Origin of the sequence: Rhizobium sp. LjRoot258 (assembly GCF_964254185.1) — a bacterium.
Taxonomy (GTDB): Bacteria; Pseudomonadota; Alphaproteobacteria; order Rhizobiales; family Rhizobiaceae; genus Rhizobium.
Map to the genome: position 1 here is coordinate 2408897 of NZ_CAXUST020000001.1, position 56266 is coordinate 2465162.

General features: G+C 60.6%; 58 protein-coding genes and 1 pseudogene (2 of these 59 cut by a window edge). 35 read left to right on the forward strand and 24 right to left on the reverse strand.

All coding sequences use genetic code 11. The features are described 5' to 3' along the window. A protein-coding gene (locus tag ACSQ9D_RS11935) for a TCR/Tet family MFS transporter (RefSeq protein ID WP_436282404.1) crosses the window boundary here: on the reverse strand, positions 1-864 show its 5' portion. Its footprint begins 384 nt before the window's first position; 864 of the gene's 1248 nt are visible here — the first part of the coding sequence; the start codon lies at positions 862-864; its stop codon lies beyond the left edge, outside the window. Between the two features lie 156 nt (positions 865-1020). Continuing rightward, positions 1021-1926: a LysR family transcriptional regulator gene (locus ACSQ9D_RS11940; RefSeq protein WP_436282405.1), complete on the reverse strand. Its 906-nt coding sequence runs from the start codon at positions 1924-1926 to the stop codon at positions 1021-1023. A 109-nt stretch (positions 1927-2035) separates the two neighbouring features. Between ACSQ9D_RS11940 and ACSQ9D_RS11945 the strand changes: the two genes are divergently transcribed. Then, entirely contained in the window at positions 2036-3031 is a 996-nt protein-coding gene (locus ACSQ9D_RS11945; protein ID WP_436282406.1) for an aldo/keto reductase, read from the forward strand. A 51-nt stretch (positions 3032-3082) separates the two neighbouring features. On the opposite strand, the gene ypfJ is transcribed toward ACSQ9D_RS11945, so the two are convergent. Both ypfJ and ACSQ9D_RS11955 read right to left on the reverse strand, forming a co-directional pair. Next, positions 3083-4000, reverse strand: coding sequence for a KPN_02809 family neutral zinc metallopeptidase (ypfJ, locus tag ACSQ9D_RS11950; RefSeq protein ID WP_436282407.1), 918 nt, complete (start codon positions 3998-4000; stop codon positions 3083-3085). 143 nt (positions 4001-4143) lie between these two features. Beyond that, complete coding sequence (locus tag ACSQ9D_RS11955; RefSeq protein ID WP_436282408.1) at positions 4144-5181, reverse strand: phosphatase PAP2 family protein; 1038 nt, start codon at positions 5179-5181, stop codon at positions 4144-4146. Between the two features lie 310 nt (positions 5182-5491). Here ACSQ9D_RS11955 and ACSQ9D_RS11960 point away from each other — a divergent pair. The 5 genes and pseudogenes from ACSQ9D_RS11960 (at position 5492) to ACSQ9D_RS11980 (ending at position 12326) form a co-directional block, all read left to right on the forward strand. After that, a pseudogene (locus ACSQ9D_RS11960) lies at positions 5492-6532 on the forward strand (zinc-dependent alcohol dehydrogenase family protein). A 169-nt stretch (positions 6533-6701) separates the two neighbouring features. Continuing rightward, a complete protein-coding gene (gene carB, locus ACSQ9D_RS11965) occupies positions 6702-10187 on the forward strand; it encodes a carbamoyl-phosphate synthase large subunit (RefSeq protein WP_436282409.1) in 3486 nt (1161 codons plus the stop codon). A 116-nt stretch (positions 10188-10303) separates the two neighbouring features. After that, on the forward strand, positions 10304-10588 hold the full coding sequence (locus ACSQ9D_RS11970; RefSeq protein WP_436283823.1) for a phospholipase effector Tle1 domain-containing protein: 285 nt from the start codon (positions 10304-10306) through the stop codon (positions 10586-10588). 180 nt (positions 10589-10768) lie between these two features. Then, positions 10769-11245 carry a transcription elongation factor GreA gene (gene greA, locus ACSQ9D_RS11975; protein ID WP_436282410.1) on the forward strand — a complete coding sequence of 159 codons (477 nt, stop codon included), beginning with the start codon at positions 10769-10771 and terminating at the stop codon, positions 11243-11245. A 31-nt stretch (positions 11246-11276) separates the two neighbouring features. Continuing rightward, the gene (locus ACSQ9D_RS11980) at positions 11277-12326 is read left to right on the forward strand and encodes a glycosyltransferase family 4 protein (RefSeq protein ID WP_436283824.1); all 1050 of its coding nucleotides are present in this window, start codon (positions 11277-11279) and stop codon (positions 12324-12326) included. 8 nt (positions 12327-12334) lie between these two features. On the opposite strand, the gene ACSQ9D_RS11985 is transcribed toward ACSQ9D_RS11980, so the two are convergent. The 4 genes from ACSQ9D_RS11985 to ACSQ9D_RS12000 all read right to left on the reverse strand — a co-directional run bounded on the left by ACSQ9D_RS11985 (position 12335) and on the right by ACSQ9D_RS12000 (position 15779). Beyond that, positions 12335-13357 (reverse strand): glycosyltransferase, encoded by a 1023-nt coding sequence (locus tag ACSQ9D_RS11985; protein WP_436282411.1) that lies wholly within the window; start codon positions 13355-13357, stop codon positions 12335-12337. Then, positions 13354-14385 (reverse strand): glycosyltransferase, encoded by a 1032-nt coding sequence (locus ACSQ9D_RS11990; RefSeq protein WP_436282412.1) that lies wholly within the window; start codon positions 14383-14385, stop codon positions 13354-13356. The genes ACSQ9D_RS11985 and ACSQ9D_RS11990 overlap by 4 nt, the downstream gene beginning before the upstream one ends. Positions 14386-14397: 12 nt before the next feature. After that, complete coding sequence (locus tag ACSQ9D_RS11995) at positions 14398-15207, reverse strand: glycosyltransferase family 2 protein (protein WP_436283825.1); 810 nt, start codon at positions 15205-15207, stop codon at positions 14398-14400. A gap of 104 nt (positions 15208-15311) precedes the next feature. Further along, a complete protein-coding gene (locus tag ACSQ9D_RS12000) occupies positions 15312-15779 on the reverse strand; it encodes an Lrp/AsnC family transcriptional regulator (protein ID WP_037118089.1) in 468 nt (155 codons plus the stop codon). Between the two features lie 235 nt (positions 15780-16014). Between ACSQ9D_RS12000 and trxB the strand changes: the two genes are divergently transcribed. From trxB to ACSQ9D_RS12025, 5 genes are all read left to right on the forward strand, one after another. Next, a complete protein-coding gene (gene trxB / locus ACSQ9D_RS12005) occupies positions 16015-16989 on the forward strand; it encodes a thioredoxin-disulfide reductase (protein ID WP_436282413.1) in 975 nt (324 codons plus the stop codon). A gap of 23 nt (positions 16990-17012) precedes the next feature. Continuing rightward, positions 17013-17909, forward strand: coding sequence for a LysR family transcriptional regulator VtlR (locus tag ACSQ9D_RS12010; RefSeq protein WP_007534166.1), 897 nt, complete (start codon positions 17013-17015; stop codon positions 17907-17909). Between the two features lie 542 nt (positions 17910-18451). After that, positions 18452-18745, forward strand: a complete 294-nt coding sequence (locus ACSQ9D_RS12015; protein ID WP_037118094.1) for an ArsR/SmtB family transcription factor — start codon at positions 18452-18454, stop codon at positions 18743-18745. Positions 18746-18971: 226 nt separating this feature from the next. Beyond that, a complete protein-coding gene (locus ACSQ9D_RS12020) occupies positions 18972-20093 on the forward strand; it encodes an alkene reductase (protein WP_436282414.1) in 1122 nt (373 codons plus the stop codon). 87 nt (positions 20094-20180) lie between these two features. Then, entirely contained in the window at positions 20181-20984 is an 804-nt protein-coding gene (locus tag ACSQ9D_RS12025; protein WP_436282415.1) for an aminoglycoside phosphotransferase family protein, read from the forward strand. 118 nt (positions 20985-21102) lie between these two features. Here ACSQ9D_RS12025 and ACSQ9D_RS12030 read toward each other — a convergent pair whose 3' ends face one another. The 3 genes from ACSQ9D_RS12030 to ACSQ9D_RS12040 form a co-directional block, all read right to left on the reverse strand. Beyond that, positions 21103-21516, reverse strand: coding sequence for a DUF1801 domain-containing protein (locus ACSQ9D_RS12030; protein ID WP_436282416.1), 414 nt, complete (start codon positions 21514-21516; stop codon positions 21103-21105). A 70-nt stretch (positions 21517-21586) separates the two neighbouring features. Next, positions 21587-22012 carry a DUF1801 domain-containing protein gene (locus ACSQ9D_RS12035; RefSeq protein WP_436282417.1) on the reverse strand — a complete coding sequence of 142 codons (426 nt, stop codon included), beginning with the start codon at positions 22010-22012 and terminating at the stop codon, positions 21587-21589. Positions 22013-22160: 148 nt separating this feature from the next. Continuing rightward, entirely contained in the window at positions 22161-23171 is a 1011-nt protein-coding gene (locus ACSQ9D_RS12040) for an SDR family NAD(P)-dependent oxidoreductase (protein WP_436282418.1), read from the reverse strand. 93 nt (positions 23172-23264) lie between these two features. Here ACSQ9D_RS12040 and ACSQ9D_RS12045 point away from each other — a divergent pair, with 93 nt between their 5' ends. Beyond that, positions 23265-24176 (forward strand): LysR family transcriptional regulator, encoded by a 912-nt coding sequence (locus tag ACSQ9D_RS12045; protein WP_436282419.1) that lies wholly within the window; start codon positions 23265-23267, stop codon positions 24174-24176. Positions 24177-24203: 27 nt separating this feature from the next. Here the strand turns inward: ACSQ9D_RS12045 and ACSQ9D_RS12050 are convergent, their stop codons facing one another. After that, complete coding sequence (locus tag ACSQ9D_RS12050; protein ID WP_007790042.1) at positions 24204-24485, reverse strand: DUF2188 domain-containing protein; 282 nt, start codon at positions 24483-24485, stop codon at positions 24204-24206. A 233-nt stretch (positions 24486-24718) separates the two neighbouring features. Here ACSQ9D_RS12050 and ACSQ9D_RS12055 point away from each other — a divergent pair, with 233 nt between their 5' ends. The 4 genes from ACSQ9D_RS12055 (at position 24719) to ACSQ9D_RS12070 (ending at position 26774) form a co-directional block, all read left to right on the forward strand. Further along, entirely contained in the window at positions 24719-25816 is a 1098-nt protein-coding gene (locus tag ACSQ9D_RS12055; RefSeq protein ID WP_436282420.1) for a calcium:proton antiporter, read from the forward strand. Positions 25817-25978: 162 nt separating this feature from the next. Further along, the gene (locus ACSQ9D_RS12060) at positions 25979-26167 is read left to right on the forward strand and encodes a hypothetical protein (RefSeq protein WP_436282421.1); all 189 of its coding nucleotides are present in this window, start codon (positions 25979-25981) and stop codon (positions 26165-26167) included. Continuing rightward, positions 26160-26504, forward strand: coding sequence for a DUF1488 domain-containing protein (locus ACSQ9D_RS12065; protein ID WP_436282422.1), 345 nt, complete (start codon positions 26160-26162; stop codon positions 26502-26504). The genes ACSQ9D_RS12060 and ACSQ9D_RS12065 overlap by 8 nt, the downstream gene beginning before the upstream one ends. 54 nt (positions 26505-26558) lie before the next feature. Next, positions 26559-26774 (forward strand): hypothetical protein, encoded by a 216-nt coding sequence (locus tag ACSQ9D_RS12070; protein WP_436282423.1) that lies wholly within the window; start codon positions 26559-26561, stop codon positions 26772-26774. A 212-nt stretch (positions 26775-26986) separates the two neighbouring features. On the opposite strand, the gene ACSQ9D_RS12075 is transcribed toward ACSQ9D_RS12070, so the two are convergent. Further along, on the reverse strand, positions 26987-28189 hold the full coding sequence (locus ACSQ9D_RS12075; protein ID WP_037118111.1) for a pyridoxal phosphate-dependent aminotransferase: 1203 nt from the start codon (positions 28187-28189) through the stop codon (positions 26987-26989). Between the two features lie 54 nt (positions 28190-28243). Further along, on the reverse strand, positions 28244-28543 hold the full coding sequence (locus ACSQ9D_RS12080; RefSeq protein ID WP_436282424.1) for a hypothetical protein: 300 nt from the start codon (positions 28541-28543) through the stop codon (positions 28244-28246). Between the two features lie 19 nt (positions 28544-28562). On the opposite strand from ACSQ9D_RS12080, the gene ACSQ9D_RS12085 reads away from it, so the two are divergent. From ACSQ9D_RS12085 to ACSQ9D_RS12095, 3 genes are read left to right on the forward strand one after another with little or no spacing between them, the layout of a single operon-like run. Then, positions 28563-30899, forward strand: a complete 2337-nt coding sequence (locus ACSQ9D_RS12085; RefSeq protein ID WP_436282425.1) for a marine proteobacterial sortase target protein — start codon at positions 28563-28565, stop codon at positions 30897-30899. After that, positions 30896-31678, forward strand: coding sequence for a class GN sortase (locus tag ACSQ9D_RS12090; RefSeq protein WP_436282426.1), 783 nt, complete (start codon positions 30896-30898; stop codon positions 31676-31678). The genes ACSQ9D_RS12085 and ACSQ9D_RS12090 overlap by 4 nt, the downstream gene beginning before the upstream one ends. A gap of 56 nt (positions 31679-31734) precedes the next feature. Continuing rightward, positions 31735-32883 (forward strand): PQQ-dependent sugar dehydrogenase, encoded by a 1149-nt coding sequence (locus ACSQ9D_RS12095; protein ID WP_436282427.1) that lies wholly within the window; start codon positions 31735-31737, stop codon positions 32881-32883. A gap of 112 nt (positions 32884-32995) precedes the next feature. Here ACSQ9D_RS12095 and ACSQ9D_RS12100 read toward each other — a convergent pair whose 3' ends face one another. Further along, positions 32996-33472, reverse strand: coding sequence for a DUF3052 domain-containing protein (locus ACSQ9D_RS12100; protein WP_436282428.1), 477 nt, complete (start codon positions 33470-33472; stop codon positions 32996-32998). 108 nt (positions 33473-33580) lie between these two features. Between ACSQ9D_RS12100 and ACSQ9D_RS12105 the strand changes: the two genes are divergently transcribed. The 3 genes from ACSQ9D_RS12105 to ACSQ9D_RS12115 all read left to right on the forward strand — a co-directional run bounded on the left by ACSQ9D_RS12105 (position 33581) and on the right by ACSQ9D_RS12115 (position 35732). Continuing rightward, a complete protein-coding gene (locus tag ACSQ9D_RS12105; protein ID WP_037118486.1) occupies positions 33581-34495 on the forward strand; it encodes a DMT family transporter in 915 nt (304 codons plus the stop codon). A 466-nt stretch (positions 34496-34961) separates the two neighbouring features. Further along, complete coding sequence (locus ACSQ9D_RS12110; RefSeq protein WP_007534130.1) at positions 34962-35177, forward strand: cold-shock protein; 216 nt, start codon at positions 34962-34964, stop codon at positions 35175-35177. A gap of 141 nt (positions 35178-35318) precedes the next feature. Continuing rightward, complete coding sequence (locus tag ACSQ9D_RS12115) at positions 35319-35732, forward strand: BA14K family protein (RefSeq protein ID WP_037118115.1); 414 nt, start codon at positions 35319-35321, stop codon at positions 35730-35732. Between the two features lie 61 nt (positions 35733-35793). On the opposite strand, the gene ACSQ9D_RS12120 is transcribed toward ACSQ9D_RS12115, so the two are convergent. After that, positions 35794-36441 (reverse strand): MBL fold metallo-hydrolase, encoded by a 648-nt coding sequence (locus ACSQ9D_RS12120; protein WP_436282429.1) that lies wholly within the window; start codon positions 36439-36441, stop codon positions 35794-35796. Positions 36442-36682: 241 nt separating this feature from the next. Here ACSQ9D_RS12120 and ACSQ9D_RS12125 point away from each other — a divergent pair, with 241 nt between their 5' ends. Together ACSQ9D_RS12125 and ACSQ9D_RS12130 are read left to right on the forward strand one after the other, a co-directional pair. Next, positions 36683-37291 carry a DUF1236 domain-containing protein gene (locus ACSQ9D_RS12125; RefSeq protein ID WP_436282430.1) on the forward strand — a complete coding sequence of 203 codons (609 nt, stop codon included), beginning with the start codon at positions 36683-36685 and terminating at the stop codon, positions 37289-37291. Positions 37292-37530: 239 nt separating this feature from the next. Further along, positions 37531-37797, forward strand: coding sequence for a hypothetical protein (locus ACSQ9D_RS12130; protein ID WP_024313849.1), 267 nt, complete (start codon positions 37531-37533; stop codon positions 37795-37797). 59 nt (positions 37798-37856) lie between these two features. Here ACSQ9D_RS12130 and ACSQ9D_RS12135 read toward each other — a convergent pair whose 3' ends face one another. Continuing rightward, a complete protein-coding gene (locus ACSQ9D_RS12135; protein ID WP_436282431.1) occupies positions 37857-38750 on the reverse strand; it encodes a branched-chain amino acid aminotransferase in 894 nt (297 codons plus the stop codon). A 254-nt stretch (positions 38751-39004) separates the two neighbouring features. Here ACSQ9D_RS12135 and ACSQ9D_RS12140 point away from each other — a divergent pair, with 254 nt between their 5' ends. The 4 genes from ACSQ9D_RS12140 to ACSQ9D_RS12155 are packed head-to-tail and all read left to right on the forward strand — an operon-like array spanning position 39005 to position 42202. Continuing rightward, entirely contained in the window at positions 39005-39502 is a 498-nt protein-coding gene (locus ACSQ9D_RS12140; RefSeq protein ID WP_037118129.1) for a MarR family winged helix-turn-helix transcriptional regulator, read from the forward strand. Beyond that, positions 39503-40204: a response regulator gene (locus tag ACSQ9D_RS12145; RefSeq protein ID WP_436282432.1), complete on the forward strand. Its 702-nt coding sequence runs from the start codon at positions 39503-39505 to the stop codon at positions 40202-40204. Positions 40205-40232: 28 nt separating this feature from the next. Beyond that, complete coding sequence (locus ACSQ9D_RS12150; RefSeq protein WP_436282433.1) at positions 40233-41612, forward strand: ATP-binding protein; 1380 nt, start codon at positions 40233-40235, stop codon at positions 41610-41612. Positions 41613-41620: 8 nt separating this feature from the next. Further along, the gene (locus ACSQ9D_RS12155; RefSeq protein ID WP_436282434.1) at positions 41621-42202 is read left to right on the forward strand and encodes a DUF1349 domain-containing protein; all 582 of its coding nucleotides are present in this window, start codon (positions 41621-41623) and stop codon (positions 42200-42202) included. Here the strand turns inward: ACSQ9D_RS12155 and ACSQ9D_RS12160 are convergent, their stop codons facing one another. From ACSQ9D_RS12160 to ACSQ9D_RS12175, 4 genes are all read right to left on the reverse strand, one after another. Next, positions 42203-42544 carry a tRNA-binding protein gene (locus tag ACSQ9D_RS12160; RefSeq protein WP_436282435.1) on the reverse strand — a complete coding sequence of 114 codons (342 nt, stop codon included), beginning with the start codon at positions 42542-42544 and terminating at the stop codon, positions 42203-42205. Positions 42545-42557: 13 nt separating this feature from the next. Continuing rightward, a complete protein-coding gene (proC, locus tag ACSQ9D_RS12165) occupies positions 42558-43376 on the reverse strand; it encodes a pyrroline-5-carboxylate reductase (protein ID WP_436282436.1) in 819 nt (272 codons plus the stop codon). Next, entirely contained in the window at positions 43377-43877 is a 501-nt protein-coding gene (locus ACSQ9D_RS12170; protein ID WP_024313857.1) for a YbjN domain-containing protein, read from the reverse strand. Positions 43878-44268: 391 nt separating this feature from the next. Then, positions 44269-44529, reverse strand: coding sequence for an accessory factor UbiK family protein (locus ACSQ9D_RS12175; protein ID WP_025581879.1), 261 nt, complete (start codon positions 44527-44529; stop codon positions 44269-44271). 298 nt (positions 44530-44827) lie between these two features. Between ACSQ9D_RS12175 and lgt the strand changes: the two genes are divergently transcribed. The 7 genes from lgt (at position 44828) to ACSQ9D_RS12210 (ending at position 51561) form a co-directional block, all read left to right on the forward strand. Further along, positions 44828-45709, forward strand: coding sequence for a prolipoprotein diacylglyceryl transferase (gene lgt / locus ACSQ9D_RS12180; protein ID WP_436282437.1), 882 nt, complete (start codon positions 44828-44830; stop codon positions 45707-45709). A gap of 24 nt (positions 45710-45733) precedes the next feature. Then, complete coding sequence (locus tag ACSQ9D_RS12185; protein WP_436282438.1) at positions 45734-46834, forward strand: class I SAM-dependent methyltransferase; 1101 nt, start codon at positions 45734-45736, stop codon at positions 46832-46834. Between the two features lie 95 nt (positions 46835-46929). After that, positions 46930-47724, forward strand: coding sequence for a peptidoglycan editing factor PgeF (gene pgeF, locus ACSQ9D_RS12190; RefSeq protein WP_436282439.1), 795 nt, complete (start codon positions 46930-46932; stop codon positions 47722-47724). A 5-nt stretch (positions 47725-47729) separates the two neighbouring features. Beyond that, the gene (locus ACSQ9D_RS12195) at positions 47730-48881 is read left to right on the forward strand and encodes a M24 family metallopeptidase (RefSeq protein WP_436282440.1); all 1152 of its coding nucleotides are present in this window, start codon (positions 47730-47732) and stop codon (positions 48879-48881) included. Between the two features lie 96 nt (positions 48882-48977). Next, positions 48978-49808, forward strand: a complete 831-nt coding sequence (locus ACSQ9D_RS12200; protein WP_436282441.1) for a hypothetical protein — start codon at positions 48978-48980, stop codon at positions 49806-49808. 106 nt (positions 49809-49914) lie between these two features. Then, positions 49915-50847 carry a ribose-phosphate pyrophosphokinase gene (locus ACSQ9D_RS12205; protein WP_024313864.1) on the forward strand — a complete coding sequence of 311 codons (933 nt, stop codon included), beginning with the start codon at positions 49915-49917 and terminating at the stop codon, positions 50845-50847. 96 nt (positions 50848-50943) lie between these two features. Continuing rightward, positions 50944-51561: a Kazal-type serine protease inhibitor domain-containing protein gene (locus ACSQ9D_RS12210; protein WP_436283826.1), complete on the forward strand. Its 618-nt coding sequence runs from the start codon at positions 50944-50946 to the stop codon at positions 51559-51561. A gap of 103 nt (positions 51562-51664) precedes the next feature. Here the strand turns inward: ACSQ9D_RS12210 and ACSQ9D_RS12215 are convergent, their stop codons facing one another. From ACSQ9D_RS12215 to ACSQ9D_RS12225, 3 genes are all read right to left on the reverse strand, one after another. Then, on the reverse strand, positions 51665-52342 hold the full coding sequence (locus ACSQ9D_RS12215; protein WP_436282442.1) for a peroxiredoxin-like family protein: 678 nt from the start codon (positions 52340-52342) through the stop codon (positions 51665-51667). An 88-nt stretch (positions 52343-52430) separates the two neighbouring features. Continuing rightward, on the reverse strand, positions 52431-55688 hold the full coding sequence (locus tag ACSQ9D_RS12220; protein WP_436282443.1) for an adenylate/guanylate cyclase domain-containing protein: 3258 nt from the start codon (positions 55686-55688) through the stop codon (positions 52431-52433). A 121-nt stretch (positions 55689-55809) separates the two neighbouring features. Then, on the reverse strand, positions 55810-56266 hold the 3' portion of the coding sequence (locus tag ACSQ9D_RS12225; protein WP_436282444.1) for a hypothetical protein. It continues 998 nt past the right edge of the window; 457 of the gene's 1455 nt are visible here — the last part of the coding sequence; the start codon falls outside the window, past its right edge; it ends in the stop codon at positions 55810-55812.

Sequence of the window (56266 nt, forward strand, 5' to 3'; positions counted from 1 at the left end):
GACGGCCGTCTTCCACTCGCCGAGCACCGGCACGATTTTCGGCAAGATGACACCCATGACGAAGGCTGCTCCGATGCCATAGATGCCGAGCGACAGGCCGATTTGCCCCTCGCTCCAGCCATAGCGGTAGGTCGACACGAACGACCAGACCGCCGGATAGACGGCATGCGCCAGCCAGAAGAGGAACATGACCGCACAGATCGGCCCGATACCGGGGTAGGTGCGCATCTGCTTCAGCGCGCCAAGCGGATTGGCTCGCTTCCATTCAAACGTCCGACGATGCCTTGCCTCCAACGTCTCGGGAAGCATGAAGTAGGCGGCAACGAAATTCACGAACGAAAGCGCCGCAGCCCCGAGAAACGGCACCCGGGGGCCGAACTCGCCGAGGAAGCCGCCGATGACAGGACCGATCGTGAAACCGACACCGAACGCAATGCCGATCAAGCCGAAGTTCTTGGCGCGATTCTCATCAGTACTGATATCGGCGATGTAGGCCGAACAGGTCGCAAAGCTGCCGCCGCTCAAGCCAGCAAGCGCACGACCGATGAAGAGCATCCAGAAGCTCGTCGCCACCGCGCAGATGAAGTTGTCGATCGCAAAGGTCAGCACCGACAGAAGCAGGATGGGTCGCCGCCCGAAGCGGTCGCTGAGATTGCCGAGGAATGGTGCGAACAGGAACTGCATGACCGCATAGACGACAAGCAGCCAGCCGCCGTCGAGCGCAGCGTCGCTCACCGATCCCCCGGTCAATTGTTCGAGATAGGCGGGAAGTACCGGCATAATGATCGCAATCCCGATCACGTCGAGAAACAGGATCATGAAGACGAGGAAGAGGCCGCGACGAACGAATTTCGGATCGAGCATCAGACATCTCTACAGCAGGTTGTTTTCTGAAAAGACGATCTCGTCGCCGGTCTAGTTACATAGCTCACGCACATTAGCGAAACAATCCGTGAACATTTCAAATCTTTTGATAGGCGCACGACTTATGTTGATCAAGAACCGGAACAAACGCAGATTCTAACCGGCTTTGCGCTGCTCGCCTTTGACGAAATCGACGAAAGCCCGAAGTGCAGGCGGCATATGTCTGCGGCTCGCGTAGTAGAGAAACGGGCCGGAGAACTCCATTACCCATTCTTCGAGGATCGGCACCAGTGCCCCTGTCTTTATGGCTGGCAACAAGACCTCCTCGAAGGTCCGGATAACGCCAAGCCCGGCGAGCGCAGCCGAAACTTCCATATCGATCGCGTTGGCAATGATCGGCCCCTTCGGCGTGATCACGAGTGCCTCCTCGCCCCGCTCGAATTCCCAAGGCAATGAAGCGCCACTCAGGAAGCGATGCCTGACGCAATCATGCCCGAGCAGATCACGCGGGTGACGAGGAACGCCACGCCGCTCCAGATAGTCAGGTGCCGCCGCCGTGACATATCTTTGCCTGCGAGGCCCGATCGGCACCGCGATCATGTCGCGCTCCAACCGCTCGTCATAGCGGATGCCGGCGTCGTAGCCGGCAGCGAGCACGTCGACGAACGTGTCCTCGCCGACGATCTCGAGTGAGATCTGCGGATAGCGCTTCAAAAACCGGTTGGCGAGATCGGGCAGAAACAGCCGCGCGGCGATCGTCGGGACGTTGAGGCGGAGCGTCCCGCTTGGGCTATCGCGGAAGCTATCAAGTTGCTGAAGCGCCAGGGAGACCTCTCCCAAAGCAGGCGTAAGACGTTCCAACAGCCGCTCCCCCGCCTCCGTCGGCGTGACGCTACGGGTCGTCCGGTTGAACAGGCGAACGCCGACGCGCTCCTCCAGCCGCCGCAGCGAGTCGCTGAGCGAAGAAGCAGAGACACCGCGTTTGCGGGCCGCCGCGCGAAAACTGCGCTCCCTTGCAATGGCGGTGAAGGCATCCAGATCATTGAGGGGAAGTTCTTCCATTGTGCATTTTCCCGTACAGCCCGTTCGCATTCACATGGATTATCGCACGAAGCCAGGCGCGATAAAACCGCTCCGAAATATCAACACAGGCATGGCGAAGGAGAACGAAATGGAGACCCATCGTTTGGGAAAAACTGGCCCCACGGTATCGGCCATCGGCCTCGGCTGCATGGGCATGTCCGGCATGTATGGGCCATCCGACCGCAGTGAAAGCATTGCGACTATCCATGCCGCACTCGACGCCGGCATCAATCTGCTCGATACCGGCGACTTCTATGGCATGGGCCATAATGAAATGCTGATCGGCGAGGCGCTGAAGGGCCGCAAGCGGGACGATGCTGTCATCAGCGTCAAATTCGGCGCGCTGCGCGATCCAGCCGGCAACTGGAGCGGCTACGACTCCCGTCCGGCGGCAATCAAGAACTTCCTCGCCTATACCTTGAAGCGTCTCGACGTCGACTACATTGATATCTACCGCCCTGCCCGCCTGGATCCCAGCGTTCCGATTGAAGAAACGGTGGGCGCGATCGGCGACATGATCAAGGCCGGATACATCCGCCATGTCGGGCTTTCCGAAGTCGGCGCGGACACCATTCGTCGGGCGGCAAGCACCCATCCGATCTGCGACCTGCAGATCGAATATTCGCTGATATCGCGCGGCATTGAGGACCAGATCCTGCCGACCTGCCGCGAGCTCGGAATTTCCATCACCGCTTACGGCGTTCTCTCCCGCGGCCTGATCAGCGGACATTGGCAAAAAGGGCAAGGAAGCGGCGCCGGCGATTTCCGCGGCATGAGCCCGCGCTTCCAGGACGGCAATGTCGATCAGAACCTCACGCTCGTCGAGGAATTGCGCAAGATCGCGGACGAAAAGCGGGTATCGGTCGCCCAGATCGCCATCGCCTGGGTGGCATCCCAGGGCCACGACATCGTGCCTCTTGTCGGAGCGCGCCGGCGCGACCGCCTGACGGAAGCGCTCGGTTCGCGCGCCGTGCAATTGTCGGCCGAGGATATGGCGGCCATCGAGCGGGCCGTTCCGAGGGATGCTGCGGCGGGCGCCCGTTATCCCGACGCCCAGCTCAAACACATGGACAGTGAAAGGTGATGATGACCAGCCTCTCCTCTAAGGAGAGATCTCCGATGAGGAGAGGCTGTTTCAGATCGGCCCTGAGAACGTATCGCAGGCGGACAACTGCCCGCTGTCGAAGCCGCGCTTGAACCACCGCGCCCGCTGCTCCGAGGTGCCGTGGTTGAAGCTTTCCGGCACTACGTACCCCTGGCTGCGCTTCTGCAGCGTGTCATCGCCGATCTGCTGGGCTGCGTTCAACGCCTCCTCCAGATCGCCGGCTTCGAGAATGCCCTTCTGCTCGGTGAACTTGCCCCAGATACCGGCAAAGCAATCGGCCTGCAGTTCGACGCGAACCGACATCTTGTTGGCGTCCGCCTCGCTCATGCGCTGACGCGCCTGATTGAACTTCGGCAGGATGCCGAGCAGGTTCTGAACGTGATGGCCGACCTCATGCGCGACCACATAGGCTTCGGCAAAATCGCCGGAGGCGCCAAATTGGCGGCTGAGCTGGTTGAAGAAGGCCGTGTCGAGATAGACCTTGTGGTCGCTCGGGCAGTAGAACGGCCCGGTCGCCGCCGAGGCAAAGCCGCAGGCAGATTGCGTCTGTCCGGAGAAGAGAACGAGGCGAGGCTCCTCGTACTGACGGCCCTGGGACTGGAAGATCCCGTTCCAGGTGTCCTCCGTCTCGGCAAGGACGGTTCGCACGAAAGCGGTCATTTCGTCATTGGCGGGCGTCTGGCTTCCCGATTCGCTCTGCTCGTAGCCCGGTCCGCCCGTTGTCATGCCGCCATCCATGATCTGCAGCAGGTCGATGCCCATGGCCTTTAAGACAAGGTAGATGACAACGAGGAAGATGATGGTGCCGATGCTCAAGCCACCGCCGCGCCGGCCCATGCCGCCGCCGGACGGGAAGCTGAAGCCTCCTCCTCTGCCCAATCCGCCCATGGAAGGGTCGCTACGGCGATCCTCGATGTTGTCGGACTGACGCCGGCCTTTCCATTCCATGACGGTTCCCCCAGGCTAAACCTTCGGTCGCTATGGGCTCATATATATCTCGGTGATCGGGAAATTCCAGCTACCCCGAGAAGGGGTGTTTTGGCGCAGGACAACGCGCAAGCAGCCTTCGGGATTTGCGTCCGGACGAGCAATCAGGCGGTTGCGACGGCATCCTTTGGAGCGTCCGCGGCCGATCCTGATTCGCGATCCATCAGCGCCTTAAGAGCAAAATGGCCGAACCCAACGACAAGCACCGACGCGTAGCCATCAATCGCATAGTGCCAGCCGAGATAGACGGAGCTCGCTATCACGAGCGCTGTGTAACAAAAGGCGATGATACCCAGCCTGCGTGAGACCTCTGCCGCAAAAAATGCGTTTAGGGCGATCAGTGCCACATGGACGCTGGGAAACGCCGAGATGCCGGAGCCGAGCCCGGATGTGGCGTGCTCGTGAAGCGACCACAGGTAACGCTGAAACAGGCTCGCGGCCGTTGGACTATCAGGCGAGTTGAGAACACTCAGCAGCTCGGCAAAGCGCTGCCCGTCGCCGGTCACGGCGCCATAAAAGGCAGGCCCGGCCGATATGAAGATGCCGGCAAGAATATTTCCGCAGACCACCCAGACGAGCATGAACATGCTGATATAGCGGACGCGTATCGACGCCGCTCGCGGCGAGGTTGCCACGTAGAAGAGCGTTGCGAAGCAGACCAGGAACCACAATATGCTGTAGTTCCAATCCACGATCTTGACGATGGCCTCGTGGCCGGCGATCGAGAGCGGCCCGCTCCAGGGATCGGGCCCGAACGACATGAGGGCGTCGAGGTTTGCGAGCGGCCGATCGTAGAGAAAGCCGCCCCGAATGATCGGCAGCAGATTCTTGATCGATGTGAACGTGCCCTGAAAAATCATCAGCGCCATCAGCAACGCCATGCCGGAGAAGAGATGGGCCAAACGCTGAGGCGAAAATGCTCTTCGCACAGCCAGCGATCGTTTCCCATCAAAGCGAAGCAAAATCCATGCGTAGTCAAAAATGCCGGCCGTAAGGGGCATGAAAAACAGGAACAGGTAGGTCCATTGGTCGAAGTATAGCCCGAATGACATCATCTCGGCGTGGCCAGCGGCGACCAGCAACACGAGCCCAATCACGACATAGACTGCTACGGCGAGATAAAGCCAAACGTCGGCCGTCATCCGGACCTTGAGATGCGATAGCAACTCCAAAGTCCACGTTCTCAGGCTCGCAAGCCTTTTATCACGCTCAGACATTGTCAATTCAAGCGCGCCCCTGCAAGCAAACCGCCCTCCTGGTTTGCAATGATAAATAGAAGCACCCTATTTATTAATTTTCACGAACCGGCACTGCTAAAAAATCGGCCTGACCATATTTTCCCGATTGCGAGGCAAACAAGCACTTCCCGAGCACAGCATGGGTACCCGCTTGACGAGACATCGCCATTCAGGCCTCCTTGGGCCAAGAAGTCTGAGGAGGAGAGAAGAAACGATGAAGGCGGTGCGGCTCGAAGCGACGGGAAAGCTTTCCCTGCGCGAGGTGGAGCGTCCCGAGCCGGGTGTTGGCGAATTGCTTGTTCGCGTGGAGGCCTGCGGCATTTGCGGCACCGACCGCCACCTGTTCCTTGGAGAGTTTCCTTCCAAGCCACCCGTCACGCTTGGCCACGAGTTTGCAGGCATCATCGAAAAGGTGGGCGTCGGTGTGAGCGGCTTTCGCAAAGGCATGCGCGTCACCGGCGATCCGAACATCGCCTGCGGCCGCTGCCCGCAATGCCAGCGCGGCCGCGTCAATCTCTGCGATAATCTCCAGGCGATCGGCATCCATCGCAACGGTGGTTTTGCCGAATATGTCTGCATTCCGCAGCAGCAGGCCTTCGAACTGCCCTTTGCACTGGATCCCCTCCACGGCGCCTAATGCGAACCGCTTGCCTGCTGCATCCACGGCGTCGATCTTGCCGAAATCCGGACCGGCGCCTCGCTCGTCGTCCTCGGCGGCGGCGTGATCGGCTTGCTCATCGTGCAGTTGGCCCGGCTGGCGGGAGCAACCAAGATTGTCCTCGTCACCCGCAGCGAGGAGAAGCGGACGCTCGCCGAGAGGCTGGGAGCCACCGCGAGTGCGGATCCATCGACAGGCGATATCGTGGCACGCTTGACTGCGGCAGACGGTTTGCTGCCCGGCGGCGCCGACGTCGTCATCGAATGCGCCGGTGTTGCCGAAACAATCGAGCAGGCGCCCCGCCTTGCACGGCGCGGCGGCACCGTCGTGATCCTCGGGGTCATGCCCCAGGGCATGAAGATTGCGGTCGAACCCTTCGACCTCCTCTTCCGCGAGATCAAGCTGGTGAATTCGTTCCTCAACCCGTTCACGCACCGGCGCGCGGCCGATCTCATCGCATCGGGGACCATCAAGGTCGCGCCGCTTATCTCCCGCCGGATCGGCTTCAGTGACGCCGTAGAAGCAATCTCCAGTCCCGCCCGCCGGGGTGAGATCCGAGCGCTTGTCGTACCGGGTGTCGTAGCGGGTATCGACTAGGCTTCTGTTGTTCGGCCAATTCCTGTCGATTCCGCAATTTATGGGGTTCCGTTTACAAATACATTTGCCTATAAGCCGCTTCTAGCCTGAAAAGACCATCACATGCGCGACCGGCCGGTGCCTCCCACCCTGGCCGGCTTTCTGCGCAGCTAGGAAACGGAAAAAGACGATGCCGAAGCGCCAAGATATCAAATCGATCCTCATCATCGGCGCGGGACCGATCGTCATTGGCCAGGCTTGCGAATTCGACTACTCCGGCACCCAGGCGTGCAAGGCGCTGAAGGAGGAAGGTTACCGCGTCATCCTCGTCAATTCCAACCCGGCAACGATCATGACCGACCCGGGTCTTGCCGACGCCACCTACGTCGAGCCGATCACTCCCGAAGTCGTCGCAAAGATCATCGCCAAGGAACGTCCGGACGCGCTGCTGCCGACCATGGGCGGTCAGACGGCACTCAACACCGCCCTCTCGCTGAAGCGCATGGGTGTTCTTGACCGCTACAATGTCGAGATGATCGGCGCGAAGCCCGCTGCAATCGATATGGCCGAAGACCGCGCCCTCTTCCGCGAGGCAATGGACCGCATCGGCCTGGAAACGCCGCGCTCAATGCTGGCAAACGCCACCGACATCAAGGATACCGATCGCAAGACGCATGAGGCCGAGCGCACCAAGCTGAAGGAGAGCCTCTCCGGCTCCGACCTCGACAAGGCGCTCGACGAGCTGGAAAACCAGTGGAACCTCGGCGAGACTGACCGCAAGCAGCGCTATATCAGCCACGCCATGGCGATCGCTGCGCAGGCGATCGACACCGTCGGTCTGCCTGCCATCATTCGCCCGTCCTTCACCATGGGCGGCACTGGCGGCGGCATTGCCTACAACCGCTCGGAATTCTTCGAGATCATCGGCGGCGGCCTGGATGCGTCGCCCACCACCGAAGTTCTGATCGAGGAATCGGTTCTCGGCTGGAAGGAATATGAAATGGAGGTCGTCCGCGACAAGGCGGACAACTGCATCATCATCTGCTCCATCGAGAACATCGACCCAATGGGCGTCCACACCGGCGACTCGATCACCGTCGCCCCGGCGCTGACGCTGACCGACAAAGAATATCAGATGATGCGCAACGCCTCGATCGCCGTCCTGCGCGAGATCGGCGTCGAGACCGGCGGCTCGAACGTTCAGTTCGCCGTCAACCCGAAGGACGGCCGCCTCGTCGTGATCGAGATGAACCCGCGTGTCTCGCGCTCCTCGGCCCTCGCCTCCAAGGCGACCGGCTTCCCGATCGCCAAGGTCGCCGCCAAGCTCGCGATCGGCTATACGCTGGACGAACTGGAAAACGACATCACCGGTGGCGCTACGCCGGCCTCCTTCGAGCCGTCGATCGACTACGTCGTCACCAAGATCCCGCGCTTTGCCTTCGAAAAGTTCCCGGGCGCCTCGCCGGTGCTCACCACCGCGATGAAGTCGGTTGGCGAAGTCATGGCGATCGGCCGCACCTTCGCGGAATCGCTGCAGAAGGCGCTCCGCGGTCTCGAAACGGGCCTGACTGGCCTCGACGAGATCGAAATTCCGGATGTCGAGGAAGGTGAATCCAGCCAGAACGCCATCCGCGCCGCCATTGGCACACCAACGCCGGATCGCCTGCGCATGGTCGCCCAGGCGCTGCGTCAAGGGATGAGCCCTGAAGAGGTTCACGAGGGCTGCAAGATCGACCCGTGGTTCATCGCCCAGTTCAAGGCGATCGTCGACATGGAAGCCCGCATTCGCGAGCACGGCCTGCCTGCTGACGCAACCAACCTGCGCGCGCTCAAGGCGATGGGTTTTTCCGACGCCCGCCTGGCAACGCTATCCGGCAAGCGCCCGAAGGAAGTGGCTGAACTGCGCAACAGGCTGAACGTCCGACCGGTCTTCAAGCGCATCGATACCTGCGCCGCCGAATTCGCCTCGCCGACCGCCTACATGTACTCGACCTACGAAACCCCGTTCGTCGGCGTTGCCCGCTCGGAAGCTGACGTTTCCAACCGCAAGAAGGTCGTCATCCTTGGCGGCGGTCCAAACCGTATCGGCCAGGGCATCGAATTCGACTATTGCTGCTGCCACGCCGCCTTCGCCTTGAGGGATGCCGGCTATGAAGCGATCATGATCAACTGCAACCCGGAAACGGTCTCGACGGACTACGATACCTCCGATCGCCTCTATTTCGAGCCGCTGACGGCCGAGGATGTCATCGAGATCCTGCGTGGAGAGCAGGAAAAGGGCGAAGTGGTTGGCGTCATCGTCCAGTTCGGTGGCCAGACCCCGTTGAAGCTTGCAGAAGCACTCGAAAAGAACGGCATTCCGATCCTCGGTACGGCACCCGACATGATCGACCTCGCCGAAGACCGCGACCGCTTCCAGAAGCTCTTGATGAAGCTCGATCTCAACCAGCCGAACAACGGCATCGCCTACTCCGTCGAGCAGGCCCGCCTAGTCGCCACCGAAATCGGCTTCCCGCTGGTCGTGCGCCCGTCCTATGTTCTCGGCGGCCGCGCCATGCAGATCATCCACTCGGAATCGATGCTGCAGACCTACCTGCTCGACACGGTTCCCGAACTGGTGCCTGAGGACATCAAGCAGCGCTATCCGAACGACAAGACCGGCCAGATCAACACACTTCTCGGCAAGAACCCGCTGCTGTTCGACAGCTACCTCAGCAACGCCATCGAAGTCGACGTCGACTGCCTCTGCGACGGGACAGACGCTTATGTCGCCGGCATCATGGAGCATATTGAGGAAGCCGGCATTCACTCCGGCGACTCGGCCTGCTCGCTGCCGCCGCGCACCCTGTCGAACGAGATGGTCGACGAGCTCGAGCGCCAGGCGAAGGCCATGGCCAAGGCGCTGAATGTCGTCGGCCTGATGAACGTGCAGTTCGCCATCAAGGACGGCACCGTCTACGTTCTCGAAGTGAACCCGCGCGCCTCGCGCACGGTACCCTTCGTCGCCAAGACCATCGGTGCGCCGATCGCCAAGATCGCGGCGCGCGCCATGGCTGGCGAAAAGCTCGATGCGGCGTTTGCCGCCTACGGCGAAAAGCCCGATCCGCGCAACCTCAAGCACATTGCCGTCAAGGAGGCCGTATTCCCCTTCGCCCGCTTCCCCGGCGTCGACACCCTGCTCGGTCCGGAAATGCGCTCGACCGGCGAAGTCATTGGCCTCGATACCGATTTTTCGCTGGCCTTCGCCAAGTCGCAGCTCGGCGCCGGTGTCGAACTGCCGCGTGAAGGCACCGTCTTCGTTTCGGTCCGCGACGAGGACAAGCCGCGCGTTCTGCCGGCCATCCGCGTTCTCGTCGGCGAAGGCTTCAAGGTCCTGGCAACCGGCGGCACGCAACGCTTCCTGGCTGAAAACGGCATCGAGTCGACGAAAATCAACAAGGTCCTGGAAGGACGTCCGCACATCGAAGATGCCATCCGCAACCGCCAGGTTCAGCTCGTGATCAACACGACCGACGGCAACAAGGCGATCTCCGACTCGAAATCACTTCGCCGCGCAACGTTGATGCAGAAGGTGCCCTACTACACGACAATGGCCGGCGCCGAGGCAGCCGCCCAGGCAATCAAGGCGCTGCGTGCAGGCAACCTCGAAGTCCGCCCGCTGCAGAGCTATTTCTGAGCCAAAAACGACCGAAAGTTGCGCTGAAACCGCCCGGATGCCGCCATTGCTGCGATGCATCCGGAGCGGTTCGTGGTCCACCCGATGCCGACGGGCGACATCCGGATCGCGACCACATCTGTCTCTTCGGCTTCAGTCGCGGTGACTATGCGGCGCGCGTCCTGGCAGGCTTCATCCATGCCTTTGGCTTGACAGCCGGATGCCATTTATTTTCCCCTGAGCGACCGGGGCTTCATTCCGGACGATGCGCTGATCCATATCTCGCTCAAGGAGCGCAAGGATGCGCGTTCCTGTTGTCCACCGAACCCACCCGCAGACCCTCATTTCGTTCCCTAGCCGCTTGGTTCATTTCCTGCGATCAAGCAGTCAAACCCTTGATCCGGCTGTTGCCTTCGTTATGACGACGGCATGCACAGACGCATCGCGTCGTCGCAGTGAATACGAATTTTATGGAAATCGCCGGTGCCGATCTGCTATAAGCCGAGTAACTAGGATTGTTGCACGGTTCCGAAGTTCGCCTTCGGGACCTGTTTTCTTTTGTGTCTGCGGCTAAGTAGACGCGGGGAGTGAAGGACAGAGAAATGGTTGATAAGGTACCGATGACACAGGGTGGTTTCGTCAAGCTGCAGGAAGAGCTGCGCTGGCGTCAGCAGGAAGAGCGCCCGCGAATCATCGAAGCGATCGCAGAGGCGCGCGCGCACGGCGACCTTTCCGAAAACGCTGAATACCATGCCGCAAAGGAAGCGCAGAGCCACAACGAAGGCCGCATCAGCGAACTTGAAGACCTGACCGCACGCGCCGAAGTCATTGACCTGTCCAAGATGTCTGGCGACAAGATCAAGTTTGGCGCCAAGGTGAAGCTCGTCGACGAGGACACCGACGAAGAGAAGACCTATCAGATCGTCGGCGACCAGGAAGCCGATGTTAAGGCCGGCCGTATCTCCATCTCCTCTCCGATCGCGCGTGCGCTGATCGGCAAGGAAGTCGGCGACTCCATCGAGGTCAATGCACCCGGCGGCTCCAAGGCTTACGAAGTTCTTTCCATTTCTTGGGGCTGATTAACCCGTGGAAGGTCGCGGCCAACCGGCTATCATCAATGTCAGTGACGTCGAGATTATTGCGCCGAACTTCAAGAAACGGCTCTCAGGCGTCACCTCCACCATCATTCAGTTGATCCCGGTCCAGCGCGCACTCGGCGAGAAGATTGCGGCTCTAGGACCGGGTCTTCCGGCATCTTTGCCGCACATTCGCTTTGGCGACCTGCCGAAGCTTTGGCGCGCCCCCCGCAGCCGGCCCTTCCGCATATGGCACGCCCGCCGCAACATCGAGATGCTTCCGGCCATCCTGATGCGCGATGTCCTGCGCATGCCCTTGAAGATCGTCTTCACCTCGGCCTCTCAGCGCCGCCATTCCGGCTGGACGAAATGGCTGATCTCGAAAATGGACGCCGTGATCGCAACCAGCGGAAAAACGGCCGATTATCTCGAGGTGCCGAACACCGTCGTTCTGCATGGCATAGACACGACCCGTTTTTCCCCGAGCGACGATAAGGCCGGAGCCAAGCGAGGCCTTGGTCTCGACGCGACGAAGAAAATCGCCGGCTGCTTCGGCCGCGTTCGCCATCAGAAGGGAACGGACCTTTTCGTCGACAGCATGATCCGCCTGCTGCCGACCCGACCGGACTGGATCGCTATTATTGCCGGACGTGCGACCACGCAGCACCTCGAGTTCGAGAAGGAACTGAAGGCGCGCGTCGCTGCCGCCGGCTTGGTCGATCGCATTCTCTTCGTCGGCGAACACACCAATATCAATGACTGGTATCGGACGCTCGACCTTTTCATTGCTCCGCAACGCTGGGAAGGTTTTGGTCTGACGCCGCTCGAAGCCATGGCAACCGCCGTCCCCGTGGTCGCCACTGACGTCGGTGCGTTTGCGGAACTGCTGTTAACCGGCGCCAACGAAACCGGCGTCATTGTCGCGCGCGACGATCCGGACGCAATGGCTCAAGCTGCGGGCCTTTTCATGGACGACGACGGCCGCCGGCAACGGGCATCGGCCTGCGCGCGAATCCACGCGATGAATGTCTTCAGCATCGAAGGGGAAGCCCGGAAAATCGGTGCCGTCTATCGATCGCTTTGAGCGACGCCTCAAGGTTTGCGGTTGAAGAGCTCAAGGTAGGCGTTGGCAACCGCTTCTTCGGAGAACTGCTTCATCAGCGTCTCGCGTCCGCCTAAAGCAACCTTTGCGGCCAGGTTCGGGTCGTTGATCAGCCGTTCGATGGCGTGCGAAAAACCATCGGTATCTCCGATTTCGGCGAGAAGCCCATTGTCGCCATCCCGCATGAACCACGAAGGTCCTTCGGAACGGCTGGAAACGACGGGCTTGCCCTGCGCCCAAGCTTCCAGAATGACATTGCCAAGCGGTTCGTGGTTTGACGGCATGACAAAGATATCGGCAGCCGCCACGAAAGGTCGCGTATCCCTCTGCCAGCCGAGAAAACGCACACGCTCCGTGACGCCGAGATCCGCCGCTATCGTCTTGACGTTTTCCAGCTCCTCGCCTTCTCCGGCGAGCCACAAATAGACGCCCGGAAGCTTCGCAACCGCCGCCGTCAGCAGCCCAAACTCCTTGCGTGGCACGAAACGGCCCATCGACATCACAACAGGCGCATCCGCTGGCGTGGCGAATGCAGCACGGTCGATCGGGGCAACCTGTTCGGCACTCGTGAAGTTCGAAATCACCTCGACTGCGCGCGTCCATCCTAGCTTGCGCACGTGCTCGGCGATGCCGGGCGTGTTGCAGACAAGAATGTCGGAGTTCTTGAAGTATCTGAGATTGGTCGGGTAGTCCCCAAGCCGGGAGATCTTGATGCATCCTTTGTAGTTCGGCATCAACTCGCTCGCGCGAGGTGCCCAGGCCATGATTGCATCCGGCCGAACCCATCGCGCATTGAGAGCAACCCTCAGCGGCAGCAAAACGCGATCCAGGGACAGATTGCGGAAGTTGCTTTCAAAGATCCTGACCGAGGCCGGCATATCCTTGCGCCAGATCCGACCGGGTCGGATGACGGCGCTCTGCTCGACATTGCGCCGAGCCAGGGCATTGACAAGGTGAACGAAGAACCGCTCGGCTCCCCCATCCTTGCCGAAGTGGAAGTGCATCACCCTCACGCTTCACTCTTCCCGGTTTCAAACAAGCGGATATAGGCTTGCGTGATGGCCTCCTCGGAAAACCGATTGGTGAGCGTGTCTTGGCCGCCTTCGATCAAGGCAGCCCGCAAGCCCGGCTCATCGCGAAGGCGGGCAATTGCCTTGGCGAGCCCCTCGACGTCGCCGCAATCGACCATCAACGCATCCTTGCCATCAGTCATCACCCAGCTCGGTCCCTCGGCACGAGAGGAGATGGTGGGTTTCCCCGCCCCCCAGCCCTCGAGGCACACATTGCCAAGTGGCTCGTGAAGCGACGTCACGGTGAAGACATCGGCGGAGGCGAGATAGGCATAGGCATTGGTCTGCCATCCGGCAAACCGTACGCGGTCGCGCAGGCCGAGCTCATCGGTAAGTTTTTCAAGGTTCTCGCGTTCCGGCCCATCGCCCAGCAGCCACAGGTATGCGTCCTGGGTTCTCGCAATCGCCTTGATCAGGACGTCAAAGCCCTTCCGCTTTACGAAGCGTCCCATGCCGATCACCACGAACGCGTCTGCGGGCGTCTGTAGCGCCTCCCTGGCGATTGGCTTGCTCGGGACCGAACGCGTAAAATTGGCGATCACCTCGACACCACGCGTCCAGCCGAGTTCCCGCACACGCTTGGCGATATCAGGCGTGATACAGATCAGCGTTTCAGAATTGCGGTAGTAGTCGAGGTGTTCGGGATAGTCTCCGAGCCGCGAAATGCGTCTGGCGTTCTTGTATCGCGGCATGAAGCGGCTCGCGCGCAATTGCCAGGACATGATCACGTCGGGCTGAAAATCGTTCAATATGCCGCGCATCCGCGCCCACAAGACAAAACGGGAGAGCGAAATACGCCGGAACGTACCCTCATAGACCGCACCGCAGTTTTCTATGTCCTTGCGCCAGCTGCGATCGGGGCGAATGAGCGCACGCTGCTCGATACCGCGCTCGTGGAGGGCATTGACCAAGTTGACAAAGAAGCGCTCTGCTCCGCCCTCCTTGCCGAAATGAATATGCATCACTTTCATTGCGATCCGACCTCAATGCCTTCCTGCGTCGTCAAAGCTCGGGTGCCGCTCTGCGGCCTGACGTTGGTACAGCTTCGCTTGGGTGAGAAAGGCGTACACAGCGCCGGTCATTGCCTCGATAAAGCCCGACGGCCCGCAGCGCCATAGCCCGTTGTGGAAATACAGGCGCAGGAAATAGAGCGGCGGGCTGAAAATCAGCCTGGCGAACGTCGTCCCCTCGCCCAAGGCAAAGTGCTGATCGGCCTTCAGAGTCGAATACTTATTCTCTTTCAGGATTTGCTCATCGATGATCAGTGGCCGATAATGAAGGAGGCTCCCGGAGTTCGCATCCCCGACACGCCCGGTCGGCACGATGCCTTCGTGAACGGTTTGCGTGAGATCATACGCACCTCTGCCTTTGCGGATGAGCCGCAGGTTCTTTCGCTCGTGCACATGCTCGGGCGTGTAGCCGTAGCCGATCAGATAGGGGCGACGCGCCACGCGCCACCCGACAATATCGTCGGGAGCGGCAACCAGCTCCGGCAAAAGTTTCCGCAGGGGCGCATCGAGCCGCTCATCGGAATCAATATTCAAGCGCCAGGGCTGGGTACACTGATCGAGGGCGAATTGCTTCTGCCCCGCATAACCGCGCCAGGTCTCGTGAAACAGCCGGATCGGCCAGCCCTTGTCGATATAGGATTGAAGCAGAGCGACCGTGCCGTCCGTCGAACCGGAGTCGACAACGACGATTTCCGCACACTTATCGAGACTTTCGATGCAATTGCCGAGATACGTCTCTTCGTTCTGGCAAATGATGAACGCGGAAATGGGCAACTTGTTCATAGATAGTCTTCGCATCTTCATCCGCAGCGGACGGCCCAGCAAAACGCCTCTCATAAGGCATAAGCCGTTCCATTCATAGAGCTTCGCTTCCAGCTCTTTGCCGCTCAGACTTCGACCAGGCCGGCGCGCTTGACCTGTCGGATCGTCAGCATCGTGCGCACGGTATCCACGTGCTCGTTGGCCGTCAGCACCTCGATCACGAAGTCCTGGAACCGCGTCAGGTTCTCAGCAACGCAATGCAGCAGGAAGTCGCTGTCGCCGGACACCATCCAGGCCTGTCGCACCAGCGGCCACTGCGCCGTTGCGGCGGCAAAGGCCTTGAGGTTGGCCTCCGACTGATGCTTCAGACCAACCATGCAAAAGGCGACCAGATCGAAGCCCAGCTTCGGACTGTTCAGCATCGCATGATAGCCTTCGATGACGCCGGTCTCTTCGAGCTTACGCACGCGGCGAAGGCATGGCGGCGCCGAAATGCCGACGCGGTCGGCCAGCTCGACATTGGTCATGCGGCCGTCGGCCTGTAGCTCACGCAGTATCTTTATATCGATGGCATCGAGTTCGGCGCGCAGCACAATCCTGCCCTTCCTTTAATTCATGATCGCCAGCTTCTATATAAAGCGACGGAATTCGCAAGAAAGTTTCACCTCGGCGATGGATTGTTGCACGCCGCGCCGAGAAAGCCTTGTTGGTAACGCAAGGCTGCCCTTGAATAAAAGCACTGGACGTTCATAAATGGCGGATGGATCGCGAAACGGCCTCATTCGCCTCTTAGCCGCCGCCCTCCCGACAGTCGAAAAGGAAATACCCATGTCCGCCCGCCATACCAAGGTGCTCATTATCGGCTCCGGCCCTGCCGGCTACACGGCTGCCGTCTATGCAGCCCGTGCAATGCTGAAGCCCGTGCTGATCGCCGGCATGGAGCAAGGCGGACAGCTGATGATTACGACTGACGTGGAGAATTATCCAGGTTTTGCCGATCCTATCCAAGGACCATGGCTGATGGACCAGATGCTGCAGCAGGCAAAACATGTCGGCGCAGAGATCGTCAACGACATCGTCACCGAAGTCGAGATGAACCAGCGTCCGTTCGTGGCACGCACCGATAGCGGCCAGGTCTGGACTGCTGATACGTTGATCATCGCAACCGGTGCCAAAGCGAAATGGCTGGGTATCGAAAGCGAGCAGCATTTCCAGGGCTTCGGCGTCTCGGCCTGTGCGACCTGCGACGGCTTCTTCTACCGGAACAAGGATGTCATCGTCGTCGGCGGTGGCAACAGCGCCGTCGAGGAAGCGCTCTACCTCTCCAACATCGCGAAGTCGGTGACGGTCGTGCACCGCCGCGACATCTTCCGTTCGGAAAAGATCCTGCAGGAACGTCTGTTCTCGAAGGAAAACATCAAAGTGCTCTGGAACACCGAAGTGGCCGAAATTACCGGCACGCCGGCCAAGCCGCCGATGCCGCCGTCCGTTACGGGGGCCCGCCTGCGTGACACACGCACCGGTGCGATCACCGAGGTTGCCGTCGACGGCGTCTTCGTTGCGATCGGCCACGCGCCGGCCACCGAGCTTTTCAAGGGCAAGCTGAAGCTGAAGGACAATGGCTACCTCTGGACCGCGCCGGACTCGACGGCAACCAGCCTAGAGGGGGTTTATGCCGCCGGTGACGTGACCGACGACACCTTCCGCCAGGCGGTTACCGCCGCCGGTCTGGGATGCATGGCAGCCCTCGAAGCCGAACGATATCTGACGGGCCATATGCCCGTCGCCGTTGCCGCGGAGTAGGATCGGCTATGAGGGGTGGGGGAATGCCATTGGATTGGGACAAGCTGCGTATTTTTCACGCAGCTGCCGAAGCGGGTTCGTTCACGCATGCGGCGGATAAACTGCATCTGTCCCAGTCCGCGATCAGCCGCCAGGTCAGCGCGCTCGAGCAGGACGTCGGCACCAAGCTTTTCCACCGCCATGCGCGCGGTCTGATCCTGACGGAACAGGGCGAACTGCTCTATCGCACCGCTCACGATGTGCTGCTGAAGCTCGAAACGGTGAAGATGCAGCTGACCGAGACGACGGAAACGCCGACCGGAAAGCTGCGCGTGACCACGACGGTCGGCCTCGGTCAAGGCTGGCTGACGGACAAGATCCAGGAGTTCATGCAACTCTATCCGGATGTCCAGATTCAGCTGATCCTCGACAACGAGGAAGTGGATGTGAACATGCGTTACGCCGATTGCGCCATCCGCCTGCGCCAGCCGGTGCAATCGGACCTGATCCAGCGCAAGCTCTTCACCGTTCACATGCACGTCTATGCGGCCCCCTCTTACATCAACCGGCATGGCGAGCCGCAGACGGTCGAAGATCTCGACAACCATCGCATCATTACATTCGGTGAGCCCGCGCCGAGCTACCTGCTCGACGTCAACTGGCTGGAAGTCGCCGGACGCTCGTCCGACAACAAGCGCATCCCACATCTGCAGATCAACAGCCAGACCTCGATCAAGCGCGCGTGCCTGCTCGGGATGGGCATCGCCTGCATGCCCGACTACATCGTCGGACGCGACCCTGGCCTCATCCAGCTGCCGATCAACGCCGACGTGCCGTCGTTCGATACCTATTTCTGCTATCCCGACGAAATGAAGAATGCCGCGAAGCTGAAGGCTTTCCGCGACTTCATTGTCAGCAAGGCGCGCAACTGGAACTTCTAGTTGCCTCACTCGGAAATACAAGCCGTGCAATATATGCATGTCTGGCATGCATAAAATGGGGTTGCCGTTTGCTCATTAAAACACCATATCGCACATAGCTGATGCACATGGTGGCTTTTCCTCCCAGTTCCACCGCATTGGCTGTTCCCCTCTGGAGGTTTTGACCTTCACACCTATAAAGGGCCCCGATCTTTCGGTGGCCCTCTTTTTTTGCCCGATTCTTTCGCAATGCAGCAGAAAATTGTGCAGCGCATAGCAGGCATGCGCAAACATGCATTGAAATCTGCCTCTCAAAGCATCATATCCCACTCAGTTGATGCATTTCGTGGTTTCTCTCCCAGTGCCACCGCGTCAGCTGTTCCCCTCTGGAGGTTTATTGACCTTCACACCTTTAAAGGGCCCCGATCTTTCGGTGGCCCTCTTTTTTTGCCCAAAATTTAGCCAGGCCGGGAAATGCAACCATTCACGCCGTCGTGACTTGCATATCGAAAACGAGCAATCCATATATCGCCTACAGACGATTTATAGTTCGAAGAACGGCGATGGAAAAAGACGAAATTCTGAAGGCGATCGCCCATCCAACACGGATGGAAATCCTGAACTGGCTGAAGAATCCCGAGGCGCACTTTTCCTCGCAGGAGCATCCGCTTGAGATGGGCATATGCGCCAGCCAGTTCGAGCGCTGCGGCCTATCGCAATCGACCGTCTCGGCGCATCTGGGGACGCTGAGCCGAGCCGGCCTCGTGACGACAAGACGCGTCGGCCAATGGATCTTCTACAAGCGCAACGAGGAGACCATCGCGGCTTTCCTCAATCAACTCGCCAAGGATCTGTAGGATGTCGGTCGCCTCTGCGCTGCCCTGGCTCAGCGCCTGGTTTCGGCATGATCAGCGCGAAGCGACTGCCGGACTATTTTCCAACACGGGCTCCGATGCACCTCGCACCGCCTGCGGCGGCCGCCGCTGATCGGGCGCATTGCAACAGCCCTCACCCATCCCTTTGCCGAATCGCAGGTGCGTCCGCCTCGGCCGAGTGATCTTCCCGCAGCAAGAAAGGACTCCCATGAGCAAGCTTTTCGAACCGACAAAGGTTGGCGACATTACCCTTAAGAACCATATCGTGATGGCGCCGCTCACGCGCAACCGCTCGCCGGGCGCCGTTCCGAACGACCTCAACGTCGAATACTACCGCCAGCGCTCAGGGGCTGGGCTGATCGTCACCGAGGCAACGGCCATTACCCATCAGGGCCAGGGCTACGCAGATGTTCCCGGCCTCTACTCCAAGGAAGCAATCGACGGCTGGAAGCGAGTGACCGATGCCGTACATGCGGCAGGCAGCAAGATTGTTGTCCAGATGTGGCATGTCGGCCGTATCTCACACACGACGCTGCAGCCGAACGGTGGCAAGCCGGTCTCCTCGACGAATACGGCCGCAAAATCCAAGACCTATCTCGTCAACCCGGACGGTACGGGAAGCTTCGTACCGACGTCTGAGCCGCGCGCCCTCGAAACATCGGAAATCCCGGGCATCGTTGAAGACTATCGCAAGGCAGCGCGCGCCGCGATCGAGGCCGGCTTCGACGGCGTCGAGATCCACGCCGCGAACGGTTATCTGATCGACCAGTTCCTGCGCTCCGGCATCAACGACCGCACGGATCAGTACGGTGGCTCTGTCGAAAACCGCGCACGTTTCCTCTTTGAAGTCGTCGATGCGATCACCGCCGAGATCGGCGCTCGCCGCACCGGCATCCGCATTTCACCTGTGACGCCGGCAAACGACTCCTCCGACCCGCATGCACAGTCCATCTTCACCTACGTGGTCGAAGGCCTGGCAAAGTATGACCTCACCTACATCCACATCGTCGAGGGCGCGACCGGAGGTGATCGCAACTATCAGCAAGGCGACAAGCCCTTCGACTACAAGGCGCTCCGCAACGCCTACGAAAAGGCTGGTGGCAAGGCGAGCTGGATGGTCAACAACGGCTATGACCGCGACATGGCGATCGACGCCGTAGAGAGCGGCCGCGCCGACCTCGTCGCGTTCGGCAAACCGTTCATCTCCAATCCCGACCTCGTCCAGCGCCTCAAGGACAACGTGTCCCTCGCCGGACTCGACCAGGCAACGCTGTATGGTGGCGGTGCCACGGGATATGTAGACTATCCAACGCAAGTGAAGGCCGCTTGAGCGTGCAAACGCCAACGGAGATCCCGCCATCGGCATCCCGCCATCGGCGGGATTTCCTTTTTTCCAGCGCCCCGGTAGCATGACGCCATGTTCTTATCGCACATCAAGCGCTGGCGACTTTCCGTCGACGGCGAACCGACCATCACCCATTCCAGCCACCTGTTGCCCGTTCTCTGGGACGGCAAACCCGCGATGCTGAAAATCTCCAGGGATGAGGCCGAGCGGGCAGGCGGCGCGCTGATGCAATGGTGGGACGGCGTCGGCGCAGCCAGGGTGTACGCGCACGACAGCAAGGCCGTTCTGCTCGAGCGCGCGATGGGGCACCGCTCGCTTCTGGCCATGGCAATGGACGGCGCCGACGATACGGCAACCCGCATCATTTGCAGCACTGTTGCAAAGCTTCACGCCCCGCGCCAACAACCCCAGCCCGAGCTCATTCCGCTTGCCCGCTGGTTTCGCGACCTCGCCCCGGCGGCAGAAGTCCATGGCGGCATACTGGCCCGGTGCAACCTGATTGCCGCAAGACTGCTTGCCGACACCGGCGATCCCGTCGTCCTGCACGGCGACATTCACCACAGCAACATCCTCGATTTCGAACAGCACGGGTGGCTGGCAATCGACCCCAAAGGCCTCATCGGCGAACGCGGTTTTGACTACGCCAACATCTTCGTCAACCAAGACCTTCCGACAACAGGCACTCCCGGCCGCCTGCGAAGGCAGCTTGGCATCGTCGCGACCGAGGCAGGGCTTGAGCCGAAACGCCTGCTGCAATGGATTGCTGCCTATTCGGGCCTGTCAGCTGCCTGGTTTCTCGGCGACGGATCGACGGAACTGGCCGAAAGTCCACTCGCTGCGGCGCGCATTGCGCTAGCCGAACTGCAGCAGGGCTAGGCGCGCCATCCATCCAGCGCGCCGTGCTCGGATCCTGGCGTCGGACGCCCTGCCGGAGCGAGGCCGGTACAGCGAAGAAACGCCATGATGCCGCAATCGGTCGGAAGAAGCGTTGGCGTTACGCCTCTTTGATTTTGCGCGCTTTCGCCTTGGCGGGCGCGTTCTTCTTCAAGTTGTTCTTGTTGTAGTCGATAGCGGCCCGGACGAGTTTCTTCAGTGCGGACTCATTGATGTCATCGCCCTCGAGGAAATCGATGGCGCGACGCGCGTTGCCGTCGAGGCCCGCATTGAAGAGCTTATCAGGATCCGGGATGTTCGCCCCATGAGCAAAGGTAAGCTTCACCTTTCCCTTGTGCGCGTTGGCCACGGCGATCATTCCGTCGCGGGACCAGACCGGGCTTCCCATCCACTTCCATTCCTCGGTTATCTCCGGGTCGACCTCGAGAATGGTCTTACGGACACTGGCGAACGTCTTGCCGCGCCAGTCTGAGATTCCTTCGATCAATTGATCAATGCGTTGCGATGCATCCATTGTATCCAATTCCTCCAATTCCAACCTTGCGGCTCGCCAATCCTAGAACGATGAGATCTCGTACCGGCTCTCACATTCGTTCACCAGGCAACCGACTTGCCTGTCTCACCCAGTCGGCGAACTGAGCCTCATCGAGCTGGTCGTCCTCACGGATATCGAGGTAACGCACCTCCTTCTGTTTTGACACCCCTGGGGGCATCGGCTCCAGAGAGCTGCCGCGGAAGAAAGCCACCTTGATGTACTTGGTGAAGCAGTGAAAGCTCAGGAACCAGCCCTCCCCCTTGATGCCGTAGAACGGCGAGTTCCATTTGACTGCCTTATGGACGTCGAGCACGGTTCGCACGATGAGCGCATCCAGGCGGCGTCCAAGGTCGCTTTTCCAGCCTGGCATGGCGGCGATGTAAGCCTGTACGGGCGCATCGCCTTCGGCTTTGGCGATCTGGGGATTGCCGCCTGAAAGCAGTGTCGGCCTGGTTCCACGCGCGGTCTTGGTCATTGCTCCATCCTCTTGAGCCGACCGTGGATATGGTCGCTCTTTGAATTGGCGGCTTTTCTCACGCGTGCGCCGCGACGCAAGCAACGGCGACATGCTCGACATCAAAGGCTATCCGCAGATGCCTTGGCAATGCAACCCTAAACAGGTCCTAGCGGACTGCTTGCACCAAAGCGCGTGCTTCGCTCGCCGGCGCTGGTGTCGGCAGGCAGCCGAGCGAAACCAAGGAGGCGCGAACAGCCTCGTCGATCGGCGTGTTCGGCTCGCTGCCGAGCTCGCAGACCAATCGTTCATTCGACATCCGCAGCGGTTCCTGCCAGAGATAACGCATCTCCTTCAGTTCACGCATAAAGGTGACGAACGGGGCGGCCAGCGGCACGATCCACCAGGGAAAGGCCTGCGTCTTTATTGCGTTGCCGGCCACCCGCTTGATGGCAGCCACCATCTGGCAGCCATCGGCGTCCCAGAAGCCGTCCATGTGATAGACGGCAAACGATGGCAGGCGGTCAGCGCATTCGACGAGACGGACCATCGTTTCTGCAACATCAGGCAGATAGGCCCATTGATGCCCGACACCGTGCCGCGCCGGGTTCTTGACGGCGTTCACCGGCTTTCCCGGTGTGACCATGCCCTGCGAGAACCAGCTGTTGGCGGCCCCCGGCCCGAAAAAATCGCCGGCGCGTACAATGATGACCGGTACGCCGGTGCGCGAGGCGACCTCCAGTCGCCTTTCCATCTCGACGCGGATCGCTCCCTTCTTCGTGACAGGGTGTTGCGGGCTGTCTTCCTCAAGGACCGGAAAGGCATCCGGTCCGAAATTATAGACGGTACCCGGCAGAACGATGCGCGCGCCAAGCGAACGCGCGGCTGCGATGGTGTTGTCGAGCATCGGAAGGACGAGCTTGTCCCAATCGCGATAGCCCGGCGGATTGACTGCGTGAACGATAAGGCTGGCGCCTTGCGCCGCGGTCATGAGATCGTTGGCGTGCATCGCATCGCCTTGCACCCAATCGAAGTCGGGCGCTTTCGCGCGGGCCTTTGCTGCATCCCGGTTCAGCGCCCTCACGCGCCAACCGCGTGCGGCGAGCTTCCGAGCGACCTCGCCTCCGATCCCGCCTGTTGCACCGAGCACCAAAGCAACCTGCCCATTGAGTTCAGTCATGATGGTCTCCGTCAAGTTCGACTGAACCGATCATGCCCGCATGTCGACATAAACAAAATTGACGAAATTCGTAGGGCCGATATACATAAATACATGAGCAGAGAACCGGACTGGCATTTCTACCGAACGCTGTTGGCCGTGCTGGACCACGGATCGCTTTCGGCGGCAGCGCGTGAATTGGGCCTGACGCAGCCGACGGTCGGGCGGCACATCGATGCGCTGGAGGACGCAATAGGCTCGCAGCTCTTCGTCCGCTCACCGAACGGTCTTTTGCCGACCGATGCAGCGCTTGAATTGAAGCCTTATGCCGAAACGCTCGCGGCGACATCCGCCGCCCTGCTGCGAACGGCGTCGGGGCATCGCGAGCGCGTTGCCGGCACAGTCCGCATAAGTGCCAGCGAGGTCATCGGTGTCGAGGTTCTACCGCCGATCCTCGCAGAGCTGATGGCGGCCCATCCCGAGCTCAATATCGAGCTCTCGGCGTCCGACGCCATCGAGGACCTTCTCAATCGGGAGGCAGATATCGCCGTACGGATGGCAGAGCCGGCACAGGATCAGCTTCACGTCCGCCGCATCGGAGAGATACCGCTCGGCTTTCACGCCCATCGTCGCTACCTCGAGCAACACGGCATGCCGCAGGAGATCGCCGAGCTGGCAGGACACCGCCTTGTCGGCTTCGACCGACAGACAGCCTATATCCGGACCATGATGGCGCGCTTTCCATTGCCGGACGGCCTCGCCTTCGCTTTCAAGAGTGATAACCCGCTGGCGCAGATTTCGGCAATTCGCGCCGGCTTGGGAATTGGAATCTGCCAGACCGGCCTTGCAGCGCGGGAGCCGGATCTGCTGCCGGTCCTGCCGGAGCTTTTCCGGATACCTCTCGACACTTGGGTCGTCATGCACGAGGGGATCAAAACGGCACGCCGCTACCGCGTCACATTTGACGCACTGGTAGGCGGCCTGATGAATTACGTGAAGGGAACGGCGCGCAAGCACCCGGGCTGATCATCGCTTGGACGATGAACCGGATGCTCATGCGCGAGGCGAGGCTTCGCTGGAATGGCTTTTCCAGGTGCCGTCGACCACCTCGGTCTCCGGCCGGTCTCCACCTTCGGCATATTCCTCATGCCATTTACCCTTGTCATCCTGCCAGCTGATCTCCGCGGAATCACCGCCAACCTGCTGTTCGGCCGCAACGATACGGGCTGCTTCGAGCGCCTCGGAGTGTGTCGGGAATGCTTCCGAATAGACATTGCCCAGCCGGTAGGCCCAGCCCCCGTCGTGAGGAACGACCTCGTAGACCACCTTGACCATGCGTCTCACTCCACTTCTTCTTGTTTCGCGCTCGAATACTGACCGGATTGCATCCAGTTCTGCGCGGGCCGCATTGCAAGAGACGAGAGGGCGCCGCGATGTGCTTCCGGCTGACCGATGGGGTAGTATTCCATTAAATTCTCAAGACTGCAAACGCGCTCCCTCCCCGCGCTTGCTTGCCATGCAAAATCATCGCTTTAGACTTGTCCGATGAATCAAGATCGGAGCTTTCCGTGGATATCGTGTCGCGACTGAAAGACGAAATGTTCTTGGTATTGGCGATGATGGTCGCGGCTGTCGCCTATATCTCGGAACATGCGGTTCTTGAGATGGGGCGCGGGATATCGCTGATTGCCGCAGCCCTCCTTGTCGCCACCATCGTCTTTGCCTCGGTTCGCGTCGCCCACCATGCGGAGAACCTGGCAATCAAGGTCGGCGACCCCTATGGCACGATGATCCTGACGCTGTCGGCCGTTGCCGTGGAGGTGATCATCCTGGCGATCATGATGAGTGGCGAAAGCTCCCCCACGCTCGTTCGCGACACGATCTACGCGGCCCTGATGCTCGACATCAACGGCATCCTTGGCCTTGCCGCCCTGCTCGGAGGCTTGAAGCACGGAGAGCAGCCATACAACGACAACTCGGGAAAGACCTATGGCGTTATGATCCTCACTGCCATGGGTATTTCGATGGTCGTCCCTGAATTCGTGCCGGCGGATAAGTGGCACTTCTACTCCGCCTTCACCATCCTGGCGATGATCGCCCTCTACGGCCTCTTCCTGCGCATGCAGGTCGGAAAGCACAGCTACTTCTTCAGCTATGCCTACCCTCGCAGCGAGCGTGCGAAGGCCGATCGGCAGCAGCACTCGCGCGAGGAGCCCACGGCCGCATCGATCGCCACGATCCTGATCGGCGTGGTCATCATCGGCCTCCTTGCAGAGTTCATGGCCACTTTCATGACGCAGGGCCTGCGCCACACCGGGGCTCCCGTTGCCCTGACCGCCATCGTCGTCGCAGCGATTTCCGCGGCGCCTGAAATCCTGACGGCGCTGCGTGCGGCGCTGCGCAACCGCATGCAGGCGACCGTCAACATCGCCATGGGCGCGTCGCTGTCGACTGTCATCCTCACGGTTCCGGTGATGGAGGCGATCGCCCTCTATACCGGCCAGCCCTTCATCATGGCCATGACACCGGTCCAGACCGTCATGGTGGCGATCACGCTGATTGCGGCTGCCATCAACCTCAACGACGGCGAAACAAATGCCATCGAAGGCATGACGCATTTCATCCTCTTCGCAACGTTCCTGATGCTGTCGGCATTGGGACTTTGAACACTGGGGAATCTGTCCGATCGTTCTGTCGCTACGGCCAGGAGATCGCACCTTGCAATTCGTATGCGTGCACACCATGTCCATGGTATCGGCAGCATCTGAAACGGGCGCTGCCCTGTGCGGACGATCAGAAGCGTTCCAGCCCCAACAAAGGAGGACAGCATGTCTTCCGCCTCCAGTAGACAGTTCGTGGAAAATGCGACGTGGGAGTTTCTGCGCTTCCGCTACGGGACTTCTCTGATCAGATCGACCCCGGCAATTGCAACGCGCATCGGCACCAGGCAGCGGCTGAGTGTGTCTTCGCAGGAAATCGAAACTGCCCTGGCCAAGGATGCCAGCACCGGTGAGTGATGCTGCCGGCAGACCGCGCGACGGCGATCTTGCCGACAACGCGATCCAACAGAAGAACACGAGGCGCAATATGGCAATCGCATTTCCCAACCGCGCCAGAAGCTATGACGAAACCGCCAGGCGCATCCGCTTCCTCGGCCATGATGGTATGTTCGAGATTCGTTTCTCGATGGATATTGACGTGCTGACGAAGGGACCTTGCCCGACTGCAACATCGGAACGCGACTATCTCGCGGGATTTGACGGGCTTCGAACCCGAATTCTCGATGTCGCCAAACGCGTCTACGGTTCAAAACGACAAAATTCGATCATCCTGAAACTGACGGATTTCAGGTAGCGGATTACACCAAAGCCCCTATCGAAAACCAACCCTGAAACGAGGATCCACCGCATGCATGAACCATGGAGCAAAAGCCGCGAACGCGCAGAAGCGGCGTTCGGCTTGACTCAGACACAGATGTTGTCGCGCACGCAGGAGGCCTTGAAAATCGACGCCGTCGCTACCGCCAGAAATGAGAAGACTGCTCGACTGAGAGCGATGCGCCTTGAGCAAGAAGCGCACGCGCGGGCCGAAAAATCTCCCCCTGCAACGCCGATCAAGGAATGACCGAGGGCCACCTGCGGCGCATTTTTTACGTTGGTTTGGTCGAAGCGATCGCACCGGATCGGGCAAGAGCCTCGCCTTGCGCTACGAGGTGCGGAACATGGCGCTCCTCGCTTTGAATTCGGTAGATCTTTGATCCCAGCCGGTTGGCAAAGTCCGACCAATAAAAAAACCCGCCATCCGGCGGGTTTTTTCGCATTTTGTTCCTGAACTGCTTACTTGCAGGCGCCGCAGAAACGCTGGATGCGCTTGCAGGCTTCCTCAAGCAGCGCTTCCGAGGTCGCATAGGAGATGCGGAAGTTCGGGCCAAGGCCGAAAGCCGAGCCGTGAACGACGGCGACACCTTCGCTTTCAAGCAACTCGGACACGAAGTCCTCGTCCGTCTCGATAACCTTGCCAGAGGGTGCGGTCTTGCCGATCAGGCCGGCGCAGGATGGATAGACGTAGAACGCGCCTTCCGGCGACGGGCATGTGATGCCCTTGGCCTGGTTCAGCATCGACACGACGAGATCGCGGCGGCCTTCGAAGATCTTCTTGTTCTGAGGGATGAAGTCCTGCGTGCCGTTCAGCGCTTCGACGGCAGCCCACTGGGCGATCGACGTCGCGCCCGAGGTCTGCTGACCCTGGATCATGTCCATCGCCTTGATGAGCTGGATCGGACCTGCCGCATAGCCGATACGCCAGCCGGTCATCGCATAGGCCTTGGAGACGCCGTTCATCGTCAGCGTGCGATCGTAAAGCTTCGGCTCGACTTCGACAGGCGTGACGAACTTGAAGTCGCCATAGGTCAGATGCTCGTACATGTCGTCGGTCAGCACCCAGACATGCGGATGCTTGAGCAGCACGTCCGTCAGTGCCTTGAGTTCGGCATGCGTATAGGCAGCGCCCGACGGGTTGGACGGCGAGTTGAAGACGAACCACTTCGTCTTCGGCGTGATCGCCTTGTCGAGATCGGCCGCCTGGAGCTTGAAGTTGTTTTCCTGCGTCGCCGAAACGATGACAGGCGTACCGCCGCACAGCGCCACCATCTCCGGATAGGATACCCAGTAAGGCGCTGGAATGACGACCTCGTCGCCCGGGTTCAGGGTCGCCATGAAGGCGTTGAAAAGGATCTGCTTGCCGCCGGTGCCGACGATCGTCTGTTCCCAGGAGTATTCCAGGCCGTTCTCGCGCTTGAACTTCGCGGCGATCGCCTTGCGCAGTTCCGCAATGCCGGAGACCGGCGTGTACTTCGTCTCGCCGCGATTGATCGCGTCGATGGCTGCCTGCTTGATATTGTCTGGCGTATCGAAGTCCGGCTCACCCGCACCGAGGCCGATCACATCGCGTCCTTTCGCTTTCAGCTCGCGCGCTTTCTGGGAAACGGCGATGGTGGCTGAAGGCTTCACACGGGAAAGAGCATCGGCAAGAAAGGCCATGATATCGGTCCTATACGGTTGATTTGGGCAGAAAGCCGGGACCGGAGTTCTGCGCTAAGCTCTATGTCCAATGTAAGCAGGCATTTCAAGCGCAAAGGCGTGATGGTGCCAATGATTCTTCGTGATCAGTCGGCTCACGTGATTGTCGAACCGCGACATCGCCCAAGCGGCCCGATGAATCATTTTGCGAAGCGCTTGAACCGGTTTCTGAAGAGAGCCCGATTTACGCCCTGAAATCAAAAACTTCGCCTTTTTCAGGCTTTGCCACGAATTGGCCGCAACAAATGCCGCGGCACGCCGCAATTCGGTCGCGAGCGCGCCGAGATCGAAGCCGCATCTTGGTGCATCCGACATTGGTTAGTGAGGGCATACCATGTTTCTGGAAGACGAGTTCGTCATAAGGCGCGTTCGCGCCAGTCGCGTATCCATCTCATTGCTGGTTGCATTCGTGGCTTTCGCCGCGTCGATTCTTATGACGTTCGGGCTCGTCACGACGGTTTACGCCGAAGAAAGCCAGCAGAAGGTCGAGCAGCTCGCCGGCCTCGTGCGGCCAAACGACGTCAACAGCGGCTCCCTCCTCTTTCCCGCCAAGGAGCCCGGCTTCTTCGTCGAGGCACCGCGCCTGAAGACCGATGTGCAGATGGATGTCTCCGGCCCCATCGCGCGCGTCAAGGTCACGCAGCGTTTCCAGAACCCAAGCAAGGGCTGGGTCGAGGGCACCTACGTCTTTCCGCTGCCTGAGAATTCCGCCGTCGACGTGCTGAAGATGCAGATCGGCGAGCGCTTCATCGAGGGCCAGATCAAGCCGCGTCAGGAAGCACGCGAGATCTACGAACAGGCCAAGGCGGAAGGTAAGAAGGCAGCTCTTCTCGAGCAGCAGCGGCCCACCATCTTCACCAACCAGGTCGCCAACATCGGCCCCGGCGAAACGATTGTCGTGCAGATCGAATACCAGCAGGCCGTCCACCAATCCGGCGGCGCGTTCTCTCTACGCTTCCCGATGGTCGTCGCCCCCCGCTACAATCCGGCGCCAATCGTCCAGAGCGTGGAGTTCAACAACGGCGCAGGCTTCGCACTTGCGAACGATCCGGTGGAAAATCGCGAGCAGATCGGGGCTCCCCTTCTCGATCCGCGCGACAACGCCAAGATCAACCCGGTTGCGATCACCGTCAATCTGAAGGCCGGCTTCCCGCTTAGCGACGTGACATCCTCCTTCCACGACGTCGACATCAAAGAGGACGGAGGCCAGAACCGCATGATCTCGTTGAAGGGCGAGAGCGTTCCGGCAGACAAGGACTTCGAACTCACCTGGAGGGCTGCGCCCGGCAAGACGCCAAGTGCCGGGCTTTTCCGTGAAGTCGTCAACGGCAAGGCCTACCTGCTCGCCTTCGTCACACCGCCGGCAACGCCCGATGCATCGTCGCCCGCAGCCAAGCGTGAGGTCGTCTTCGTCATCGACAATTCCGGCTCCATGTCCGGCCCGTCGATCGAGCAGGCCAAGGAAAGCTTGGCGCTTGCCATCTCGAAGCTCAATCCCGACGACCGCTTCAACGTCATCCGCTTCGACGACACGATGACCGACTACTTCAACGGCCTCGTTGCAGCCGCGCCCGACAATCGCGAGAAGGCCATTGCCTACGTTCGCGGATTGACCGCCGACGGCGGCACCGAAATGCTGCCCGCATTGCAGGATGCGCTGCGCAACCAGGGCACCGTCGAAAACGGCGCGCTTCGCCAGGTCGTGTTCCTGACGGATGGCGCGATCGGCAATGAACAGCAGTTGTTTGCCGAGATCAGCCAGAACCGTGGCGACGCTCGCGTCTTCACCGTCGGCATCGGCTCGGCACCGAACTCCTATTTCATGACCAAGGCCGCCGAGATCGGCCGCGGTACGTTCACCCAGATCGGCTCTGCCGACCAGGTCGCTGGCCGCATGGGCGAGCTTTTCGCGAAGCTTCAGAACCCGGCCATGACCGACATCGCGGCAACCTTCGAAGGCGTCAAGGCGGAGGATATCACCCCGAGCCCGATGCCTGACCTCTACACGGGCGAGCCCGTCGTCCTGACCGCCGAACTGCCGGAAGAAAAACCCGCCGGCAAGCTCCAGATCATAGGCAAGACCGGCGTTCAGCCCTGGCGCGTCGATATGGATATCGCCAATGCCGCTGACGGCCAGGGAATTTCGAAGCTCTGGGCCCGTCGCAAGATCGACGACCTCGAAGCCCGCGCCTACGAACGCGAGGACCGAGCATCCCTCGACAAGGACATCGAGACGGTGGCGCTCGCCCATCACCTCGTCTCGCGGGTGACCAGCCTCGTCGCAGTCGACGTCACGCCGTCGCGTCCTGCCGGCGAGCCGCTTGGCTCGGCAAAGCTGCCGCTCAACCTCCCTGACGGTTGGGATTTCGAGAAGGTCGGCGGCGAGGAAGTCCGGCCCGCACCTGCCAGCGCGCCCGATCACGCGATGGCAACGCCCCAGCAGGAATTTGCGCAGCTGGCAGCATCGCGTATGGCTGCTGCCCCGACGGCGAAAGCAGCCGGGTTGATTGCCCAGAAGTCCGCGTCGGTAAAGCTGCCGCAAACGGCAACACGTGCTGACGAAAAGATTGTCCGCGGCATTGTCATGCTTCTGGCTGCACTGTTGGCGGCAAGCGGGCTTGCCGTCTGGCGCCGGCGCGTGCGCGGCGTCCTTGCAGGAGCAAAACCATGACGCCCGCCCGCTCAAGACCAGGAGTTCGAAACCAGGAAGTGGACGAGTTCGGCCCGCTTCCGACCTACCTCGAGCTCGCCATGGCAACGGCTGCGGCGAGCGCCTATGATGCAGCCCCCGAGCGCGAAAACCGCTCGCTCCTACCCAGTCTCTCGATCGTCGAGAAGGCAATTGCCGTCAGCATCGCCGTCCTGGCTCTGTACGGAGCAGCGCTGGTCGCCGATGGACTCTACATCAAGGCCAAGGCGGAATTGTCACAGATCCTCCTGAAGCGAGCCTTTGCCGCCGAACTCCGCGGCGAAGACGCCAAGCCCTGGCCCTGGGCGGATTTCACGACCGAGGCGGAGGTGACTGCGCCGCGCCTCGGCAAGCATGCCATCGTCCTGTCCGGCGCCTCTGGCGAGGCTCTGGCCTTCGGTCCCGCCTGGCTCGCCAATACGCCCCAGCCCGGCGATGAGGGAACCGCCGTCATCGCGGCCCATCGCGACACGCATTTCCGCTGGCTGAAGGATGTCAAACCGGGCGACGAAATCGAGATCACACGTCGCGACGGCAAGGTCCTGACCTTCAAGGCGGGCGAAGGCCGCATCGTGCCATGGGATCAGAGCGGGATCGACCCGGCAGCGCAAGGTCGCCATCTCGTGCTTGCGACCTGCTGGCCTTTCGGCGCGACGGAACGCGGCCCGCTGCGCTATATCGTCGAAGCCGACCTCGTCGAGCCGCAAACGACCGGCGCGATACCATCGACAAACACAAAGCCGTTATCCCGAGCCGAATGAGGTTGAAGCGCTGTGTCCGACGCTCCACGTTGATCAGGAAGGCAATGGGACGGACCATGCGGATACTTGCAAAGCTTCACGTCGGCTTCTTTCTGGCAGCCGCGGTCTTGGCCGCCTCCCAAGGCTTGGCGGCCGATACGGTCCAGACGAAGACGGTCGAAGTTCAGGTCGATAAGATCGCGACCGGGCTCGAGCATCCCTGGGCCGTGGAGGTTCTTCCCGACGGTTCTTATCTCGTCACCGAGCGACCGGGGCGCCTGCGCATAATCCGTGACGGCAAGCTCTCCGGTCCCATTGCCGGCGTACCCAAGGTCAGTGCCCGCGGCCAAGGCGGCCTGATGGATGTTGCGCTCGCACCCGATTTCGCAACGAGCCGCAAGATATTCCTCACTGCTGCCATAAGGGCCAAGGGCGGTTCCGGCACCGAGGCCTTCAGCGCCACGCTGTCAAAGGACGGAACCAGGCTCGACGACGTCAAATCCATCTTTGCGATGAAGCGCTTCACCGGTGGCAATATCCAGTACGGTTCCCGCATCGCCTTCGCCAGGGACGGCTCGCTGTTCATCAGCATTGGAGACCGCGGCGACAGGGATCGCTCCCAGGACTGGAAGGACGATGCCGGCTCCATCATTCACATCAACGCTGATGGCAGTATTCCTGATGACAATCCTTTCAAGGACGGCGCCAAGGCGCTTGCGGAAATCTGGTCGAAAGGCCATCGCAATCCGCAGGGCATCGCCTTCGATGCCGCCGACGGCAAGCTCTATACGGTTGAGCACGGCGCCCGCGGCGGTGATGAGATCAACGAGATCGAGCCCGGCAAGAACTATGGCTGGCCGATCATCACCTATGGCCGTGATTATTCCGGCGCCGAGATCGGCGAAGGCACGGCCAAGGAAGGACTTGAGCAACCTCTTTATTATTGGGACCCGTCCATAGCGCCGGGAGCGCTCGTCATTTACCGCGGCAAGATGTTCCCCGAATGGGATGGCAATTTTCTTGTCGCGGCGCTGAAGTTCCAACTGCTTTCGCGTATGCAGCGCGACGATGGCGGAGCCTTCGTCGCCGAGGAGCGGCTATTCGACGGCTCCTATGGCCGCATGCGTGATGTGATCGTCGCGCCTGACGGCGCCCTTTTGATCCTCACGGATGAAGACGATGGTGCGTTGCTCAGGGTGTCGCGAGCACCGGCGGACAATGGCTGATGGGAAGCCTAAAGCATGTCTCCCGAAGGCGGGAACCGGCTTCGGGCCAAACACATGCGTGAAAACAAGGAACGAAAGCGCGACAAGCGAATCTCAAAGATCGCGCCGTGCTTTAGAGACCGGTGCGCAGTTCTTTTCGGATCATGAACTTTAGCCCGGACCACGTCTCGTCTATTGCGCAGACTTTTACGTCAACCAGCCCCAAAGGCAGAAAAATCGATCGCAGCACGTCTTCGGTGATTGTTGTCGGCATCCGCGCGGCTTTCTTGGGCCAGGAAATCCAGAGCATCCCGCCGGGCCTGACAACGCCGGACAAAGCCTGCGCCATATCTTCCAGAACTGGTCGGCGGGTTTCGAACACGTGCACATAGTCGAAGCGACGCTCGATCACTTCAGGGACAGCAGTTTCGACAGAGGAGAAATGGCGAAATCCTCGTAACTCAGCAATGTCAGGCACGCCGACCAGCAGTGCCGCTCGCCCTTCCTTGAGGCCAAGCTTTCGCGTGAGCGAACTGCCGGCGTACGAAGCCGGCGCAAGCGGAGCCTTTTCCTCGCGTTCCAGGGGCAATGAAACCGCTTTCGTCGTCATCCGTTTTTGCTCTCATGCATGACGCCTCGCGACAGTCTTGACCCTTGCTCCAACGAAAGGCAACTGCTAACGCTCGGCCACACCCCCTCTGCCGGCATCGAGGACGACATGACGCGCATTCAGGCGAACCTTCTTTTGTTGCTTGCAGCTGCCATCTGGGGTGGCGGCTTTGTCGCGCAGTCGACGGCAATGAAGGCGATCGGTCCGTTCTGGTTCATTGGCCTGCGCTTCATGATCGCTGCGGTGGCGGTTCTGCCGTTCATGCTGCTTGAGGCCCGCAAGGCGCCGGTCAAGACCGCGCCGCGCCACCTCAAGCTCTACCTGCTTACAGGACTTGCACTGTTTGGCGGCGCCACGACGCAGCAGATCGGCCTGCAGACGACGACGGTGACGAATTCCAGCTTCATCACCGGCCTCTACGTCGTGATCGTGCCATTGATCGCCGTTGTCTTCCTGCGCCGCTCTCCGCACTGGATCATCTGGCCCGGTGCGATCATGGCCGTATCCGGCATCTACTTGCTATCGGGCGGACAGCTGTCGGCACTGACGACGGGTGACCTGCTGACCGTCGTTTGCGCAATCTTCTGGGCCGGCCAGATCACACTGGCTGGCACCACGGTATCTCAAACCGGCCGTCCGCTTGCTCTTTCGGCCGCTCAGTTTGCCGTTACCGGCGCCTGCGCGCTCGCCGTTGCGGTCGTTATGGAGCCGATCAGCTGGGCGGCGGTATGGGCTGCGGCCCCGGAAATCCTCTATGTCGGGATCTTCTCCTCGGGTGTCGCCTTCTCGCTTCAGATCATTGGCCAGCGCTACACGACGCCATCGCAGGCAGCCATCTTCCTGTCTTCTGAAGCGCTCTTCGGCGCGTCGCTCGGCGCCCTGCTGCTTGGTGAAACCATGCCGCCGCTCGGCTACGCCGGCTGCGCACTGATGTTCACCGCCATGCTTCTGGTTGAAGTGGTGCCCGAAATAGCGCGCCGCCGCGGTTCGGGCAGACTGAAACCGAGCCCAAATTTGGGTTGAACGTCTGGAAAAGAAAAAAACTTTAGCTGTTGCGCAGTCGCGTTAACGTTGCATTTTTGGCAAAATCTGCTCCCAAACTATATTGCCAACAATATAAAGCGGGCATCCACGGCTGCTGACGAATGAAATTTTGCTCCGCGAGCGCAAAAATCCGGCCTGAAGCCACCCGCCGGCACAAACGCGTTAAAAAACTTTTGCTTGCCAAAATTTAATAATCGCAGCACTCTCACCGTGTTCGGGCATTTTGCGAGCATGGGAAGTCCTTTAAGAATGTGCGCGCCGGAGACGCTAATATTCCGGTCAGCCAGTTCCGAGAAAGCGGGCGTCAGTCCCGTGGTGAGCTTGGTTGTGCTAGAGGGGACCTTTTTCTCACATTTCAATAATTGCCTGCCAACGTCTCCGCGAGGAGGCATTATCAGTGATGCTGCCCGTGTGGATGGCGGGCGGAGATAAAAGGACCTGACGCATGGCCGAGACTGGCACTGTAAAATTCTTCAACACCGACAAAGGCTTTGGCTTCATCAAGCCGGACAAGGGCGGCGCCGACATCTTTGTACACATTTCTGCCGTTCAGGCTTCTGGCTTGGCCGGACTGACGGAGAATCAGAAGGTTAGCTTCGACACGGAGCCGGACCGCCGCGGCAAGGGCCCCAAGGCTGTCAACCTGCAGATCGCAGGCTGAGCCTCCAGCCAACGCTGTCAATTCGAGTTGAAGCCCGGCAGCGATGCCGGGTTTTGTCATTCAGCCTGTATTCAGATCGCGGCCCTTACCTTGCCATCATCAAGGTGCAGAACCGGAATCGGTTAAAACAGGGAAAGACAAATGAACAGGCTTGCGAAGACCCTCCTTTTGACGGCAACCGCTGCTGCCCTCACGGTATCATCGATCGGCGTTGCTTCGGCTGGTGATTGGCATCGTCATCACCACGGCGATGACGCGCTTGTTGGCGGCGCTGTCGGCCTTGCAACTGGTCTGATCGTCGGCTCTGCCATCGCCAGCGCGCCGCGTTATGATGAGCCGCGCTATATCGATCCGCCGGTCTATGAGCCGGAATACGAAGCAGTGCCGGTCTATCGCGCGCCCCCGCCCCGTTACTATCGTCCGGTCGCTGCCGAGGTCGAGCCTTGGACTCCGCAGTGGGAACGCTACTGCTCCTATCGCTACCGGTCGTTTGATCCGCGCAGCGGCACGTTTATCGGCAATGACGGCCGCAGCCACTTCTGCGACGCCGGCTGATCTCTGAACGCATGATCAAACACCAAGCGCCGCCACTCAGCGGCGCTTTTGTTTTTGGCGCTCAGAGCCGCTGCAGGAAGGGATTGCTGCGTCGCTCGTCACCGATCCGGCTGCCCGGCCCGTGCCCGCAAATAAAACCAACGTCATCGCCCAGCGGAAAAACCTTGTCGCGGATCGAACCGAGCAGTTGCTGGTGATTGCCACCTGGCAGATCCGTCCGACCGATGGAACCGTTGAAGAGTACGTCGCCCAGATGGGCGAAGCCTTGCGCGCGATTGAAGTAGATGACATGGCCGGGCGCGTGGCCCGGTGTGTGATACACCTCGAACTCGTGCGTGCCGAAAGAAACCTTGTCGCCATCCTTCAGCCAGCGATCCGGAACGACGTTCTGCATGCCCGGTGGCAGGCCGTACTTCTGCGCCTGCGCCTCAATCCGCTGCAACAGTGGAAGATCGTCCTCGTGCGGGCCAACGATATCGATGCCCAAGGCTTCCTTGAGCTCCTTGGCACCACCGGCATGGTCAAGATGGCCGTGCGTCAGCCAGATCGCCTTGATGTCGAGCGCGTTCGCCGTGATGGCCTCAAGGATCGCCGGCACGTCACCACCGGGATCGACCACGACGCCTTCCTTGGTCTCCGGATCGAAGAGGATCGTGCAGTTCTGCTGAAAGGGTGTCACCGGAATAATGCCGGCCTGGAGCATGCCCATGAGTGCCTCGCTTGTCTCTGTCCCCTGTCCCTATAGTCCGAAACTGCGCCGCGCGCAGCCCGCGATTTTGTTGAACGCAGCGTCAGGCCATGACTGTCAATGGCTCCTCCATTTGAGTTTCGGCCACCAGCCGCGCTGGAATTTAACACATCGATACAATCGTTTACCGGCGAAACCCACCGCAGGGGAACCTCGCCATCAGCCAAACGTTACTTGGCTGTAGAAGACAAGGAGAAACGAGATGACCCTGAAGCGAAATCTGTTCCTGGCTGGCGCGATCGTCGTGGGAAGCGCCGGTCTTGCCCAGGCGGACATGGCTGCCACGGCCATCAACGATCTGAACGTTCGTGCTGGCCCTGGTCCGCAGTACCCTTCCCTCGGCATAGCGACGCGCGGTTCCCAGGCAATTCTGGACGGCTGCATCCAGGCAAGCCGCTGGTGCCGGGTTGACGTCAATGGCGTCCGGGGCTGGGTCTATGCCGAGTATCTGCAAGTTCAACAGGGTGGCAACAGCGTCATCGTCGAGCAGCACCAAGTCGATCTCGGCATTCCTGTTGTGACCTACGAGACGACGGCAAGCGTCGCTCCCGACCCGGCCCCAGGCGACGAGTTGCTGGGACCGGTTGGTTCTGTCGAGGCCATCAGCCCGCCTGAGACGGTCACGACCTATGTTCAAACCAATCCGGCTGAGACGGTCCGCCTGCGCGGTGATGTCGTCGTCGGTGCAGCGGTGCCGGACGATGTGACATTTCAGGAAGTTCCGGACTATCAGTATCGATATGTCCGCATCAACGATCGGCCGGTCCTTGTGGATCCCGCTACCCGTCGCATTGTTTACGTCTACAACTGACTTTGACACACAACATGGAAAAGGCGCCTTCGGGCGCCTTTTTGTTCCAAGCGCAGCGTGGAAAACTTTCACGCATGGGTTGCTCTCCATTCCACTCTACATTCAATCATGATAAAATACTGAAATTCAGACGATATCCCTGCTCCCGGTCGGACGTCGGATCGCCTGTATGGCTGGCTATCCTTTCGGACCGCGCAGCTGGCAGTGGCGTTTTGAGGAAACGCAAAAGGAGGGAAATCGTGGAAGCCTTATTGCCCATCATCACACAAGTGATAGCAGGGGCCGTCGGCGGCAATGTCGCAAGCGGCGCACTGAAGCAGGTTGCAATCAATGCCGTTGCCCGCACGATCGCCGGCGCAATCGGCGGCATTGGTGGCGGCATGCTTCTCAGCATGGTCGGCGGCGAAGCTGCAATGAGCGGCCTGATTGCCGACGGAATCGGCGGCCTGATCGGTGGCGGCATCCTGTCGACGATCGTAGGCGCAGTAGCCGCTCGCGCAAGGTAGACAGCGCATCGAAAAACGGCCGAGCTCGCGAGGAACTCGGCCGCTCCTGCTGGTAAAGATCACTCGGCCGCTGCAGCCGCCGCCGGGTATACTTCTTTTATGTAGTCGTTCATCAGCGTTTCGCTGATCGTCGCCGGGGTGAATTGATGCGGGCCGATTTCCGAGACCGGCGTCACCTCTGCCGCAGAGCCCGTCAGGAAGCACTCGCTGAAATCCGCAAGCTCCTCCGGCATGATGGCGCGCTCGATCACCTCGATACCGCGACGCTTGGCGAGCTCGATCACTGTCTGTCGGGTGATGCCGTTCAGGAAGCAATCCGGCGTCGGCGTATGGATGACGCCATCCTTGACGAAGAAGATATTTGCCCCCGTCGCTTCCGCCACCTGGCCACGATAGTCGAGCATCATGGCATCGGCATACCCCTTGGCTTCGGCCGCATGCTTTGAAATGGTGCAGATCATGTAGAGCCCCGCAGCCTTCGAGGCGCACGGCGCCGTCTTCGGATCGGGCCGGCGATATTCGGCAATGTCGAGCCGGATGCCCTTCAGCTTCTCTGCCGGATTGAAATAGCTCCCCCATTGCCAAATGGCGATCGCGACGTTGATGCGGTTCGATTGAGCCGACACGCCCATCATCTCGCTACCGCGCCAGGCAATCGGGCGGACATAGGCATCGGAGAAGCCCTGGCGCTTCAGGAGCTCGATCGTCGCCGCATCCAGTTCGGCAACCGAATAAGGCACCTTGAAGCCGAGGATCTGCGCGGACTCGTGCAGGCGCTGGCTATGTTCCGTGAGCTTAAAAACCCTACCGCCGTAGGCGCGCTCCCCCTCGAATACCGCGCTTGCGTAGTGGAGCCCATGGGTCAGCACGTGGATCTTTGCGTCTTTCCACGGCACGAATGCACCGTTGAACCAGATTTCGCCATCCAATTGATCAAAGGGAACTGAAGCCATTTCTCACTCCTCCGGCGCCCGCACGCCATTGCTGTTGATTGTTGTCCCCAATACGTTTTATCCACTCATGCAGGGGAAAATTACGCATTGTAGTGAAGTTTGCGAAGTCAGGCCAAATTTCCATGGGAGATGGCGTCCTCTTCCGGCTTCGCAACGCTTGGGGACGCTAGCAACGGCGCAGAGATACGTCAACAATGCTGACATATTTTTTGCGAGCTTCCCGCAAGGTGCGCAACAAGAAAGGAAATGCCAAATTGGCACGCCAGACGAGCCCGAAGGCGGGCAAGCCCGAACCGCTGAAGATGCCGATGGAAAACACGGAAACCATCGATTTCGAGATCATCGAGCTTCTGTTTTTCTCCTATCGTGACTTCGTTTCCGATCCCGACGCCATTCTTGCGGAGATCGGTTTCGGGCGGGCGCACCACCGTGTCGTTCACTTTGTTAACCGCAACCCCGGTATGACGGTTGCCGATCTGCTGGATACATTGAAGATTACCAAGCAGAGTCTCGCAAGAGTGCTCAAACAACTCATCGATTCGGGGTATATTCGCCAGATTGCAGGTCCTGAAGACAGGCGGCAGCGCAAGCTCTATCCTACCAAGATGGGGCGCGAGCTGGCCCTTGCTCTGGCAGAGCCGCAATCGCGCCGTATTGAGAGAGCATTCGACGGGGCTTCTCCTGCGGTACGGGAAGGCATAAAGGCCTTTCTGAGGGGTATGCGGAACAGACAAAACGCGAAAGCAGACTGAATGGCGACAAAGACAGTGATTTCGGACGACGCTGCGCACTTGCTTGTTGTGGACGACGACACGCGTATCCGTGCCCTTTTGAACCGCTATTTGACCGAGAACGGGTTCAGGGTGACGGTCGCCGCGGACGGCGCGGAAGCGCAGCGCAAGCTTGCCGGACTGGACTTCGACCTCATCATCATGGACGTCATGATGCCAGGCGATTCCGGGATCGACGTGACCAGGGATCTGCGCACGATCAAGAACGTGCCGATCATCATGCTGACGGCACTGGCGGAGGCGGGCAGTCGCATCGCCGGACTGGAGGCTGGCGCCGACGACTATCTGGCCAAGCCCTTCGACCCGCGCGAACTCGTGCTGCGCGTCAACAACATCCTGCGCCGCAATGTTTCGAACGATGCGCCGAAGATCGAACAGGTGATGTTCGGACCATATACCTTCTCGCTGACGCGCAAGGAGCTGAAGAAGGCCTCCGAAGTGGTCCGGTTGACGGATCGCGAGCAGGAAATCATGCTGCTGTTTGCAAAGCGCGCCGGCGACACCATTCCGCGGCACGAGCTCATCGGCAACGATGTCGATGTCGGCGAGCGCACCATCGATGTGCAGATCAACCGCCTGCGACGCAAGATCGAAGACGATCCCGCAAATCCGGTCTGGCTGCAGACGGTTCGTGGTATAGGATACCGGTTGAGCATCGATTGACAGTCGCAACCCCAGGACCAGCGACCAAATGGTGACATTCGACTCCCTTCGGCGCGAGGACCGCCCGCCCGCCCGCGGCTGGCGGTGGATGTTCCGCAGATTACGGCTCTATCTGCCGACCGGCCTCTACGTCCGCTCGCTTCTCATCATCATCATCCCGATGTTGCTGCTCCAGTCCGTCGTCGCGGCCTTGTTCATGGAACGCCACTGGCAAATGGTGACACAGCGCCTCTCTGCTGCGGTCACACGCGACATTGCAGCGGTCATCCAGATCATCGAGACCTATCCACAGGATACGGATTACAGCGAGGTCGCTCGCATAGCACGCGACCAGCTGGGCCTGCAGATCTCGATCGAACCGGACGGCGATCTGCCGCCACCACGCACCAAGCCCTTTTTCTCAATCCTTGATGGCATCCTGAGCGACGAGATCAGCGACCAGGTCAAACGCCCGTTCTGGATCGACACGCTGGGCGATTCCAATCTCGTCGAGATCCGCATCAAGCTCGAAGACAAGATCCTTCGGGTGCTGGCAAGACGCAACTCGACCTACGCCTCCAACACCCACATCTTCATCGTCTGGATGGTCGGTGCGTCGCTGGTGCTGATCGGTATCTCGATCCTCTTCCTGCGGGGACAGATCCGGCCGATCCTTGCGCTTGCAAACGCAGCGGAAAGCTTCGGCAAGGGCCAGAAGGCTGACAACTTCCACCCGCGCGGTGCAGACGAGGTTCGCCGCGCAGGCCTCGCCTTCATTCTGATGCGCGAGCGCATCGAGCGGCAGATGGAGCAGCGCACCGCGATGCTGACCGGAGTGAGCCACGATCTGCGCACGATTCTGACCCGCTTCAAGCTGCAGCTGGCGCTGGCCGGCGACAATCCCGACCTGCACGGCCTGAACGACGACGTCAATGACATGCAATCGATGCTCGAGGCTTACATGGCCTTCGCGCGAAGCGAGGTCGAAGAAGACGTCGGCGAAATGAAGCTCAGCGACCTCTTTGCAAAGCTTGAGACCGATTTCGAACTTCACGAGGGCAAGACACTCAAATACTCCATAGAGGGCGAGGACGGTATTGCGGTGCGTCCAAACGCCTTCACGCGCCTTGTGACGAACCTCGCCTCGAATGCTCGCCGCTACGCCAGCACCCTCGACGTCAACGCCAAACACAGCGCCAAGTGGCTGACGATCACCTTTGACGACGATGGTCCGGGTATTCCCGAGAAGAACCGCGAGGATGTCTTCAAGCCATTCTTCCGGCTCGATGAAGCGCGCAATCTCGATGCCTCGGGCACCGGCCTCGGCCTTGCCATTGCCCGCGACATCGCCCGAAGCCACGGCGGCAACGTCACGCTCGGCGACAGCCCTCTGGGCGGTCTGCGGGCGATCGTCCGCCTCCCGGCTTGAAAAAACAGATGATGATCGACACGGCGCGAATGACATGGCTGAACCCGCCGCCTCGCTGCAACGAGCGCAACGGCTGCCTGCATGTCTGGTCCGGACCGAAGACGGACTTCTGGCAAGGAACCTATTATGGCTTTCACCGTGACGACGGGCATTTCCTGCATCAGCCGAGAGAAGGCGACTTCACGGCCGAACTATCCTTCTCCGCACGCTATGAGGAACTCTACGACCAGGCCGGCATGATGGTTCGTGCCGACGCGACGCATTGGATGAAATGCGGGATCGAATATACCGATGCAGCAATGCACTTCAGCGTCGTCGTGACCAACGGCAACTCCGACTGGTCAGCCTTTCGGCTCGACGATGCATTCGAGCGCATGGGCGTGCGGGTGACGCGAACCGGCGATGCTTTGTTCATTCAATACAGAACGGACCGCATGGAGGACTGGCGCATGGCGCGGCTTGCTTGGTTCGACCCGGCATTTGTGGAGGTTGCCGTCGGCCCGGCATTCTGCTCGCCGCAACGCGCCGGCTTTGAAGCCGTATTCCATGCTTTCTCGCTGAGCAACCCGCTGTCGCGCGATATCCACTGATCACATAAGCTTCTTGCCGTTCGCCACTGGCTTGTCCGTTGCCGCAAGAACGATCGCGCCGGCTTCGTCCTCGAAGCCGAGCGTCAGGACTTCCGAGCGAACCGGGCCGATCTGTCGTGGCGGAAAGTTGACCACACCGAGAACCTGCCGACCGATCAGGCTCTCGGGCGTATAGTGAACGGTGATCTGGGCCGATGATGTCTTGAGGCCGATTTCCGCCCCGAAGTCGATCAACAGTTTGAAGGCCGGCTTTCGCGCTTGCGGGAACGGGCTTGCCTCGACAATCGTCCCGACGCGGATGTCGACACGCTCGAAGTCGGCATAGGTGATTTCGTCAGCCATGTCAGAGATGTCCTCAGCCGGCAAGCTCTTTGGCACGCTTGCGTGCTGCCGCAAGGGCCTTGTCGAAAAGTGGCTGCATTCCGTCCTTTGCCATAAGGACGGAAAGCGCGGCAGCCGTCGTGCCGCCCGGCGAGGTCACGTTCTGGCGCAACCGCGCGGCGTCGTCGGGGGACTGGTGCAAAAGCTCACCAGCCCCCGCGACAGTTTCCCGTGCAAGACGCATGGCAAGGTCCGCCTGCAGGCCAAGTTTACGGCCTGCCTCTGCCATACACTCGACGAGATAGAACACATAGGCCGGTCCGCTTCCCGACAGGGCCGTGACGGCATCGATGTCGGCTTCGGTTGGAACCCACTCGACCGGACCGGATACACGCAACAGAGAATGGACTTGCTCGCGCTGCGCATCTGTGACGCGCGCATTGGCAAACGCACCGGTAACGCCGCGCCCGACCATGGCCGGCGTATTCGGCATGGCGCGCACCATCGCAGCCTCGCCGAGATGCTTTTCAAGGAACGACAGTGTCTTGCCAGCGGCAACGGACACGACGACGGTCTGCGCTCCGACCGTTGCCTTGACCGGCGCCAGCACGGCATCCATGACCTGCGGCTTGACCGCAAGGAAAAGAACGCCTGCCGTCAACCCTGCCGGAGCAAAGGTGACGTGCGTCACGCCGGCATCGTTGATCGTCTGCACCATCTGCTCCGACGGGCTGGGATCGATGACGACGACAGAGGAACCGGCCACGCCGCTCTTGAGCCAGCCGGAGAGCATCGCGCCCCCCATGTTGCCGGCACCGACGAGAACGACAGGACCTGAAGATACGGATGACATTTACGCCTCGCCGACCGTTTCGAAGAGAACCGCTTCCATCGCGCGGTTCGCCTCCATACCGGACCAGATCACGAACTGGAAGGCCTGATAATACGCCTCGCAAGTGTCGAGTGCACTCGCCAGCAGAACCTCGACCTGTCGATTGGTCGGCTCGGCACCACCGGCAAGCAGCAAGGACTGGCGGAAAATGATGACATCTTCCTGGCGCCAGAGGTCGAAGTGTCCCATCAGCACCTGACCATTGATCGCGGCCAGGAGCTTGGTGACTTCGTTGACACGCTGTTCGGGAACCCTGACGTCGAAGGCGCAGCCTAGGTGCAGCGCCTCAAACTCTTCCATCCAGGAAAAGGAAACGTGGTAGTCGGTCCACTTCCCTTCAACCGTCATCGCAATCTCGTCATCGCCCGACCGCTCGAAAGACCAGTCGTTATTGGCGGCGACGTACTCGATCATATCGACCGGGTTCGACTGACGCTCGACTTCCAATTCCATGAGGCTCATGCAGCACCTTCTTGACCGGAGTGAATGCGAACCAACTTCGTCAACGAGACACAAGGAGAACACACGCAACAGCCGGAACCACCAACCTGATGACCGTTGAACCGCTACCAGACTTAACGCAGTCAAACCTGCCTGGAGCTTACCAACTGCTTCGAATCATCATTTAAAATCAGTGTATAACGGGCTCGGCGACGCGCCAGCCCCTCACAGCCGTTTTAGGGAACGGCACTGTGGAAAGCTTTTCGGGTTTCCATTCAGAAGGAGGGTTTAAATGACTCTGCCCATTGATCTTTTTGGCAGTGTCCACAGGTGGATAACGACACCCGGTTTTTCAGTCGCAGCCGCGGCGTGTCTCATAAAGGTCACACCACGGCCTGTGTCACAACGGGAATTATTTGCCCTTGGCTGCAAGCTTCGCTTCAAGGGCGGCGATCCGGGCAAGGAGGGCGTCGTTTTCATCGCGCGCCTTGATCGCCATTTCACGCACGACCTCGAATTCCTCGCGCTTGACGACATCGAGAGTATTGAGCCAGCGCTCCGCCTGCGCATTGAAGGCTGTCTCGATCTCCTTGCGCACACCCTGGGCCGCGCCGGCGGCATCCGTCATCAGCTTGGCGAACTCGTCCATGATGCGGTTTGCTCCAGTCGTCATGGCGCTCTTCTCCCTTTACAACATACAACTTACGGCCTTCGGGGCCCTTCAAGCTTCGGGGCCCTTCAAGAATGAGGTAGGGCTTCGCCGCTAAGGATGCAAGCGCTTTGCTCTGGATAAGCCTGCCCGTGCGCCGCGATCGCCAACAATCGACTTGACCGTTTCTGATACCAGCGCCATCTTCCGCCCACATCGAGCTTGGCGCGCCTTCAGAAAGTCGCAAAGGACGCCTTGAACTGAACTGCGTTGACGTCCGACCGGCCACGCCGTAGGGCTCACGCCAGCGAATGGGAAACCCTTGCCGACAGCAGCCAATCTCCTGGCGATCATGCCCTTCCCCGAGATCGACCCGATCGCCTTTTCGCTCGGCCCCCTCTCCATTCACTGGTACGGACTTGCCTATGTCGCCGGCATCATGCTCGGCTGGTACTATGCGCGTCTGATCGCCGGCAACGACACGCTATGGCCAGGCAATGTTTCCCCGATCACCAAGGTGCAACTCGACGATTTCATCATCTGGGTCGCTCTCGGCATCGTTCTCGGCGGGCGCATCGGCTACATCCTGTTTTACGACATGCCGGCCGTGATCGAGAGCCCGATCCGGGCCATCCAGATATGGAACGGCGGCATGTCGTTCCACGGCGGACTGACGGGCACCACCATCGCGATGATCATCTTCGCACGTCGCAACGCCATACCGATCTGGAGCCTGTTCGACATCGTCTCGGCGGTCGTCCCGATCGGCCTGTTCTGCGGCCGTATCGCCAACTTCGTCAACGGTGAGCTGTGGGGTCGCCTGACGGATGTGCCGTGGGGCATGGTTTTCTGCAATCAGTACATTGAGAAGACCAACGGCTACTGCCCTGGCGGCGACTTTGTTCGCCATCCCAGCCAGCTCTATGAGGCTGGTCTGGAGGGCATCGTGCTCCTCTTGGTTCTCGCCGTTCTGATCTACGGCTTGCGCGCCCTGAAGGCGCCGGGCTTCGTCACCGGCGTCTTCGTCTGCGGCTACGCGCTTTCTCGTATTTTCGTCGAATTCTTCCGCGAACCGGATGCCCAGCTGGGCTACCTTGTGGGCACCAATTGGCTCACCATGGGCATGGTGCTTTCCACGCCGATGGTTCTGCTGGGAATCTGGGCCATGCTTCGGGCCCGCCGTCAGGCTGCCTTGCAGCACTGAACGCAGCCGGACAGGAGGGTATCGATGAGCACCGCGCTCGGTGAGAAGATCAAGGCGATCATCCAGGCAAACGGCCCGATCAGCGTCACGGACTTTTTCTCGCTGTGCCTGGCCGATCCCGAACACGGTTACTACAGGACCCGCGAGCCTTTCGGGCGCTCGGGCGACTTCGTGACCGCGCCGGAGGTGAGCCAGCTTTTTGGCGAGATGATCGGCGTCTTCATCGTCCACGCCTGGCAGCGACACGGGACGCCTGGAGGTGTGCGTCTTGTCGAGATCGGCCCCGGTCGCGGCACCATGATGTCGGATATGCTGCGCGTCATTTCCCGCATAGCACCGCCGCTCTTTGAGGACATGACGGTGCATCTCGTCGAAACGAGCCAGCGTCTGCGCGACATCCAGCAGGAAACGCTTGCGTCGTATGGCGACAAGGTCAGCTGGCATCAAGGTTTCGACGACGTGACGCCGGGTTTTTCGCTCGTCGCGGCGAACGAATTGTTCGATGCCATTCCGATCCGTCAGTTCGTGAAGACGACGACAGGGTTCCGCGAGCGCATGGTCGGCGTCGACGCAGACGGTGAACTGGCCTTCGGCGTTGGGGTTGCAGGGATCGATCCCGGCCTTCTGCCCTGGCCCGAAGAGGATGTGCTCCCGGGAACGCTGTTTGAAATCTCGTCGGGTCGCCAGTCGGTGATGGCAGCGATCTGCGATCGGCTGAAGGAGTATGGGGGAACGGCTGTCGCCATCGACTACGGGCACCTCGTCAGTGGCTACGGCGATACGCTGCAGGCGGTGCGCATGCATGAGTATGACCCGCCGCTCGCACATCCGGGCGAAGCGGACCTTACGAGCCACGTCGATTTCCAGGCGCTGGCGCAGGCCGCCACCTTAGCTGGCGTCCACCTCAACGGCATGCTTCACCAGGGCGATTTTCTTGTCGGCCTCGGCATTCTCGATCGCGCAGCGGCGCTTGGCCGAGACCGGGAAGCACACACGCGCCAGATTATCCAAACCGCCGTCGATCGACTGGCCGGCGAAGGCGAAGGGCGCATGGGCGAACTCTTCAAGGTCATGGCGGTCTCTCACCCGGCCGTGGATTTGATGCCCTTCCGTCCAGCGGATTGACAGAAGAAGCGCCGCTGGGCCAACATCCGCTGCAACGCCGGGCTTGGCCGTCCGAAAATGGCGCATAAGCAGTTCAAGCAATCTTGGAAGTTTTAATGACACAAAGAGCATCTCCGGCACCGATCCAAAGCACGCTGCTGAAAGAGACAACCGGTGACGCGATCCTCCATGGCTATTTCACGCGGGAAGGCGGCGTTTCGGACGGCATCTATCGCGGCCTGAATGTTGGCCTCGGCTCGAACGACGAGCGCGAGAAGGTTCAGGAGAACCGCCGCCGCGTGGCAAACTGGTTTGAGTTGCCTGTCGAGCGTCTCGCTACCGTGCACCAGGTCCACTCTCCCGATGTGGTCATCGTAGACAAGGACTATGACGGATCCCGCCCAGCAGCAGATGCGATGGTAACGGCAACCCCCGGCATAGCGCTTGGTGTTCTGGCAGCCGACTGCGGACCCATCCTTTTCGCCGACGCGACGAACGGTGTCATCGGTGCCGCTCATGCCGGTTGGAAAGGCGTCCTAACCGGCGTGTTGGAGAACACGATCGACGCTATGGTCCGACTTGGCGCGAAGCGGGAGGCAATCGTTTCCTGCCTCGGGCCATCGATCAGCCAGGCGAGCTACGAGGTCGGCCCGGAATTCGTGGAGCGCTTTGTCACACAGGATCCATCTTACGAGCGCTACTTCCTGTCTTCAGGAAAGCCCGGGCACGCGATGTTCGACCTGCCGGCCCTGACCGTCGATCGGCTGCGCGTCGCCGGTGTCCGCGCAGAGACCCTGGGGATCTGCACCTATCCCGACACCGAGCGTTTCTTCTCCTATCGCCGGACCACACATAACAAGGAGCCGGACTACGGCCGGCAAATTTCTGCAATCGCAATCAGGGAGATTTAAGCGGCATGGCCCTGCACTTCGACAGACCCGAATTCGCCGTCCGTCTCGCACGTCTGACCGACAGGATGCGCGAAGAAAAGCTGGACGCCCTGCTGCTCTTTGCGCAGGAAAGCATGTACTGGCTGACGGGCTACGACAGCTTCGGCTACTGCTTCTTCCAGACGCTTGTCGTCAAGGCCGACGGAACAATGGCCTTGATCACGCGCTCCGCCGACCTGCGCCAGGCCAAGCACACCTCTATCCTGGAAAATGTCCAAATCTGGGTCGACCGCGTCAATGCCGACCCGACCGTCGACCTCAGGAACCTTTTGGTCGAGATGGACCTGCTCGGCGCCAGGATCGGCGTCGAGTACGATACCCATGGCATGACGGGCCGCGTTGGCCGGATGCTCGATGCGCAGTTGACGTCGTTCGGACAGATTGTCGACGCCTCCTATCTCGTCAGCCGCCTGAGATTGATCAAAAGCCCGGCCGAAGTCGCGTATGTCGAGCGCGCGGCCGCCCTGGCCGACGATGCGCTCGATGCGGCGCTGGCGCTGACCAAGCCCGGTGCGGACGAAGCCGACATTCTGGCCGCGATGCAGGGCGCCGTCTTTGCCGGTGGCGGCGACTACCCTGCGAACGAATTCATCATTGGCTCCGCCGAGGACGCCCTGCTCTGCCGCTACAAGGCCGGCCGCCGCAAGCTCGATGCGAACGATCAGCTGACGCTCGAATGGGCGGGCGCGTACGCGCACTACCATGTGGCCATGATGCGTACCATCGTCATCGGCGAACCGAACTATCGCCACCGGGAACTCTACAATGCCTGCTTCGAGACGATCCAGGCGATCGAGACCGTCCTCAAGCCGGGCCATAGTTTCGGCGATGTTTTCGATATGCACGCGAAAATCATGGATGAACGAGGCCTTTCCCGCCACCGTCTCAATGCCTGCGGCTACTCTCTGGGCGCCCGTTTCTCGCCGTCCTGGATGGAGCATCAGATGTTCCACGTCGGAAATCCGCAGCCGATCGAGCCGAACATGTCGCTCTTCGTGCACATGATCATCATGGATTCCGACACGGGAACGGCGATGACCCTCGGGCAGACCTATCTGACGACCGACGACGTGCCCCGCGCCCTTTCGCGCCACGTTCTCGACTTCATCAACGTCTGACGCAAACCATTGCTGGCAAGAATCCGGAATTGACACAGACCGGCGCCGGCCTTCATAAAGTGGATGGGGCCGGCACTGGGAAGGATGTAACGAGGGATGACGCGAGTTGCGACTGCGCCGATGCTCCTTGCCTGCTTTGCCCTATCCGCCTGCAACACCACCGATGCCCTGGTTCCCCTGGTCGACATCGGCGAACCCTCCAGAAGCATCCGTTCATCGCCGGTAACGCAGGGCGACGCAGAGCGCATGGCGGGCGCGGCGCCGCGCCAGCAGGCCTTTGCCTCCGAACAGCGGTCGAACGGATATCACCCTGCCTACAACCAGACGGGCTACCGGCAAGGTTCCGGCGCACCACCGACCACGATGGAAGCGCAGGCTATGGCGCTGGAAAACGACACGCCCTCGCCCGCCGCCGCCGCTCCGATAAAAGCCGAGACGCTGCCTGAACCTGTGTCCAACGCAAGGGCCGAAGAAGAAGACATGGTGGAAACGCCCCCGCGCGAGCCGCCGCGGCAGCAGACCCAGACGGCCATGCTGAATACCGACCCCCCCTCGGCGCGCGGCACGACCGTCCGCTTCCTGCCGATCATCGGCGCGCCGGTCCAGGCCGTCACGCCGCTTTCGCGCCAGCTCGGGGCCGAGGCCCGCTCGCACGGGCTTGCGATCAAGAGCTCGAACGACAGCTCCAGTGCCTACATTCTGAAGGGGTATCTCTCGGCATTTTCTGACAGCGGCAAGGTCACTGTGGTCTACGTCTGGGACGTTCTCGACGGTGGGGGCGCTCGGTTGCACCGCATACAGGGACAGGAAAGCGTGCCCTCGGAAGCGCAGGATCCCTGGGCCGGCGTTCCCGCTTCGGTCATGCAGCAAATCGCCTCGAAAACCATCACCGAATTCTCGACGTGGCGCGACGCTCGTGGCGGTTAAGCCACAAGCTTTTTAGAAATATAAGCGCAGATGACGCCTTAGCCCTTGCATTCAGGAGCAAGCTGGCTAAAAAGCGCGGCTATCAGCAGGTAATAGGCGGACCAAGATGAAGGTTTTCGCAGGCAATTCGAACCGGCATCTCGCCGAAGCGATCTGCAACTATCTCAACGTGCCATTGGGCAAAGCCAGCGTCAGAAGATTTGCCGATCAGGAAATCTTCGTAGAAATCCAGGAAAATGTCCGCGGCGAGGACGTGTTCGTCTTCCAGTCGACGTCTTTCCCGACGAACGATCACCTCATGGAACTGCTCATCATGATCGATGCGATGCGCCGCTCGTCCGCGCGCCGCATCACCGCCGTGCTTCCCTATTTCGGCTATGCCCGTCAGGATCGCCGCGCCTCGGGGCGTACGCCGATCTCGGCCAAGCTCGTCGCGAACCTCATCACGGAAGCCGGCGCCGATCGTGTGCTGACACTCGATTTGCACGCTGGCCAGATTCAAGGCTTCTTCGATATCCCGACGGATAACCTCTACGCTATCCCGGTCCTGACCCGCGATATCAAGGCCAATCACGATATCAGCAACGTCATGGTCGTTTCGCCTGACGTCGGCGGCGTCGTTCGTGCCCGCGCGCTCGCCAAGCGCCTCGACTGTCTGCTGGCGATCGTCGACAAGCGCCGCGACCGCCCGGGTGAATCCGAAGTCATGAACATTATCGGTGAAGTTGAAGGCAAGGATTGTCTGCTGATCGACGACATCGTCGATTCCGGCGGCACGCTCTGCAACGCCGCCGACGCGCTGCTTGCGCAAGGGGCTGCAAGCGTTACCGCCTATATCACCCATGGCGTTCTCTCCGGCGGCGCGGTGACCCGCATCACCTCCTCGAAGCTGCGCGAACTGGTGATTACCGACTCGATCCAGCCGACCACCGCTGTTCAATCAGCCCACAACATCCGCGTTGTCAGCACGGCAAGCTTGATCGGCGAAGCCATCAACCGAACCAGCCAGGAAGAGTCGGTTTCCAGCCTATTCGACTGAACCGCTACGAAATTCTCGACTACCGCTGAGGTTTGAACTTCCCCGGAAATGCAACTTGCGCTAGGATTTAGAAAGAAATCCAGCCGTAGGGGAAGAATAATGACGCTCGCCGGATTCCTGTGGCCGCGAAAGCTTTCTCTGCTTGCGCTTATCCCGCTTCTTTGCGCCTGCACCGTCGACGTCGGGCCAAGTTATTCGCGTCCGCCTCCTCCCCCGCCCAGGCCGGCGATGTGCACCATGGAATATGCCCCGGTCTGCGGCCAGCGCAGTGGACGTGTCCAGACCTTCGCCAATGCATGCCAGGCCCGCGCAGCTTCCTTTTCGATCATCAACCGCGGCCAGTGCCGCCACCCGACCCCGATAACATCGCGTCCGCCGCCGCCACCTGGCGCGGCCAGGCCGCAGATGTGCACCCTGGAATATGCTCCGGTCTGCGGCCAGCGTGGGGCACGTGTCCAGACCTTCACCAATGCATGCCAGGCGCGCGCCGCCAACTTCACGGTCATCAGCCGCGGCCAGTGCCGCCGACAGCCCGGCATAACGGTGCGCCCGCAGCGTCCCGCACCGCGACCGGCGCAGCCGGCCGGCATCTGCACACGCGAGTATCGGCCGGTCTGCGGCCAGCGCGGCTCGCAGATGCGATCCTTCCCGAACGCTTGCGAAGCAAGCAACAGCGGTTTCCGCATCATGGGTCAGGGCGCGTGCCGGCGGTGAAGCAGCAACCCTGACGGGCGGCTTGCGCCTGCGCGGGAGCCGAAGCGCGTCTGTCGAAATGGACCAGGTCGCAACAAGCGGACCTGAAAGCCCGCGACGCGCATTAGGCGGAAATGTGCGATGCCGCCGACATGACTTCTTCGGGCGCCGGTACGCCGAACATGTGTCGACCGTCGTCTGCGACCTCAGTGAAACACCATCTGACCACGCCATCGCGGTCGAGCAGGAATTCGCCGACCAATTGGCCCTCTCCCGTTGCGATCATGCGCTTATCGTCGTCGGTGAATTCGTAGCCATCGGCATTGTCGAGGAATTCGACAGCCGCCATCGGCGCCATCGGCTGAGGCAGATCGGGCATATCGACGCGCATCGAGGTCAGAGTGTCGAGACTGACCTTATAGGGCCAGACCGTCTCCGACTGCGTGAACTCGAGATTGGGAAGTCCGAAGGCGCGATGCGATATCCGGTCGGGATCGGATGCCGCCACCAGATTGGGCAAGGGGTGGTAACGGAAATAGAGGCGCGCTCGGTCGATGGGCGTGTTGACGATCGTCAGGCTCTCGACGCCCTTTTGCTGGAGATCACCCGCAAGGCTCGCCATCGAGGCGATTTGCCGCCGGCAGAATGGACAATGGAGCCCGCGAAACAGGCCGACCAGCACAGGCTTCTGCCCCCGGAAGTCATCAATCGATATCTTGCCCTGGCGCGTGATCGCATCGAGAACGACGTTCGGCGCGCGGTCGCCGGGCTGCAGCGGTCTTTCGCTTTGATTTTCGGGCATGATAGCCTCCCTCACAGACGCGTCGGCGAGAAGCCGAGCAGAAGAGAAAAAATAACGACAATTCAGCACCTTACCTGTCGGCGCCGAATCAATCCAGGAAGGGCAACACGACCAGTGCGTCGGGATCCAGCCCATGCCTGACGCAAACGTCCTGAGCGAGCGAAAAGTATCGCTCCGCCTCGGCCATATCGTCTTTTTCCAGGTTCAACGTCGCAAGCCCATCATAGCATGGAAAGAGCAGCTGTGGTTCGCCGATTTCACGCGCGAGCTGAAGCGCTTCCTCATAGTAATTCCAGGCCAGGTCCGGTTTGCCGTGACATTGATGGATCTGTCCGAGGACGATGAGCGGCACCGCCAGGTGATCGCGCTGATCCAGCGCCCGGTCGATCTCGATCGCCCGCTCCGCCGCCGGCACCCCCTCCTTGGCGCAGTTGTCCGTGAAGGTACAGCAGGCAACGGCGAGATTGGCGAAAAGCCGTGCTTGAAAGCCGAGGTCGGAAATGCGCTTGGCAACGTCGAGGCCTTGGCGACACACATCGATGGCACGCCTTGGATCGACGATCGTGTAGAGCACGCCGAGATTGGAATAGGCACGGCAGGCGGCGCCAAGAAGTCCCGCCGTTTCGGCAACCTCCAGGCTTCGCTCGACTTCGCGCACCGCCTCGCGATGCTGTCCGAGCCGCGCCAGTGCCACTCCTTTCGTATTCAGCGCCTCGGCGCGCACCTGTGCTGCTTCGACGCACACGGGACCACCGTCATCAAAGCCTGCCGTGCTGAGGCAGGATAGCGCATCGTCTGCCCAGCGTGCTGCTGCGCTTTGATCGCCCATGCGGAAGGCAAGATGTCCGCGCTCCTGCAGCAGATGCGCAAGCTCGATGGGCGCCTGGCTCTCGCTCAGCAGCAAGGCAGCCTGCGCATAGTCGGCGTCGGCAAGATCGCTTCTGCCGGCTGCGAGATTGAGGCGGCCGAGTTTGCGCAGGATGCGTGCCGCCCCAGGCTGATCACCAGCTTTCCTCAAGGTCGTCAGTGCGCGCCCATAGTGTTCACGTGCCGTATCCCGGTCTCCCGCCGGCCCGCAGAGATCGGCGAACCGCTCATAAAGGACAAGCAATTCCGCACTGGCCTGTGGCTTGTCCGAAATCGCCGCAAGCGCCTCGCGGTAGAGGCGCATTGCATCGTCATTGGCATAGGTCTTGCGGGCAAGATCGCCCGCAGCCATGAGATATTGGGCGCCCTTACCCGTCTCGTCGGCCCGGCAGTAGTGACGGCCGAGTTGTGCGATGTCCTCAAGGCGAGCGGGTATGCCATCATGCATCCGCTCGATGGCCGCGCCGATGCGCGCGTGCAACTGCTTGCGGCGCTGCAGCAACAGATTGCCATAGATGGCATCGTGCAATAGCTGTTGGGGAAAGCGATAGGAGATCGCCTTTGTCGAAGCAGCACCGGGCGCTTCCTCGACGATCTCCGCCTGGCAGAGATAGTCCAGCCCATGCTCGACGCGCCCTGCATCAAAAGCGACGGCCTGAAGCAGCGCCAGATCGAAGCGCGGACCGATGACGGCGGCTTCCTGCACCAAACGCTTGACGTCGGGCGGCAAACGGTCGACGCGTGCAAGCAGCATCGCCTGCAGGCTCATCGGTATCTCGCTCCCCATTTCAGCATTGGCGACACGCCAACATCCGCCCTCGCAATGCAGCACGCCGGTCTCGATCAGGGCCCGAACGATCTCCTCTATGAACAGCGGGTTGCCGCCCGCTCGCGCGAGGATTCGTGAGCGCGTTTTCGCTGGCACGGCACTGTCGGCGCCAAAGAACTGATCCAGCAGCGCCTCGCCATCCTGAACCGAAAGCGGCGCGAGCCGCATGAGCGTACGGTTGATCCGGCTTGACTCCAAGCCCTCCCCTTCAGCAACCGACCGCCCTGTTGTCAGCATCATCAGGCGCGTTCGCTCCAACCTGTCCAGCACAAAGCGAAGCGCCTCGATCGAAGCCGCATCCGCCCAGTGAAGATCCTCCAGCACCAAAAGCAGCGGACTGAGCGACAGTCGCCGCTCAAAAATAGTGCGCGTGGCATAAAAAATCTGCCTCCGTAGTTGCTCCGGCTCCACGTGGCGCAGCGCTCCATCGGGATCGCCGAGGCCAAAGACGTAAGACAAAAGCGGCGTCAGACCGGCAACCTCGCTCTCGCTAAAGCCCAGGTCGATCAATCCTGATGCCAATAGTTCCGCCGTCCGGGCTGCCGTTTCCCGCTCGGCTATTGCGTAGGCGCTTCGTAGAACGGCCGCGAGCGTTCCGTAGGACTGTTCGCCAAGCGGCGAGCAGACGGCGCGGCGCACAACAACATGACGAAATCGCTCTCCCTCAGCGACGGTCTCCAGGAACTCCCTGACCAGCCTTGACTTGCCGATGCCGGCCTCGCCGATGAGCTGGACGATTTGCGCATTGCCGCCACAGGCAAAATCCAGGCAATCGGACATCCGCGACAGTTCTGCCTCACGCCCGATGAGTTCGGCGTGTAGTCCAAGGCTTTCCAATCCGCGCGCGGTATGGGGCGTCTCCATCCGCCCGAGGAGACGATGCACCTGTACATTGCCCGTCTTCCCGCGAAGGGCCAGCGAACCGAGATTGTCGAAGGCGAATGCATGCAGCGTCAGGCGGTATGTCACCGGCCCGACCAGTATCTCGCCCGGACCGGCCAGGCTTTGCAGCCGTTGCGCTGTGTTCACTGTATCGCCAGTCACGGAGTAGGATCGCGCCGCCGCCGCCCCGAAACCACCGCTAACCACCGGTCCGGTGTTGATACCGACATGCAGCTGCAGCGGATCACCACCGACCAGATCCAGCCATTTGGCGCCAAGACGGTCGGCCCCCGCAATCATGTCGAGCGCTGCGCAAAGTGCGCGATCGGGATCATCCTCATGCGCCGTCGGCGCACCGAACAAGGCAAGCAGCGCGTCACCGACGAACTTGTCGACAAAGCCGCCGTAGGCTTCCACCGCCCGCGTCAACTCTTCGAACAGTTCGTTCTGCAGGGAGCGCATCAGTTCCGGGTCGGTTCTCTCGCTGAGAGCCGTAAAACCGCAGAGATCGGCAAACAGAACCGTCAGCGGACGCCGATCAGCGGCATCATCAGGCGTCGATGTATCCGGGACTGTCAGCGGCAGCGGTTCGCCAGGAGCTGCACGAACGTCGGCTCGGCCGAGGGCCGCTCCACATTTCGGGCAAAACGCGAAATCGGGCTGGCAGGCCTCGCCACAGGAGGCGCAGACTATGGGTTGTCTTGCGCCGCACTTCGGGCAGAACGCAAAACTGCTTTCGATCGCAAAACCACAGGCGGCACAATTCATCGGCCTGCCCCCAGGACGCGCACTGGCTCCCGCCCGGGAGCCTACGCCAGCGAGACAGAATGAACCTGCCGCGAATGCGCCGCAAGGGGCACCCGTGGCGCTTGAAGCTGGTAGGGCAAACTCAGTCCGCGCCCTTGATGACCTGGCCGTTGATCGTGACGGATCCGTTCCGCGCAACGCTGATATCCCAGCGCTGGCGCCCATCAGGATCAGTCTTGGCAAAGCCCTTGGCCATCATCAGGCCGAACGAGACCTGATTGAGATCGGCATTGGTCTTTGCAAGCTCCTGAACGGCGGCAATGGTCTTGTCGAGATCACGCGCCAGAACGGTCGCATCCATGGAATAATCCTTGGAGGTATCGACGCGGCCGCGGATCTTTCCGGAAATCTCGGCATCATAGACGCCCGACACGGCACTGATCTTCGGGAAATCCATCACCAGTTCGCCGCCCTTGAAGAGCCGCTCGACAGCCTTCTTGCCGCTCTCTTCCGAGGAGGCGCCGCCGGTGAAATCGACCTTGAGAAACTCATCGCCGAAGGCAGTGAAATCCATGTCCTCAATTGCGAACTGCAGCTGC

Coding starts and splice junctions, on each gene's coding strand:
- ACSQ9D_RS11940 (WP_436282405.1), bottom strand. CDS start 1,926: ATGGAAGAACTTCCCCTCAATGATCTGGATGCCTTCACCGCCATTGCA.
- ACSQ9D_RS11945 (WP_436282406.1), top strand. CDS start 2,036: ATGGAGACCCATCGTTTGGGAAAAACTGGCCCCACGGTATCGGCCATC.
- ypfJ (WP_436282407.1), bottom strand. CDS start 4,000: ATGGAATGGAAAGGCCGGCGTCAGTCCGACAACATCGAGGATCGCCGT.
- ACSQ9D_RS11955 (WP_436282408.1), bottom strand. CDS start 5,181: ATGACGGCCGACGTTTGGCTTTATCTCGCCGTAGCAGTCTATGTCGTG.
- carB (WP_436282409.1), top strand. CDS start 6,702: ATGCCGAAGCGCCAAGATATCAAATCGATCCTCATCATCGGCGCGGGA.
- greA (WP_436282410.1), top strand. CDS start 10,769: ATGGTTGATAAGGTACCGATGACACAGGGTGGTTTCGTCAAGCTGCAG.
- ACSQ9D_RS11990 (WP_436282412.1), bottom strand. CDS start 14,385: ATGAAAGTGATGCATATTCATTTCGGCAAGGAGGGCGGAGCAGAGCGC.
- ACSQ9D_RS11995 (WP_436283825.1), bottom strand. CDS start 15,207: ATGAACAAGTTGCCCATTTCCGCGTTCATCATTTGCCAGAACGAAGAG.
- trxB (WP_436282413.1), top strand. CDS start 16,015: ATGTCCGCCCGCCATACCAAGGTGCTCATTATCGGCTCCGGCCCTGCC.
- ACSQ9D_RS12010 (WP_007534166.1), top strand. CDS start 17,013: ATGCCATTGGATTGGGACAAGCTGCGTATTTTTCACGCAGCTGCCGAA.
- ACSQ9D_RS12015 (WP_037118094.1), top strand. CDS start 18,452: ATGGAAAAAGACGAAATTCTGAAGGCGATCGCCCATCCAACACGGATG.
- ACSQ9D_RS12020 (WP_436282414.1), top strand. CDS start 18,972: ATGAGCAAGCTTTTCGAACCGACAAAGGTTGGCGACATTACCCTTAAG.
- ACSQ9D_RS12025 (WP_436282415.1), top strand. CDS start 20,181: ATGTTCTTATCGCACATCAAGCGCTGGCGACTTTCCGTCGACGGCGAA.
- ACSQ9D_RS12030 (WP_436282416.1), bottom strand. CDS start 21,516: ATGGATGCATCGCAACGCATTGATCAATTGATCGAAGGAATCTCAGAC.
- ACSQ9D_RS12035 (WP_436282417.1), bottom strand. CDS start 22,012: ATGACCAAGACCGCGCGTGGAACCAGGCCGACACTGCTTTCAGGCGGC.
- ACSQ9D_RS12040 (WP_436282418.1), bottom strand. CDS start 23,171: ATGACTGAACTCAATGGGCAGGTTGCTTTGGTGCTCGGTGCAACAGGC.
- ACSQ9D_RS12045 (WP_436282419.1), top strand. CDS start 23,265: ATGAGCAGAGAACCGGACTGGCATTTCTACCGAACGCTGTTGGCCGTG.
- ACSQ9D_RS12050 (WP_007790042.1), bottom strand. CDS start 24,485: ATGGTCAAGGTGGTCTACGAGGTCGTTCCTCACGACGGGGGCTGGGCC.
- ACSQ9D_RS12060 (WP_436282421.1), top strand. CDS start 25,979: ATGTCTTCCGCCTCCAGTAGACAGTTCGTGGAAAATGCGACGTGGGAG.
- ACSQ9D_RS12070 (WP_436282423.1), top strand. CDS start 26,559: ATGCATGAACCATGGAGCAAAAGCCGCGAACGCGCAGAAGCGGCGTTC.
- ACSQ9D_RS12075 (WP_037118111.1), bottom strand. CDS start 28,189: ATGGCCTTTCTTGCCGATGCTCTTTCCCGTGTGAAGCCTTCAGCCACC.
- ACSQ9D_RS12080 (WP_436282424.1), bottom strand. CDS start 28,543: ATGTCGGATGCACCAAGATGCGGCTTCGATCTCGGCGCGCTCGCGACC.
- ACSQ9D_RS12085 (WP_436282425.1), top strand. CDS start 28,563: ATGTTTCTGGAAGACGAGTTCGTCATAAGGCGCGTTCGCGCCAGTCGC.
- ACSQ9D_RS12090 (WP_436282426.1), top strand. CDS start 30,896: ATGACGCCCGCCCGCTCAAGACCAGGAGTTCGAAACCAGGAAGTGGAC.
- ACSQ9D_RS12095 (WP_436282427.1), top strand. CDS start 31,735: ATGCGGATACTTGCAAAGCTTCACGTCGGCTTCTTTCTGGCAGCCGCG.
- ACSQ9D_RS12100 (WP_436282428.1), bottom strand. CDS start 33,472: ATGACGACGAAAGCGGTTTCATTGCCCCTGGAACGCGAGGAAAAGGCT.
- ACSQ9D_RS12105 (WP_037118486.1), top strand. CDS start 33,581: ATGACGCGCATTCAGGCGAACCTTCTTTTGTTGCTTGCAGCTGCCATC.
- ACSQ9D_RS12110 (WP_007534130.1), top strand. CDS start 34,962: ATGGCCGAGACTGGCACTGTAAAATTCTTCAACACCGACAAAGGCTTT.
- ACSQ9D_RS12115 (WP_037118115.1), top strand. CDS start 35,319: ATGAACAGGCTTGCGAAGACCCTCCTTTTGACGGCAACCGCTGCTGCC.
- ACSQ9D_RS12120 (WP_436282429.1), bottom strand. CDS start 36,441: ATGGGCATGCTCCAGGCCGGCATTATTCCGGTGACACCCTTTCAGCAG.
- ACSQ9D_RS12125 (WP_436282430.1), top strand. CDS start 36,683: ATGACCCTGAAGCGAAATCTGTTCCTGGCTGGCGCGATCGTCGTGGGA.
- ACSQ9D_RS12135 (WP_436282431.1), bottom strand. CDS start 38,750: ATGGCTTCAGTTCCCTTTGATCAATTGGATGGCGAAATCTGGTTCAAC.
- ACSQ9D_RS12145 (WP_436282432.1), top strand. CDS start 39,503: ATGGCGACAAAGACAGTGATTTCGGACGACGCTGCGCACTTGCTTGTT.
- ACSQ9D_RS12150 (WP_436282433.1), top strand. CDS start 40,233: ATGGTGACATTCGACTCCCTTCGGCGCGAGGACCGCCCGCCCGCCCGC.
- ACSQ9D_RS12155 (WP_436282434.1), top strand. CDS start 41,621: ATGATGATCGACACGGCGCGAATGACATGGCTGAACCCGCCGCCTCGC.
- ACSQ9D_RS12160 (WP_436282435.1), bottom strand. CDS start 42,544: ATGGCTGACGAAATCACCTATGCCGACTTCGAGCGTGTCGACATCCGC.
- proC (WP_436282436.1), bottom strand. CDS start 43,376: ATGTCATCCGTATCTTCAGGTCCTGTCGTTCTCGTCGGTGCCGGCAAC.
- ACSQ9D_RS12170 (WP_024313857.1), bottom strand. CDS start 43,877: ATGAGCCTCATGGAATTGGAAGTCGAGCGTCAGTCGAACCCGGTCGAT.
- ACSQ9D_RS12175 (WP_025581879.1), bottom strand. CDS start 44,529: ATGACGACTGGAGCAAACCGCATCATGGACGAGTTCGCCAAGCTGATG.
- ACSQ9D_RS12185 (WP_436282438.1), top strand. CDS start 45,734: ATGAGCACCGCGCTCGGTGAGAAGATCAAGGCGATCATCCAGGCAAAC.
- pgeF (WP_436282439.1), top strand. CDS start 46,930: ATGACACAAAGAGCATCTCCGGCACCGATCCAAAGCACGCTGCTGAAA.
- ACSQ9D_RS12195 (WP_436282440.1), top strand. CDS start 47,730: ATGGCCCTGCACTTCGACAGACCCGAATTCGCCGTCCGTCTCGCACGT.
- ACSQ9D_RS12200 (WP_436282441.1), top strand. CDS start 48,978: ATGACGCGAGTTGCGACTGCGCCGATGCTCCTTGCCTGCTTTGCCCTA.
- ACSQ9D_RS12205 (WP_024313864.1), top strand. CDS start 49,915: ATGAAGGTTTTCGCAGGCAATTCGAACCGGCATCTCGCCGAAGCGATC.
- ACSQ9D_RS12215 (WP_436282442.1), bottom strand. CDS start 52,342: ATGCCCGAAAATCAAAGCGAAAGACCGCTGCAGCCCGGCGACCGCGCG.
- ACSQ9D_RS12220 (WP_436282443.1), bottom strand. CDS start 55,688: ATGAATTGTGCCGCCTGTGGTTTTGCGATCGAAAGCAGTTTTGCGTTC.